Annotated in this window: 54 protein-coding genes (2 of these 54 only partly in view); 30 read left to right on the forward strand and 24 right to left on the reverse strand. The window is 60.5% G+C overall.

Translation table 11 applies throughout. The features are described 5' to 3' along the window. A protein-coding gene (locus AC1RN6_RS19625) for a putative Ig domain-containing protein (RefSeq protein ID WP_493007101.1) crosses the window boundary here: on the forward strand, positions 1 to 2,754 show its 3' portion. It extends 2,331 nt beyond the left edge of the window; 2,754 of the gene's 5,085 nt are visible here — the last part of the coding sequence; the start codon falls outside the window, past its left edge; its stop codon occupies positions 2,752 to 2,754. Between the two features lie 81 nt (positions 2,755 to 2,835). Here the strand turns inward: AC1RN6_RS19625 and AC1RN6_RS19630 are convergent, their stop codons facing one another. Then, a complete protein-coding gene (locus AC1RN6_RS19630; RefSeq protein ID WP_493007103.1) occupies positions 2,836 to 4,608 on the reverse strand; it encodes a sensor histidine kinase in 1,773 nt (590 codons plus the stop codon). 159 nt (positions 4,609 to 4,767) lie between these two features. On the opposite strand from AC1RN6_RS19630, the gene AC1RN6_RS19635 reads away from it, so the two are divergent. The 8 genes from AC1RN6_RS19635 (at position 4,768) to AC1RN6_RS19670 (ending at position 13,655) form a co-directional block, all read left to right on the forward strand. Then, positions 4,768 to 5,412, forward strand: coding sequence for a response regulator (locus AC1RN6_RS19635; RefSeq protein WP_493007104.1), 645 nt, complete (start codon positions 4,768 to 4,770; stop codon positions 5,410 to 5,412). A 112-nt stretch (positions 5,413 to 5,524) separates the two neighbouring features. Beyond that, positions 5,525 to 6,970: a HupA family protein gene (locus AC1RN6_RS19640; protein ID WP_493007105.1), complete on the forward strand. Its 1,446-nt coding sequence runs from the start codon at positions 5,525 to 5,527 to the stop codon at positions 6,968 to 6,970. 193 nt (positions 6,971 to 7,163) lie between these two features. Continuing rightward, a complete protein-coding gene (locus AC1RN6_RS19645; protein WP_493007106.1) occupies positions 7,164 to 8,525 on the forward strand; it encodes a surface lipoprotein assembly modifier in 1,362 nt (453 codons plus the stop codon). 381 nt (positions 8,526 to 8,906) lie between these two features. Continuing rightward, positions 8,907 to 9,710: an ABC transporter ATP-binding protein gene (locus AC1RN6_RS19650; protein WP_493007107.1), complete on the forward strand. Its 804-nt coding sequence runs from the start codon at positions 8,907 to 8,909 to the stop codon at positions 9,708 to 9,710. Between the two features lie 17 nt (positions 9,711 to 9,727). Continuing rightward, complete coding sequence (locus AC1RN6_RS19655; protein WP_493007108.1) at positions 9,728 to 10,492, forward strand: ABC transporter permease; 765 nt, start codon at positions 9,728 to 9,730, stop codon at positions 10,490 to 10,492. Next, positions 10,474 to 11,457, forward strand: coding sequence for an ABC transporter substrate-binding protein (locus tag AC1RN6_RS19660; RefSeq protein WP_493007109.1), 984 nt, complete (start codon positions 10,474 to 10,476; stop codon positions 11,455 to 11,457). Before AC1RN6_RS19655 ends, AC1RN6_RS19660 begins: the two co-directional genes overlap by 19 nt. A gap of 84 nt (positions 11,458 to 11,541) precedes the next feature. Further along, positions 11,542 to 12,807, forward strand: coding sequence for an amidase (locus AC1RN6_RS19665; RefSeq protein WP_493007110.1), 1,266 nt, complete (start codon positions 11,542 to 11,544; stop codon positions 12,805 to 12,807). Positions 12,808 to 12,980: 173 nt separating this feature from the next. Beyond that, positions 12,981 to 13,655 carry a GntR family transcriptional regulator gene (locus AC1RN6_RS19670; RefSeq protein WP_493007111.1) on the forward strand — a complete coding sequence of 225 codons (675 nt, stop codon included), beginning with the start codon at positions 12,981 to 12,983 and terminating at the stop codon, positions 13,653 to 13,655. Positions 13,656 to 13,672: 17 nt separating this feature from the next. Here the strand turns inward: AC1RN6_RS19670 and AC1RN6_RS19675 are convergent, their stop codons facing one another. After that, entirely contained in the window at positions 13,673 to 14,635 is a 963-nt protein-coding gene (locus AC1RN6_RS19675) for a LysR family transcriptional regulator (protein WP_493007112.1), read from the reverse strand. 232 nt (positions 14,636 to 14,867) lie between these two features. Between AC1RN6_RS19675 and AC1RN6_RS19680 the strand changes: the two genes are divergently transcribed. From AC1RN6_RS19680 to AC1RN6_RS19700, 5 genes are all read left to right on the forward strand, one after another. Continuing rightward, positions 14,868 to 16,274 (forward strand): MmgE/PrpD family protein, encoded by a 1,407-nt coding sequence (locus AC1RN6_RS19680; RefSeq protein ID WP_493007113.1) that lies wholly within the window; start codon positions 14,868 to 14,870, stop codon positions 16,272 to 16,274. A gap of 91 nt (positions 16,275 to 16,365) precedes the next feature. After that, on the forward strand, positions 16,366 to 17,763 hold the full coding sequence (locus tag AC1RN6_RS19685; protein ID WP_493007114.1) for an MFS transporter: 1,398 nt from the start codon (positions 16,366 to 16,368) through the stop codon (positions 17,761 to 17,763). Positions 17,764 to 17,794: 31 nt separating this feature from the next. Then, positions 17,795 to 18,583 carry a methyltransferase domain-containing protein gene (locus AC1RN6_RS19690; RefSeq protein ID WP_493007115.1) on the forward strand — a complete coding sequence of 263 codons (789 nt, stop codon included), beginning with the start codon at positions 17,795 to 17,797 and terminating at the stop codon, positions 18,581 to 18,583. 201 nt (positions 18,584 to 18,784) lie between these two features. Beyond that, the gene (locus AC1RN6_RS19695) at positions 18,785 to 19,507 is read left to right on the forward strand and encodes a DUF4088 family protein (RefSeq protein WP_493007116.1); all 723 of its coding nucleotides are present in this window, start codon (positions 18,785 to 18,787) and stop codon (positions 19,505 to 19,507) included. A 112-nt stretch (positions 19,508 to 19,619) separates the two neighbouring features. After that, complete coding sequence (locus AC1RN6_RS19700; protein ID WP_493007117.1) at positions 19,620 to 20,495, forward strand: ABC transporter substrate-binding protein; 876 nt, start codon at positions 19,620 to 19,622, stop codon at positions 20,493 to 20,495. Positions 20,496 to 20,557: 62 nt separating this feature from the next. Here the strand turns inward: AC1RN6_RS19700 and AC1RN6_RS19705 are convergent, their stop codons facing one another. Next, the gene (locus AC1RN6_RS19705; protein WP_493007118.1) at positions 20,558 to 22,633 is read right to left on the reverse strand and encodes a methyl-accepting chemotaxis protein; all 2,076 of its coding nucleotides are present in this window, start codon (positions 22,631 to 22,633) and stop codon (positions 20,558 to 20,560) included. 250 nt (positions 22,634 to 22,883) lie between these two features. Here AC1RN6_RS19705 and AC1RN6_RS19710 point away from each other — a divergent pair, with 250 nt between their 5' ends. After that, positions 22,884 to 23,480 carry a GNAT family N-acetyltransferase gene (locus AC1RN6_RS19710; RefSeq protein WP_493007119.1) on the forward strand — a complete coding sequence of 199 codons (597 nt, stop codon included), beginning with the start codon at positions 22,884 to 22,886 and terminating at the stop codon, positions 23,478 to 23,480. A gap of 168 nt (positions 23,481 to 23,648) precedes the next feature. Here AC1RN6_RS19710 and AC1RN6_RS19715 read toward each other — a convergent pair whose 3' ends face one another. Then, a complete protein-coding gene (locus tag AC1RN6_RS19715) occupies positions 23,649 to 24,335 on the reverse strand; it encodes a glutathione S-transferase family protein (RefSeq protein WP_493007120.1) in 687 nt (228 codons plus the stop codon). A 152-nt stretch (positions 24,336 to 24,487) separates the two neighbouring features. On the opposite strand from AC1RN6_RS19715, the gene AC1RN6_RS19720 reads away from it, so the two are divergent. Then, positions 24,488 to 25,057: a TetR/AcrR family transcriptional regulator gene (locus AC1RN6_RS19720; RefSeq protein WP_493007121.1), complete on the forward strand. Its 570-nt coding sequence runs from the start codon at positions 24,488 to 24,490 to the stop codon at positions 25,055 to 25,057. 175 nt (positions 25,058 to 25,232) lie between these two features. Then, positions 25,233 to 26,000 carry a DUF4189 domain-containing protein gene (locus AC1RN6_RS19725; protein ID WP_493007122.1) on the forward strand — a complete coding sequence of 256 codons (768 nt, stop codon included), beginning with the start codon at positions 25,233 to 25,235 and terminating at the stop codon, positions 25,998 to 26,000. Between the two features lie 28 nt (positions 26,001 to 26,028). On the opposite strand, the gene AC1RN6_RS19730 is transcribed toward AC1RN6_RS19725, so the two are convergent. After that, a complete protein-coding gene (locus AC1RN6_RS19730) occupies positions 26,029 to 26,766 on the reverse strand; it encodes a DUF2076 family protein (protein WP_493007123.1) in 738 nt (245 codons plus the stop codon). A 445-nt stretch (positions 26,767 to 27,211) separates the two neighbouring features. Here AC1RN6_RS19730 and AC1RN6_RS19735 point away from each other — a divergent pair, with 445 nt between their 5' ends. After that, a complete protein-coding gene (locus AC1RN6_RS19735; protein ID WP_493007124.1) occupies positions 27,212 to 28,402 on the forward strand; it encodes a diguanylate cyclase domain-containing protein in 1,191 nt (396 codons plus the stop codon). Positions 28,403 to 28,475: 73 nt separating this feature from the next. On the opposite strand, the gene AC1RN6_RS19740 is transcribed toward AC1RN6_RS19735, so the two are convergent. Then, a complete protein-coding gene (locus tag AC1RN6_RS19740; protein ID WP_493007125.1) occupies positions 28,476 to 29,507 on the reverse strand; it encodes an SDR family oxidoreductase in 1,032 nt (343 codons plus the stop codon). A 119-nt stretch (positions 29,508 to 29,626) separates the two neighbouring features. Between AC1RN6_RS19740 and AC1RN6_RS19745 the strand changes: the two genes are divergently transcribed. The 3 genes from AC1RN6_RS19745 (at position 29,627) to AC1RN6_RS19755 (ending at position 31,404) form a co-directional block, all read left to right on the forward strand. Continuing rightward, the gene (locus AC1RN6_RS19745) at positions 29,627 to 30,550 is read left to right on the forward strand and encodes an AraC family transcriptional regulator (protein WP_493007127.1); all 924 of its coding nucleotides are present in this window, start codon (positions 29,627 to 29,629) and stop codon (positions 30,548 to 30,550) included. 261 nt (positions 30,551 to 30,811) lie between these two features. Then, on the forward strand, positions 30,812 to 31,159 hold the full coding sequence (locus AC1RN6_RS19750; RefSeq protein WP_493007128.1) for a hypothetical protein: 348 nt from the start codon (positions 30,812 to 30,814) through the stop codon (positions 31,157 to 31,159). 122 nt (positions 31,160 to 31,281) lie between these two features. Then, positions 31,282 to 31,404, forward strand: coding sequence for a hypothetical protein (locus tag AC1RN6_RS19755; RefSeq protein ID WP_276203021.1), 123 nt, complete (start codon positions 31,282 to 31,284; stop codon positions 31,402 to 31,404). 146 nt (positions 31,405 to 31,550) lie between these two features. Here the strand turns inward: AC1RN6_RS19755 and AC1RN6_RS19760 are convergent, their stop codons facing one another. Both AC1RN6_RS19760 and AC1RN6_RS19765 read right to left on the reverse strand, forming a co-directional pair. Continuing rightward, complete coding sequence (locus tag AC1RN6_RS19760; RefSeq protein WP_493007129.1) at positions 31,551 to 32,669, reverse strand: PepSY-associated TM helix domain-containing protein; 1,119 nt, start codon at positions 32,667 to 32,669, stop codon at positions 31,551 to 31,553. Between the two features lie 66 nt (positions 32,670 to 32,735). Continuing rightward, positions 32,736 to 34,895, reverse strand: a complete 2,160-nt coding sequence (locus AC1RN6_RS19765) for a TonB-dependent siderophore receptor (RefSeq protein WP_493007130.1) — start codon at positions 34,893 to 34,895, stop codon at positions 32,736 to 32,738. Between the two features lie 326 nt (positions 34,896 to 35,221). On the opposite strand from AC1RN6_RS19765, the gene AC1RN6_RS19770 reads away from it, so the two are divergent. The 3 genes from AC1RN6_RS19770 (at position 35,222) to AC1RN6_RS19780 (ending at position 37,146) form a co-directional block, all read left to right on the forward strand. Further along, complete coding sequence (locus AC1RN6_RS19770; RefSeq protein WP_493007131.1) at positions 35,222 to 36,010, forward strand: AraC family transcriptional regulator; 789 nt, start codon at positions 35,222 to 35,224, stop codon at positions 36,008 to 36,010. A gap of 224 nt (positions 36,011 to 36,234) precedes the next feature. Beyond that, a complete protein-coding gene (locus AC1RN6_RS19775) occupies positions 36,235 to 36,612 on the forward strand; it encodes a hypothetical protein (protein WP_493007132.1) in 378 nt (125 codons plus the stop codon). Between the two features lie 165 nt (positions 36,613 to 36,777). Next, the gene (locus AC1RN6_RS19780; RefSeq protein ID WP_493007133.1) at positions 36,778 to 37,146 is read left to right on the forward strand and encodes a VOC family protein; all 369 of its coding nucleotides are present in this window, start codon (positions 36,778 to 36,780) and stop codon (positions 37,144 to 37,146) included. A 76-nt stretch (positions 37,147 to 37,222) separates the two neighbouring features. Here AC1RN6_RS19780 and AC1RN6_RS19785 read toward each other — a convergent pair whose 3' ends face one another. Genes AC1RN6_RS19785 through AC1RN6_RS19795 form a run of 3 tightly spaced genes read right to left on the reverse strand, consistent with a single transcriptional unit; the run spans position 37,223 to position 39,463 of the window. Beyond that, entirely contained in the window at positions 37,223 to 37,870 is a 648-nt protein-coding gene (locus tag AC1RN6_RS19785; protein WP_493007134.1) for a glutathione S-transferase family protein, read from the reverse strand. 60 nt (positions 37,871 to 37,930) lie between these two features. After that, entirely contained in the window at positions 37,931 to 38,677 is a 747-nt protein-coding gene (locus tag AC1RN6_RS19790) for an SDR family NAD(P)-dependent oxidoreductase (RefSeq protein ID WP_493007135.1), read from the reverse strand. Between the two features lie 39 nt (positions 38,678 to 38,716). After that, on the reverse strand, positions 38,717 to 39,463 hold the full coding sequence (locus AC1RN6_RS19795; RefSeq protein WP_493007136.1) for an SDR family NAD(P)-dependent oxidoreductase: 747 nt from the start codon (positions 39,461 to 39,463) through the stop codon (positions 38,717 to 38,719). 192 nt (positions 39,464 to 39,655) lie between these two features. On the opposite strand from AC1RN6_RS19795, the gene AC1RN6_RS19800 reads away from it, so the two are divergent. After that, positions 39,656 to 40,546 (forward strand): LysR family transcriptional regulator, encoded by an 891-nt coding sequence (locus AC1RN6_RS19800; RefSeq protein WP_493007137.1) that lies wholly within the window; start codon positions 39,656 to 39,658, stop codon positions 40,544 to 40,546. A 102-nt stretch (positions 40,547 to 40,648) separates the two neighbouring features. Here the strand turns inward: AC1RN6_RS19800 and AC1RN6_RS19805 are convergent, their stop codons facing one another. Continuing rightward, positions 40,649 to 41,065: a VOC family protein gene (locus tag AC1RN6_RS19805; protein WP_493007138.1), complete on the reverse strand. Its 417-nt coding sequence runs from the start codon at positions 41,063 to 41,065 to the stop codon at positions 40,649 to 40,651. 346 nt (positions 41,066 to 41,411) lie between these two features. Between AC1RN6_RS19805 and AC1RN6_RS19810 the strand changes: the two genes are divergently transcribed. Next, a complete protein-coding gene (locus AC1RN6_RS19810; protein WP_493006541.1) occupies positions 41,412 to 41,909 on the forward strand; it encodes a Csu type fimbrial protein in 498 nt (165 codons plus the stop codon). Between the two features lie 84 nt (positions 41,910 to 41,993). Here the strand turns inward: AC1RN6_RS19810 and hutG are convergent, their stop codons facing one another. From hutG to AC1RN6_RS19830, 4 genes are all read right to left on the reverse strand, one after another. Next, positions 41,994 to 42,800 (reverse strand): N-formylglutamate deformylase, encoded by an 807-nt coding sequence (gene hutG, locus AC1RN6_RS19815; protein ID WP_493007139.1) that lies wholly within the window; start codon positions 42,798 to 42,800, stop codon positions 41,994 to 41,996. Positions 42,801 to 42,892: 92 nt separating this feature from the next. Next, the gene (locus AC1RN6_RS19820; RefSeq protein ID WP_493007140.1) at positions 42,893 to 43,183 is read right to left on the reverse strand and encodes a putative quinol monooxygenase; all 291 of its coding nucleotides are present in this window, start codon (positions 43,181 to 43,183) and stop codon (positions 42,893 to 42,895) included. A gap of 138 nt (positions 43,184 to 43,321) precedes the next feature. Then, positions 43,322 to 44,080, reverse strand: coding sequence for an SDR family oxidoreductase (locus AC1RN6_RS19825; RefSeq protein WP_493007141.1), 759 nt, complete (start codon positions 44,078 to 44,080; stop codon positions 43,322 to 43,324). 58 nt (positions 44,081 to 44,138) lie between these two features. Beyond that, positions 44,139 to 44,939: an SDR family NAD(P)-dependent oxidoreductase gene (locus AC1RN6_RS19830; protein ID WP_493007142.1), complete on the reverse strand. Its 801-nt coding sequence runs from the start codon at positions 44,937 to 44,939 to the stop codon at positions 44,139 to 44,141. Positions 44,940 to 45,088: 149 nt separating this feature from the next. Between AC1RN6_RS19830 and AC1RN6_RS19835 the strand changes: the two genes are divergently transcribed. Further along, positions 45,089 to 46,036 carry a GlxA family transcriptional regulator gene (locus AC1RN6_RS19835; RefSeq protein ID WP_493007143.1) on the forward strand — a complete coding sequence of 316 codons (948 nt, stop codon included), beginning with the start codon at positions 45,089 to 45,091 and terminating at the stop codon, positions 46,034 to 46,036. Between the two features lie 38 nt (positions 46,037 to 46,074). Here AC1RN6_RS19835 and AC1RN6_RS19840 read toward each other — a convergent pair whose 3' ends face one another. Continuing rightward, the gene (locus tag AC1RN6_RS19840; RefSeq protein WP_493007144.1) at positions 46,075 to 46,692 is read right to left on the reverse strand and encodes a DJ-1/PfpI family protein; all 618 of its coding nucleotides are present in this window, start codon (positions 46,690 to 46,692) and stop codon (positions 46,075 to 46,077) included. A gap of 107 nt (positions 46,693 to 46,799) precedes the next feature. Here AC1RN6_RS19840 and AC1RN6_RS19845 point away from each other — a divergent pair, with 107 nt between their 5' ends. Then, positions 46,800 to 48,134: an aminotransferase-like domain-containing protein gene (locus AC1RN6_RS19845; protein WP_493007145.1), complete on the forward strand. Its 1,335-nt coding sequence runs from the start codon at positions 46,800 to 46,802 to the stop codon at positions 48,132 to 48,134. Between the two features lie 53 nt (positions 48,135 to 48,187). On the opposite strand, the gene AC1RN6_RS19850 is transcribed toward AC1RN6_RS19845, so the two are convergent. Then, positions 48,188 to 48,727: a carboxymuconolactone decarboxylase family protein gene (locus tag AC1RN6_RS19850; protein WP_493007147.1), complete on the reverse strand. Its 540-nt coding sequence runs from the start codon at positions 48,725 to 48,727 to the stop codon at positions 48,188 to 48,190. 114 nt (positions 48,728 to 48,841) lie between these two features. Here AC1RN6_RS19850 and AC1RN6_RS19855 point away from each other — a divergent pair, with 114 nt between their 5' ends. Then, on the forward strand, positions 48,842 to 49,837 hold the full coding sequence (locus AC1RN6_RS19855) for a cupin domain-containing protein (RefSeq protein WP_493007149.1): 996 nt from the start codon (positions 48,842 to 48,844) through the stop codon (positions 49,835 to 49,837). A gap of 51 nt (positions 49,838 to 49,888) precedes the next feature. Here the strand turns inward: AC1RN6_RS19855 and AC1RN6_RS19860 are convergent, their stop codons facing one another. The 5 genes from AC1RN6_RS19860 to AC1RN6_RS19880 all read right to left on the reverse strand — a co-directional run bounded on the left by AC1RN6_RS19860 (position 49,889) and on the right by AC1RN6_RS19880 (position 54,421). Further along, positions 49,889 to 51,136 carry a type II toxin-antitoxin system HipA family toxin gene (locus AC1RN6_RS19860; RefSeq protein WP_493007150.1) on the reverse strand — a complete coding sequence of 416 codons (1,248 nt, stop codon included), beginning with the start codon at positions 51,134 to 51,136 and terminating at the stop codon, positions 49,889 to 49,891. Continuing rightward, the gene (locus AC1RN6_RS19865) at positions 51,123 to 51,467 is read right to left on the reverse strand and encodes a helix-turn-helix domain-containing protein (protein ID WP_493007151.1); all 345 of its coding nucleotides are present in this window, start codon (positions 51,465 to 51,467) and stop codon (positions 51,123 to 51,125) included. Before AC1RN6_RS19865 ends, AC1RN6_RS19860 begins: the two co-directional genes overlap by 14 nt. Before the next feature lie 245 nt (positions 51,468 to 51,712). Continuing rightward, entirely contained in the window at positions 51,713 to 52,480 is a 768-nt protein-coding gene (locus tag AC1RN6_RS19870) for an SDR family oxidoreductase (protein ID WP_493007152.1), read from the reverse strand. A gap of 55 nt (positions 52,481 to 52,535) precedes the next feature. Next, entirely contained in the window at positions 52,536 to 53,510 is a 975-nt protein-coding gene (locus AC1RN6_RS19875) for a zinc-binding dehydrogenase (RefSeq protein ID WP_493007153.1), read from the reverse strand. Positions 53,511 to 53,554: 44 nt separating this feature from the next. Continuing rightward, a complete protein-coding gene (locus AC1RN6_RS19880) occupies positions 53,555 to 54,421 on the reverse strand; it encodes an alpha/beta fold hydrolase (RefSeq protein ID WP_493007369.1) in 867 nt (288 codons plus the stop codon). A 291-nt stretch (positions 54,422 to 54,712) separates the two neighbouring features. On the opposite strand from AC1RN6_RS19880, the gene AC1RN6_RS19885 reads away from it, so the two are divergent. After that, on the forward strand, positions 54,713 to 55,324 hold the full coding sequence (locus tag AC1RN6_RS19885; RefSeq protein ID WP_493007154.1) for a CGNR zinc finger domain-containing protein: 612 nt from the start codon (positions 54,713 to 54,715) through the stop codon (positions 55,322 to 55,324). Between the two features lie 79 nt (positions 55,325 to 55,403). Here AC1RN6_RS19885 and AC1RN6_RS19890 read toward each other — a convergent pair whose 3' ends face one another. Next, positions 55,404 to 55,977, reverse strand: the 3' portion of a protein-coding gene (locus AC1RN6_RS19890; protein WP_493007155.1) for a hypothetical protein. The gene runs 92 nt beyond the window's last position; 574 of the gene's 666 nt are visible here — the last part of the coding sequence; its start codon lies off the right edge, out of view — the gene reads right to left on this strand; its stop codon occupies positions 55,404 to 55,406.

Genomic DNA, 55,977 nt, shown 5'->3' on the forward strand with positions numbered 1-55,977 from the left:
TACAGCTATTCGGTAACGGGTGGTGCGGTGCCGACCGGTTTGAATTTGACGAACACGGGCCTGATCGCCGGTACACCGACGACTGCCGGAGCCTATAGCTTCTCGGTGACATCGACCGACAGCGCCAGCTTCAGCACCACAACCAGTTACAGCGGTACCGTCGGCGCCGGTAAGCCGGTGACTGCCAACAGCAGTGCGACGGTCGGCTACAGCAGCAGCAATAACAGCATCACGGCAACGATTGCCGGCGGCGCCCCGACTTCCTTAAGCGTCACCACGGCGGCGGCGCACGGTACGGTGTCGCCTTCCGGCGTGAATACGTTCACCTACACGCCGACGGCCGGTTATAGCGGCACGGATACCTTCAGCTATACGGCGACCAACGCAGTCGGCACCTCGAACGTGGCGACCATCACCATCACTGTCGGTGCGCCGACTGTCGTGATTACACCATCGGCGGGATGGGCTGCGACGCAAGGCGCGAGCTACACCCAGACGCTGACCTGGAGCGGCGGCACTGCGCCCTACAACGCCATCACCGTGACCGGTCTGCCGACGGGATTGACCTTCGCCTCGACCGCGACCACTGCGACGATCTCGGGTACGCCGACGCAAACAGGCAGCTTCTCCGTAACGGCATCGGCGACTGACAGCAGCACGCCGACGCCGGTCACCAAGGCGCAGACTTTCACGCTGACCGTCAGCGCCGGTGTTCCGGTTGCGGTGGCCGACAGCAGCAACACGATGGCGAATCAGGCGGTGACGATTCCGGTCACGGCCAACGATACCGGCGCCATCACCTCTGTATCGACAGGCTCCGCACCGGCGCACGGCACAGCCGTCGTCAACGGTCTGAACGTGCTCTACACGCCCGTCGCCAACTATGTCGGCAGCGACAGCTTCACCTACACCGTCACCGGGCCTGGCGGTACGTCCGCGCCTGCCACGGTAACCGTCACAGTAACGTCGCCGGGCGCACCGACTTCGGCGGCGCAGACCGCCACCGTGCAACCGGGACAATCCATTACGCTGCATGTCGGGGCAGTCGCAGCCAACGGTCCAGTCACCGGTGTAACGATTGTGAGCACGCCTACTTCCGGCACCGCTATCGTCAGCGGCACCGATATCGTCTATACCGCGGCGGCGGGATCCAGCGGCAACGTACAGTTCACCTATACGCTGTCAAACGTATTTGGCACATCGTCGCCGGTAACGGCAATCGTTACTGTCGGTTCGGTCGCGGTTGCTGCCAATCAGAGTGCTGCCGGCGCCGCTGCTTCGACCGTCGTTGTCAACCTGATGACAGGCGCTACCGGCGGACCATTTACTGCCGCCACACTCGGCGCGATGACACCTGACAACGCCGGCACTGCGGCCATCGTCAACGTAGGCGCTGCTGGCAGCCCGTCCTATCAGCTACGCTTCGCTGCCGCGACCGCGTTTGCCGGTACTGTGACGATCCGCTATACCCTGAGCAACGCGAGCGTGACGTCCGCAACGGCGACGGTGAGCATTACCATTGCGGCACGCACCAACGCTGCGAGCGATCCCCAGGTCAAAGGACTGGTTGCAGCCGGAGCGCAAACGGTCGCGCGCTTCTCCACCGCGCAGCTGGGCAACTTCAGCCGCCGTCTGGAAGCCCTGCATGGCGACGGCTGGGCGCGGTCGAGTTTCGGATTGGGATTCGCGCAACCGGTTGCACCGGTCAAGCCGCTGCTGGCGCAATGGAGCGATGACGAAGCCGATCGCGTGGTCGGCTCGCCCTTGCAGGCGGGTATGCGCAAAGTCGGCTGGCCGTTGCTGAGCCAGGCCGACAAGTCCGGCGCAAAATCCGACGCCACGCCGCTCGCTGCCGATGGCAAAGACCTTGCCGCGTTGCCTGATCTGCCGAACAAGACCACCAATAACGCGAAGCAGGAATTGTCGCTGTGGATCGCCGGCACGGTCGACTTCGGCCAGCGCAATGCCAACGGCCAGCAGGAAGGCTTCCGCTTCTCCACCGACGGCATCAGCATGGGCGCCGACTATCGCCTCAGCGATCAGCTCACCATCGGCATCGGCACCGGCTATAGCCGCGACCGCAGCGATATCGGCGATAACGGCAGCAAGAGCATCGGCCAGAGCGTGGTCGGCACGGTCTACGGCAGCCTGCGGCCGACGCCGAACATCTTCATCGACGGCTTGATCGGCTTCGGCGCCATCAATTTCGATTCGACGCGCTATGTGACGACCGACGCCAGCTTCGCCACCGGCCAACGCAGCGGCAGCCAGACCTTTGTGGCGCTGTCGAGCGGCTATGAGTTCCGCGGCCAGAGTTGGATGTGGTCGCCTTACGGCAAGGTCGATCTGTCCTCCACGACGCTGGGGCAATACACCGAGTCGGCTACCGGCGTCAATGCACTGACGTACTTCAAACAGCGCGTGCGCACCAGCAGCGGCACGCTGGGCTTGCGCACCGAAGGCCAGTACCTGACTCGCGCAGGCATGTGGTCACCGCGTGGACGTATTGAATACCGCCGCCAATTCTCCGGCGCCGGCGAAGCGGGTATTTCCTATGCCGACCTGGCATCGTCGGGTCCGGCTTACGTGATCCGTTCGGACGACAGCTTCACCGGCAATTGGACCGCGGGCATCGGCACCCGCCTGCTGCTGTCGAACGGCATGTCGCTGATGTTCGACTACAGCAGCAATCTGAATGTCGGACAGGGACGGTATTCGTCGGTGCTGCTGGGGATCAATGTGCCCTTGCGTTAAAACGGGATGAGATGGCGGGCAAGCTGGCCGCCGCCTCACTCGATTGCCTTAATTTGTCCGGATTCCGCACCTGCATGCAGCTCACTTCTCTTGCGCGGCAGCCAGCAGTCGCGATATCGTCGCGCGCAATTGCGAAGGATCAAGCGGCTTGTGCAGCACCTGATAGCCGCTGGCGCTGGCCTGGCTGATGCCTTGCGGCGAGGTGTCGCCAGTGACGATGATGGCGGGCACGTCTGCGTTCAGCGCCCTGAGTACGGCGTTGATGACATCGATGCCTGTCACGTCGGCAGCCAACCGGAAATCGCTGACCACCAGATCCGGCCTGTGCCCGCCGCTCAGCATCGTCAGCGCCTGTTCCAGCGAACGCGCTGCCAGGACCTGATAGCCCCAGCTTTGCAACAGGATCTGCATGCTGTCGAGGACCTGCTGATCGTCGTCGACGACCAGCACCGTGCCGGTCTCGCCGATAAGGCTTGCAGGCAGGTCGGGAAGAGCGGATGCAGCGTCTGCCATGTCGGGATGGCGGCAGTACGGCAGGTGCAGGAAGAAACATGATCCCTTGCCGGGAACCGAGCGCAGGTCTACGCGCGTGCCGATCAGGCTGGCCGTACGCTGCACGATCGCCAGGCCGAGACCAAGCCCTTGCTCGCGATCGCGCGCGATATTGTGGATCTGATAGAACTCGCGAAAGATAGGCTCGAACTGATCGGCGGCGATGCCGATGCCGGTATCGAACACGCCGACCTCCAGCACATCGCCGCGGCGCCGGGACGCCAGCAGGATTCTTCCCTTTTCGGTATACCGCACGGCGTTCGAAAGCAGGTTGGCCAGGACATTGTGCAACAAGACGGGATCCGTATCGGTCCACGCCGATGTCGGCCTGACCTTAAGCGTCAGCCCCTTGACGGCGGCAGCCTGGGCGAATTGGTTGCCCAGCGTGGAAAAAATTTCTTGCAGGCTGAAGCGGCGCTTCTCAATCTGGACGACACCGGCGTCAAGGCGTGAGATATCCAGCAGCACGTTGAGCAATTGCGACATGCTGCTCAGCGCCGACTGCAGCCGGCCGGCGAGCATGTCGACCGTGCTGCGTTCGATGCGCGGCGCCTGGGCGACCGTACGCAGGGTGGCGATGTAAAGGCCGAGCGCATGCGCGGGTTGGCGCAAGTCGTGGCTGGCCGCGGCGAGAAACTGCGACTTGCTGCGATTGGCTTGTTCGGCACGATCCTTTTCTTCGGTAAGTTGGCGGATCAGCTCGACGTTCTCGAAACGCAGCGCGATGGCGTCGCGCACCGTGCGCTGCATCACGCGGCTGTACGCCAGGTTCACGCCTAGCAAGAACAGCGAGAGAACGCCAAGCACGGAGAACAGCGGCGTGCCGTGTACAAACGATCGGATCGCAAAGGGCAAAACGGTCGGCAAGGCATACACGTAGTAAGCCGGCCAGAAGGAAGACAACGAGGCGACCGAGCCGCCGGTCATCCCGGCCAGGACGATGCAGATGTACACCGTGATGACGGTATTGTCGGGCGCAAAGAATAACAGCCCGATTGCTCCCCACAGACAACCCGAGACCGCCGCCCAAGCAACATAGCGCCAGCAGCGCAGGGAAGTCGGCTGCCGCCCTGCAGGACCGCGCAGATCGCGCCAGACCATGATGATGCGCAGCACCGTGACCAGATAAATGGATGCCGCCCAACCCAGCAGCACGGCGTGTGCAAGCTGGCCCCACAGCAGGAATATGGTCAGGCTGACCACCATGATATTACCGAAGAAGATCGGCGGCGACTGGCGGTAGAGCGTATTGACCAGCTCCAGATAGACAGCCCGGTTTTGAGTGGGAAGCAGGCGCGGCATTATTATTTGCGATGGTTGACTGTCGTTGGTAGCCGGGCCCGCGAGAGCTGGCGGACTTGCCGGGCGTGATGATGGTTTATTGTAATATCGGCGTACTGCCGGCGTCAGCCGCCGGCCGGGGAAAAAGGCGCAACGCCTTGATAAAGGGACAACAAAGGCATGAAAAAGATTGTGCTCGCCGAAGACCACGCCATCATCCGCGACGGCCTGAAGCTGCTCATTTCCAGCAGGTCCAACCTGTGCGTGGTTGCAGACACCGGCGATGGCGGCGACGTCGAGCGGCTGCTGCGCGAGCATCAGGCCGACCTGCTGCTGCTCGATCTCGACCTGCCGGGTTGCCACGGCATCGAACTGACGCGCCGGATCAAGGAGTCTTCCGGTGCGTCCAATGCGGTGCGCGTGCTGATCCTCACCGCCAGCCCCGGCGCAGCTTCCGTCAAGGCAGCCTTCGAAGCGGGCGCAGACGGCTATGTGCTCAAGCACGAAAACGCCGAGGAACTGCTGTATGCCATCTCGCTGGTTCTCTCGGGCATCGTCTATCTGAGCAAAGGTCTCGGCGATTTTGCCGAGCGTCCGGATGGTCTTGGCCTGTCGGCACAGGCAACGGCGTCGATCACCGCACGCGAACAGGAAATCCTGGCGCTCATCGCACAGGGTGAATCCAGCAACGACATTGCGACCCGATTGAATCTTTCTGTCCTCACAGTACGTAAGCATCGCCAGAATCTTATGAGCAAGCTGTCGTTGCATAACGTGGCGGAAGTCACGGCTTATGCGTTACGCAGCAAGCTGCTTTCACCCTGAGGTTCTGCTCTAAATACTGCATATGCAGTATTTACCCCGGCGTAGCTGGCTCGTAACATGGTGCGCACAAAAAACATCATTGCGCGCCATCGCGTAGCTCCCAGGGGTCAGCATGCCATTCATTCGTCCGCCGGTCGCCCGGCCGCGTCAACACCGGAGCCGCACGCTCCCCATTGCTTCACTGATCGGCGCATCGTTGCTGCTGCCGCTGCTCGGCGTTGCAGGTGCGGCCCAGGCGCAAATGCCGCCGGGCGTCAGCGCGCTCAACATCGGCAGCATGGATCTGGAGACGGCTCTGCAGCAGGTGCAGCAGCAACGGACTCAGGTAGAAAAGCAACCGTCGTCTGAGAGCTCGGCCGCCAACCTTGCCTATGCAAACAAGCTCAGCGCCCAACTGACAACCTTGCGCCAGCAACTGCAACAGAATCCCCGGCCCACTGCAGAACAAAAGCAACAATTGGCGCAAGTGGAGCAAAGCCTGACCGCGCTCACAAAAGTGACACAAGCGCTGGCGCAGCCGGCGAAGCAGGGACAAGCGACGTCGACGCTGCAAGAGCAGCAGCAACTCTTGCAGCAGATCGCACAGTACGTGCAATCGACCCTGACGCAGTCGGGTAGTCCGGCAGGCAACCCGGCAAGCACCGAGACGCAGATCGAATCGAAGACCGGGTCTGAGACCAAGAGCGCGTCCGGCGGCGCCAAGACCACACCGTCCGAATCGGCCTCGCAGGAGATCGCCAAACCCGGCGTCGGCAAGTCGCCCGCCAAACCCGCCACGACCAAGGAAATCATGATGCATCTGGCAGCCGGTCAAGGCGACGGCGCCGCTCAGGCGCAAGCTGCGATACCGCCCGCCCCGACCGCTGCTGCGCGCACCGCGGATGCAACCCCTGTGGGCGGCGACGGCACCGGCACGGTGACGAGTTCCGGGCCCTCCGGCGCTGCAGCCGGCGCCGCCACTACCGGAGGCGTCGCGGGAATGTCGGTCGGCGCGGTGGCAGCCGGGACCTTGGGCATCACCTTGGCTGCCGCCGCGGCCGCGGTAGCGAGCAGCGAAGGCAGTTCCTCGGCAACGCAAAGCGCGCTGCAACAGCAACAGCAGCAGCAAGCCACCGCGGCCGCCACCGCCGCCACCGCCGCCCAGCAACAGGCCTTTGCCTATGTCACGGCCGGCCTGGTCACACCGTTGGTGAGTATCCCGACATCTTCGCGGGCGACCTACACCGGCCCTGTCAGCGGCACGCTCAATTCGGGCGCGAGCATCGGCGGAACCCTGTCGGCGTCGGTCGATTTTGGCGCCATCCGGAGCGGCGCGCCGAGCATCGCGGGCGGCATCACGTTCAACGGCAACCAGGGCAGCACGTCGTTCAACCTGACGCTGCTGGGCGGCTACGTCGGTGGCGGCATGTCGGGCACGTATGCGGGACAGAACGTCACCGGCTTCATCATGAACGGGCAATTCTTCGGGCCTGCGGCTGAACAACTCGCGGGCGCCTGGTCCATGCAGAACACCGGCGGTTCGCTGAGTGCAACCGGCACGTTCAAGGCCAAGCAATGACGCCGCTGCGCTGCCGGTGACGCCTCTCCGCCATGCTGCCATGCGATTGCGTTTCTGATCCCACCTCTTTGAATTGACTCCAATGCACGCTTCTTTTCGCTCCCGCCCTTCCAGCGCGTCCAGCTCTTCTGTCGCTGCGCCGGCCGCTTCCCTCGCATGCGTCGGCAAATTGCCGCGGCTCTCCTGGTTGACGATGGCCCTGTGTATTGCCGGCGCCGGGGGCGACGCGTATGCCGCCGAGACCGGCACGACGATTGCGCCGATGACGGCAGTCGAGCAACAAAACGCCACGGAACTTGCCTTCGCGCGCCGCGCCTTCGCCGAGCGGCGTCCCGATCTTGCCTGCGCCATGCTGAAGGACACGACGCCGGTGGACGACACCGAAGCCGAACGCATGCTGCTGCTGGGACGGTGCTCCAGTGCCGCGCATGACCGCGTCCAGGCCGAGCTGTACTATCGGCGCGCGATCACGCTGGCGCCGGCCGATGCCTCACCCAAGATCGAGCTGGCAGGACTGTACCTGGCCATGGGCCGCCAGGGGGATGCGGCGCCATTGCTGGGGCAGGCAGCCGACGCCAGCGAAGGCCCGGCGCGCACGGAACTCGATCAGTTGGCCTCGCGGCTGCGGCCCAACGATCCGGTCTCGGCCAGCCTGAATTCCAAAGACAAGCCGTGGGCAGTGCAGCTGTATGCCGGACTGACCTGGGACGACAATACCAACGCCGGCCCGGTGTCGCGCAGCGTGCCGGCAGTGATCGGCGGCATTCCGGTCACCTTCGACCTGCTGCAGGAAGCCATGCCGCGCGAATCCGCAGGCGCCGCGCTGGGTCTGAACGGCAGCTATGCGTTGCGGCTCGACGATCGCTTCTCCCTGCTGTTCCAGGCCGGATGGTTCGGCACCGGCTACTTCGATCGCCAGGACTACAACAACGACACTACGACTCTGGCCACCGCGCTGGTCTACAGCCGCCAGGCGTGGTCCGCCAGCCTGCAACCCAACGTGCGCTATACCCGCCTCGACGGACGCCTGCAGGAAACCTCGCCCGGTATCGTCGGGCGCGTTGCACGCGCGATCAGCGACACCGTCTCGCTGACGGCCACGGCCGGTTATGCCAAACGCACAGTCCACACCGACGGCACGCGCAACGCCGATGCATGGCAAGGCGGCGTGGGCGCCATCGCACAGCTCACGCCCGATCTGCAAGTAGGCGGCGAATATCTGCTGCAGCGGGAACAGGCCGAGGCCGCCGTGTATTCGCGCCGCCTGTCCGGCCCCAGCGTATATCTGCAGTACCGTGTCCAGCCCGACCTGCTGCTCGGCGCCAACTTCAGTTATACCGACGTGCACTACGATCAGACCATGCCCCTGTTTGCACAACCGCGCACCGATCGCCAGGTGCTCAGCTCGCTCTCGGCCCTGTGGGACATCAGCCGCTACGCCGGCCGCAATATGGTGGTGCGCGCGCAATACACGCACATCGACAATCCTTCCAACATCGCCTACGGCTACTTCCGCCGCAACATGGCCAGCCTGGGCGTGCAGATGCAGTTCTGATTCAGGCAACATGCCCTCGATCTGCCATTAAAACAGATGAGCCGGCCTGTACCGGTACAACGCGGCGCACGCGCCATCTTTGTGAATCGCCTCGTCTTCGCACGCATTGTGTGCACCTTTCTCTGACCTCGCGCGTGGTCGCCTGCACAGCGTTTAATCTGAACCGCAGATAGCGCTGAAAGCCAGATCCCGCACCGCTTCTACGCCTCCAGCCGGTTCGATTTCCAAGTGCCCAGTTGCGCGTATTTTCTGGCACGCCTTCTGCTTGTGGGCCAGCGCATCGAAGCAGATTATGCATTATGCATAGTTCTCTTTGAGAAACATCGGCAACACTTTTGACTCATCCGCCGGCGGCGACGCCGGTACTTTTTTACGGAGCAAATGTTGGAGAACCGTCTTGAAGTCCAGAATCTGAGCCACGCCTTCATCAAGGCCAACGGCGAAGAGATTCGTATTTTCCAGAACCTCAATTTCACCGTCGGCAAGGCCGAGATCGTGGCGATCGTCGGGCGCAGCGGTGCGGGCAAGAGCACGCTGTTCAACCTGATCTCCGGCCTGCTGACACCGAGCGCCGGCAAGATCGCGCTGGGTGAAAAAGCCGATGGCACGCCAGGCAGCATTGCCTACATGTTGCAAAAGGATTTGCTGCTGCCGTGGCGCACGATTCTTGAGAATGCCGTGCTGGGCATCGAACTGCACCGCCCTGTGACCGAGGCTGACCGCACGCGCGCCAGGGCGATGCTGGGCCGCTATGGCCTTGAGTCGGTCGCCAACGCTTACCCGCATTCGCTGTCGGGCGGCATGAAACAGCGCGTCGCGCTGACCCGCACGCTGCTGGCCGATCCGACGGTGGTGCTGCTGGATGAACCGTTCTCGGCACTCGATTACGAGACGCGGCTGATGCTGGAGAACGATGTCATCAGCCTCACCCGCAGCGAAGGCACCAGCGTGATTCTGGTGACGCACGATATCGATGAAGCCATCGCAATGAGCAACCGCATCGTCGTGCTGGGCGGACGTCCGGCAAAGATCACCCGCGAAGAAAAAATCCTGCTTACCGTCGACGGCATCACCGATGGCGACCGCGATGCAGTGACGGCGCGCGGTGCGCCGGAGTTTCCCTTGTATCACAAGGAAATCTGGAATGCGCTGCGTGCGAGCGATGTCGCGCACGCAGCCATCTGAGCGGAGAAAGGGTTCTCATGAAAAGAAAAAACAATGGCGCGACGATGATCGTCACCACCATCCTGATTGTGCTGGTCGTTCTGTGGCAGATGGCGGCGCAGGCCAATCTGATCAACGGCCAGCTGCTCGGTTCGCCGCTGGGCATTTATCGCTCGGCCGTGATCGGCTTCACCAAGGGGCAACTGCTGTACGACACCTGGGTGACGCTGTTCGAGACGCTGTTCGGCCTGGTGCTCGGCAGCGGCCTGGGTATCGTGCTGGGACTGGTGCTGTGGTTTTATCCGCGCACCTCGGACATCGTCGAACAGTTTTCCATCCTGCTCAACAGCATTCCGAAAATCGCCCTCGGCCCGCTGATCATCATCTGGTTCGGCTCGGGCATGGTGTCGAAGATCTGGCTGGCCGGCATCTCGACCTTTGCGGTGGCGATGATTTCTTCGTGCGCGGCGGCGCAGGAAGTCGACAAGGATTTGCTGAACCTCTTCAAGTCGTTCAAGGCGCAGCGCGCGATGATCTTCAAGAAGCTGATCGTACCGGCGTCGATTCCGTGGATCTTCTCCATCTTCCGCATCAACATCGGCTTCGCGCTGATCGGTGCGGTGGTGGGCGAGTTCATCGCGTCTGAAAACGGATTGGGACATGCGGTGTTCGTCGCCGGCTCGCTGTTCGATCTCAATAGTGTCTGGCTGGGCGTCATCATTCTGACGCTGATGGCCGCAGTTCTTACCTGGGTTGTCCAATTAATCGAAGAAAGGATCGTTTCATGGAAAGTCGAACAATGAAGTACGTCCGTACGCTGTTCAGCGCCACAGTAATTGCAGCCGCTTGCGCCGCAGCACCGGCCAGCCATGCTGCAGAGAAGGCGGTGATCTATCAGGCCTTCCAGTCGATTCAGTATCTGCCGCTGTATGTGGCGATGAATGAAGGTTTGTTCGCCAAGCACGGACTGGAAGTGCAGAAGGTGACTGCCGGCGGCGGCGCGCAAGGTGTGGCGGCGGTGATCGGCGGCCATGCGGACTTCTCGCTGCAGGATCCGATGACGGCGGTACTGGCCAATCTCAAGGGGGCATCGCTGGTGAACGTGGCGATGGTGGTATCGGGTGTGCCGGTGTGGATGGTCGCGCCACCGAATTCGCCGATCAAGTCGATCGCCGATCTCAAGGACCAGACCATTTCGGCTGCGTTGCCACCATCGACCAGCACTTACCTGCTGCAGAATCTGCTGAAGGAAAAGGGCCTCTCCAACGTCAAGCTCAACACCGTCTCGATCGGCACCGAAATCTCGCCCGTGACGGCCGGCCGCGCCGCCGCGGCGACGCTGTATCAGCCGCAGGTGGAACAGGCACTGGCCAACGGCTACAAGATCGTCTACGACTTCGCCAAGCAGTATGACGGCGTGTACGCGTTCTCGACCATCGACACGCTGAAGACGACGATCCAGAAGCGTCCGCAAATGGTGCAAAGTTTTGTGAGCGCCATCGCCGATGCCGAGAAGCTGATGCAGACCAATCCGCAAGTGGCGTATCGTGTGGCAGTGGCGGAATTCCCTTCGCTGGAAAAGAGCGTGGTGGAAGCAGCCGTGAAGCGCCTGCTGGATCAGAAGATCTATCCGGCGACGCCGTCGATTTCCAAACAGGCGTTCCAGGCCGGTCTTGATCTCCAGATCTCCATCGGCAACATCAAGGCGGGCGAAGTGACTTACGATAGCGCTGTGGACAACAGCTTTGCGGAAAAGGCAGGCAAGTAAGCGACCAACAGGTAGTAAGTGAGCAGACCGGCGCGCCTTGTTCATCCGGTCTGCAACTTTGCCATTCATTCTGAAGAGCAGATCATGAGCACATCACACATGCAAGAGACAAACCAGGCGGCGCTCTCACTCGCAGTCGCGACGGCAGACCGCATCGAGGGCACGCTGAAGGCGTTCACCCATCGTCCCGATGCTTATCCTGATACCGATAGCGATTCCGGCGCCGGCCCTCTCGCCGGCGTACCGGTCGCCGTCAAGGACCTGATCGATACGGCCGACATGCCGACCACTTACGGGTCGAAGATTTTTCAGGGCTATCAGCCGCAGAAGGATGCGTGGATCGTCAGCAAGCTGCGTGCAGCGGGTGCGGTGATCTTCGGCAAAACGGTGACGACGGAATTTGCCTGGCGCGATCCGGGCGCCACCGTCAATCCATGGAATACAGGACATAGCCCTGGCGGCTCGTCGAGCGGCTCGGCGGCAGCCGTAGGCGCCGGCATCGTACCGATCGCACTGGGCACGCAGACCGTCGGCTCGGTGATCCGGCCGGCGTCGTACTGCGGCGCGGTGGGCTACAAGCCGACTTACGGACTGATTCCGACCGAGGGCGTGCATGCGCTGGCGCCGACGCTGGATCACCTGGGTTTCATCACATCGAGCTTCTATTGGGCGGCAGTCTGCCACGCGGTCATCGCGCGCGACAACGCGATTGCGGCGCCGGCTTCCGCCAAGGCATTTGCGGCCGGCGTGAAGCCGCGCAAGATCGGCGTCTATCGCTCCTCGCAGTGGGCGCAGGTGGAAGGCGACGTGCAGCAGAACTTCGATGCCGTGGTGCGCCGCCTGGAAGCGCTCGGCGTGGAATGCGTCGATGCCGATCTGGGCATGGATATCCGCGACCTCAACAAGCTGGTGGTTGACGTGCTCGCCTACGAGGCGCGCGCAGCGATCTACGACGACATCAAGGATGCCGACGCGCTGGCTGGTCCTTACACGCGGGAGCTGGTGAGCCGCGGTGCGACGATTTCCAAGGAGACCTACCTCGGTCTGATCGAACAGGTCGGCGTGCTGCGTGCCGGTCGCGATGCCTTGCTGAAAGACCTCGATGCGATCATGACGATCACTTCGCCGACGACTGCACTCAAGGGATTGGAGAAGACCGGCGACGCGTCTTTCTGCGCACCGGCGACGCTGCTCGGCTTGCCGGCGGTGACGACGCCGTCTGGTTTTTCGACGGACTTCCTGCCATATGGCGTGCAGCTGATCGGACGCGCCGACGGCGATCTGGCGCTGCTGCAAACCGGCCAATGGCTGAGCACCATTCTGCCGTCGATGAAGCCCGCATCGCTCTGATGAGGGCATGAACCGGCGACACGGACCGGTGCAGTACGTACAGTGCTTGCACCGGTCTGCCATGCAAGACAAAATACAGTGGCAGCACAACCGAAAGAGCTCAAACCATTGAGCCGCAAAGAGCAAGCGAACGAATACCGCCTGCCAGCCGAGACACCCAATAGAAGCCGCGCATGCCGAAAGCCTTCAAGACCATCGAACAACACGTTCTCAGCCTGCTGAGAAACGACATCCTTTCCGGCAAATATCACCCCGGCGACAAGCTGCGGCAGGATGAAGTCGCCAAGCGTTTTGAAGTGAGCACCACGCCGGTGCGCGAAGCCTTTCGCGGCCTGCGCTCGGAAGGCCTGGTGCTGATCGACGCCAATAAGGGCGTGGTGGTCAAGGGGCTGACCGTCAAGGATGTCGCGGAAATCTACGAACTGCGCATCGCGCTGGAACCGCTGTTGGCGAAGAAGGCGGTGAGTTCGATTTCCCCCGAATCGCTGGAGGCGGCGAACGCCATCCACGAAGAAATGTGCGCCTCGACCGATCCGCATCGATGGTCGGCGCTGAATCGTGAATTCCACATCAAGCTGATGATGAGCGAAGAAGATTCACGGCTCTACGAGATCGTGAAGAACCTGCTCGTCGTCGCCGAGCCTTACGTCTCGCTTTCGATCTTCATGCATCCCAAGATCCTGCAAGTGGACAACGAAGAACACGGCATGATTCTCGAAGGCTTCAACAAGAAGAACGGCCGGCTGGTGCAGAAGATCGTCAAGCAGCATCTGGAACAAACCCTGGCCGCGATTCAGGATTCGGTCAATGAGAAGACGTTGCGGCAGATGAGAGCGCCCGCCAGATAAAGCAGGGCTTTTTCGCCTTACTTCAATGACAGCTGCGCCAGCCGCTGGCTGTATTCCTCACTCTCCCGCTCCAACTCCGGCGCCATGCGCCGCACCGTACGCAGGAAATGCTGCGCCACCGGCGTGAGCGTGACGCCGCGCCGGCGCACCAGGCCGATAGTGCGTGCCACCGTAGGGTGGACCAGCGGACGAATTGCGATGCGCGAGCGCGGTTCGTCGGGCAGCGCCGATTGCGGTACGACGGAGATTCCCAGTCCTGCTTCGACCAGACCGAGAGAGGTGGTGAGATGTTCGATCTCGACCGGGCGCTCGGGCTGCCAGTTGATGTTGTGCAGCGCCTGATCGAGGATGATGCGGTTGCCGCTGCCGGAACCTGAAATGATGAGCTGGTAGGGCTTGAGATCTTCCCACTGCACGGTGCTCAGTTGCGCCAGCGGATGATCGGTCGGACAGACCAGGCAATAGGGATCGCTGACCAGCGCGTCGAAGACGAAGTCAGGTTCAGGCAACGTAGGAAAAGTCAGCCCGAGATCGGCCGTGCCGTCGCGCACATTGCGCGCCACCACTTCGACGGTGCCGTCGATCATGCGGATGCGGACATCGGGACGATGCAGCCGGTAGTCGCGGATAATGCGCGGCAACAGTTGCTTGGCGACCGTGGGGATGCAGGCGACGACGATTTGCCCGACGCGCGTGTTGCCGGCGTCCTCCACCTGGCGCAGCGCAGTACCCAATTCTTGCAGGCTGCGTTGCGCGCCCGGCAGGAACAACTGCCCGGCCGGCGTCAGCGCCACGCGCCGGGTGGTGCGCTCCAGCAACGGCGTGCCGATGGCGGTCTCCAGCCGCTGGATGCGGCGCGTCAGCGCCGAGGCTGAAATATTGAGCGACAGCGCGGCGTCGGCAAAGGTCTGGCGTTCGGCGACGGCGACAAAACCGCGCACGCCGTCCAGGTCGACGCCGCCGAATTGCTTCTGGCTCATTGCTTTTGCCTCATGGATCCCACCTGTTTCCTTTGTTCCGGAGCCTGCGTCCCGGCAGGCTCGCGATTACTTCCTGAAACGCAATAATAAACACGAAACCTGCAATTTACAAACGAATGTGCGAAGACCAATACTGACGTCACCGAAAAGCGCGCCGTTCTTGACTCTGCCATGGCGGAGTTCCGTATCGGCGATCGCGACCTCATCCCTGTCTTCACTACGTTAATTGCTTATGAGTCACTCCGACCAGCTTCAGAACCCTTATACACGCGGCATCGCCGACTTCGTCAGCACGCTGCGCTACGACGCCATCCCCGCACCGGTGATTGAACGCATCAAGCTGCTGATGCTCGATTCGCTCGGCTGCGCGATCTACGGATCGCAATTGCCATGGAGCCGCATCCTGATGGAAACGCTGGGCGAGGTGGACACCACCGCCGGCGGCTGTACCGTATGGGGCACCAATCAACGCCTGTCGGCGCCGCATGCCGCGCTGGTCAACGGCACGCTGGTGCAGAGCTTCGAGCTGGATGACGTGCATCGCGTCGGCGTCCTGCACGTCGGCGCGGTGACGCTGCCGTCCTTGTTTGCGGCAGCCGAAATCAATCCCGGCATGAGCGGCCGCGATTTTCTCACCGCCTGCGTCGCCGGCTATGAAATCGGCCCGCGCGTGGGCATGTGCATGGGACAGGAACATATCGCCCAGGGCTGGCATTCCGGCGCAACCGTCGGCGTGTTCTCGGCGGCGGCGGCGGCTTCTGCTACGCTGAAGCTGACACCGGAACAAACCGTGCACGCGCTGGGCATTGCCGGCACGCAGGCGTCGGGTCTGATGGCGGCGCAGTTCGGCGCCATGGTCAAGCGCATGCATGCGGGACGGGCATCGCAAAGCGGCCTGTACGGCGCGCTGCTGGCGCGCAAGGGCTTCACCGGCATCATGGATGTGTTTGAAAATCCTTATGGCGGTTTCTGCTCGACCTTCTCGCGCTCGACCGACCGTTTCGACATGAGCAAACTGACGGCCGGTCTGGGCGATCGCTTTGAGACGACGCAGATTGCGTTGAAGTTTTATTCCTGCGTCGGCAGCAATCACACCACGCTGGACGCGATCCGCAACATGCAGGCGCGCCATCCCTTCGGCGTGGCCGATGTGGAGAAGGTGCAGGTCCTCGGTTCGCGCGTCACGGTGGATCATGTGGGCTGGAAGTATGTGCCGCAAGGCCTGACATCGGCGCAGCTGAACCTGCCGTATTGCGTGGCGACGCTGCTGCTGGATGGCGACGCCTTCGTCGAACAGTTCACCGAAGAAAAAGTCACCGATCCGGAACGCATCCGCGTGTCGCAACTGGTCGAGGTGATTGAAGATCCGGCCATCACGGCGCGCGGTTCGGTTTATCGCCACATGGTGCACGTCAAGGTCACGCTGCGCGATGGCACGGTGCTGACGGAGACCGTCGAGACGCCGCGCGGCAGCGAACATTCCTTCGCCTCGGCCGGACAAGTGATCGCCAAATTCCGCAAGCTGACCTCGCACCGGCTGTCGGCGGTGCACAGCGAGCGCATCATTGAACAAGTCATGCAGGCAGAAAAGATGAGCAATGCCGGCGATCTGGTGAGTTTGCTGGCAGCGCCACAATAACCAGTCAGTCGCCGATGGCGCGCTCCCTCGAGGACCGCGAAGCTTACGAGACGGGACGCCGAAGTCCCGCCTGCCCTACACAGGAGACAACATGAACGTAACATCGCAAGTACCGGATAGTGCAGCACAACCGCAGGCCGCGGTCTCTGCACCGTCCGCACAATCAACGCAATCGACGCAATCAGCGCCGGGACGCCTGCGCTCCATCATCGGCGGCAGCGCCGGCAATGTGATCGAGTGGTACGACTTTCTCGCGTATTCCATCTTTTCAATTTACTTCAGCAAGGCCTTCTTCCCCGGTGGGAACATGACGGTGCAGCTGCTCAACGCCGCCGCCATCGCTTCGGTCGGCTACGTGGTGCGGCCGCTCGGCAGCTGGCTGATCGGCACGCTGGCCGACCGCTACGGCCGCCGGCTGGCGCTGAGCCTGTCGGTCGCGATGATGAGCGTCGGTTCGCTGATCATTGCGCTGACGCCGACCTACGCCACCATCGGCATCGCCGCGCCGGCGATCCTGGTGTTCGCCCGCCTGCTGCAAGGTTTCAGCATGGGCGGCGAAGCCGGCACCAGTGCGACCTACCTGAGCGAAATGGCGCCGCCCGGACGGCGCGGCTTCTTCGTCGGCTTTGTGCAAGTGACCGTGGTGATGGGCCAGCTGCTGGCACTGGGTCTGATGCTGTTGCTGCAGCGTGCATTGCTGACGCCGGAACAGCTGGAAGCCTGGGGCTGGCGCATTCCGTTCTTCATCGGCGGCTTGCTGGCGGTGTTCGCCATGTATCTGCGGCGCGGCATTGCCGAGACCGATTCTTTCGTCAGGCATGGCCATGGCAGTCACGATGGCAAGCGTTCCGGCGAAAGCCTGCTGAAGGTGTTGCTGCGCCATCGACGCGAAGTGATCTGGAGCGTGGGCATCAGCGTCGGCGGTACCGTAGCGTTTTACACCTTCACGATTTATCTGCAGAAGTACATGGTCAATACCAGCGGCTTCAGCCGCGACCAGGCGACGCTGATCACGACGATTGCGCTGCTGATCTACATGGTGTTCCAGCCGCTGTACGGTCTGCTCTCGGATGTGATCGGCCGCCGCAAGGTGATGATGATCTTCGGCTTCGGCGGCACTTTCCTGACGATTCCGATCATGCATGCGCTGGGCACGACCAGCAGCACCAGCACCGCTTTTCTGCTGAACCTGGCGGCGCTGGGCATCCTCAGCGGTTTCAGCTCGATCCACTGGCTGGTGAAGTCGGAACTGTTTCCGGCCAAGGTGCGCGCGCTGGGCGTGGGTCTGCCGTTCGCCATCGTCACGGCGGTGATGGGCGGCACGACGGAATTCGTGGCGTTGCGGCTGAAGGCATCCGGTCATGAGCCATGGTTCTTCTACTACGCCAGCCTGTGTGCAGCGATCTCGCTCGTGACGTATATTGTGATGCCGGAGACGCGCCACAGCTCGACCATCGATCGCGAGGCGGCGGCGTCGCACTCTGTCTGAACCTGCTTACTGCATACAATAGGAAGACATCATGCCTGCCAAAAATGCCAATGCCGACTTGTGGGACGCTTCGCAATATCTGCGCTTCGGCGATGAACGCCTGCGCCCTGCCATCGATCTGCTGACGCATGTTCCTCCGGTGTCGCCAACGCGCATCCTGGATCTGGGCTGCGGCGCCGGCAACCTGACCGCGATACTCAAGCAGCGCTGGCCCGATGCCGACGTGCACGGCGTGGACGGTTCTGAAAGCATGCTGGAAAAAGCGCGCAAGGAAGCACCCGACTGCGGCTTCCTGCAGGCCGATATCAGCGCCTGGGCGCCGGATGAACCGTTCGATCTGATTTACACCAACGCCACCTTGCAGTGGCTGCCGGACCATGCGCAGCTGTTCAGGCGGCTGATCTCTTTCCTGCGGCCCGGCGGCTGCCTGGCGGTGCAGATGCCGATCATGCATGACGCACCCTTGCGTCTGGAACAGGTCCGGCTGGCGCGCTCGCCGGCGTTTGCCGATGTGCTGGGCGACGTCTCGGAGCGGCGCTCGGTGCTGACCCCGCAGGGTTACTACGACCTGCTGCGCCCCCTGGCGTCGACCATCGATATCTGGCAGACAACTTATCTGCACGTGCTCAGCGGCCCGGATCCGGTGGTGCAATGGGCCAGCGGCAGCAGCCTGCGTCCTTATCTGGAGAAATTGCAGGGCGACCGCCTCGCCGCGTTCCGCGAGGCGTATGCGCAAAAGATGCGCGAGGCATATCCGGCCGGCACAGACGGTACGACCTTGTTGCCGTTTCAACGTTTGTTTTTAGTCATCACTCTTTGAGCGAACGCTGAAAGAGTGATGATTTTTATCGCAGAAAATATTTCCCGCGATAAAGTTCTCCGCCATACTTGCCGTTAACAAACATCCGGTGCGAAACCTTCGCTGTCGCCGATGTCTCTGCCTCAAACCCGGGCAGAGATTGACATTGAAGGATTCGCAACTAAAGTCTTAACGTGCACGGTAGTACTACGGGAGAAGAACATGAAAAAAATCAACATGAACGTCAAGGACGAAGTCTATGAATCGCTGGATCGCGAATTCAAGAACTTCATCCGTCTGTCATTGAAGTGCGACTCAGGTTTTGTGGCGCCGTCGTTCGACAGTTTTTTGTTGGCAAAAATATCAGACAACACGAACTTCCTGACTGAAGAAGCCGTGCAACATCTGATGATGTCGGGTCAATACGCGTGGGCAAAACGCGCGCTGGACAAGGATTTTCCGGACGTAGTGGCGATCCTGATTTCGCAGGCGTCGAACTACGGCTTCCATATCGCGGTGCGCCAGGATTGGGGTTCCGACGATCTGACGGCAGCATCCAAGGCGTGGGCCACGGCCATCGTCAAGCAGGCCAAGGGCGATGAGTCGCAGATCGACATCCTGGCGGCGCAGATCAAGTCGGCGGCGGTCAGCATCGCCCAGGTGGAAGAGAAACTGAAGACGCCGGCATGGCGGCTCGCCGCATCGCTGGCGCAGCAACTGCATGACGCCAAGATCGCGGTCGAGCATGCCCGGGGCGCCGTCGCGCATGAAAAGCTGGGCGCCCTGCGCAGCCTGCTGAAACTGGGTATTGCGTATGGCACGGTCAAGGAGAAGGAAGAGAAAGAAATTCTGGAGCGTCTGCGCATGAAGAAGCCTTATCTCTTTGAAGAGGAAGAAAGCTTCCTGACCCGCGCGATTGCCTGGTGGCGCAGCGTGTTTGCCTGATTGCCCGCATCCTGCAACTGCGTCATCTGCGCCGTCCGCACTGTTGTGCCATCATCCTGAATTGCGTATTACACAAAGCCTGCAAAAAGAATCCAACAAAGGTCACGCCACGATGAAGACATTCACAACACTGAAGAACCGGACAGCGCTGGCGGCACTCTCCGCACTGACGGTTCTTCTGACATGCAACGCCGCCGCACTGGCGCAAACTTCAGGAACCACGATGACGCAATCGACGCCCTCTTCCCCTGTGCAAGCTGATCAATCCGTGGTGGCGCTGTTTGCGCCCCACGGCACGCTGCGCGCATCGATCAATCTCGGCAATCCGGTATTGGCGAACCTCGATCCCAAGACCGGCGCACCGGTCGGCGTGTCGGTCGATCTGGCGACGGAGCTTGCCAGACGGCTGGGCGTGCCGCTGCAACTGGTGGCGGTGAAATCGGCCGGCAATTCAGTGGAAAACATCGAGCAGGATAAGGCCGACATCGGCTTTTTTGCAGTCGACCCCAAGCGCGCGCAAGAGATCAGCTTCACCGGTCCGTATGTGCTGATCGAAGGGTTCTATGCCGTGCGCAACGATTCACCGATCACGGCCAATGAGCAGGTCGACAAGCCGGGCATCACCGTCGCCGTCGGCAAGGGCAGTGCCTATGATCTGTTCCTGTCACGCGAACTGCATCAGGCCACTATCGTGCGCATCCCGACTTCACCTGCGGTGGTGCAGGGTTTCATCGATCAGAATCTGAGCGTGGCGGCCGGCGTCAAACAGCAGCTTGAACAGGATGCGGCAAAGGTCGGCGGCATGCGGATCCTGCCGCAGCGTTTCATGGTGATTCGCCAGGCGATGGGTGTGCCGAAGGCAAGAGGCGACGCGGCAGCGGCTTATCTGGCCAGCTTTGTTGAAGAGATGAAGGCGTCGGGATTTGTCGCCGCTTCGCTCGCAAAGAACGGTATTGAAGGCGCGATCGTCGCCAACGCGGGCGACTGACAGAAGAGCCGGCAAGCGCCCCGGCATGCAAGCCGGGGCTGTCGCATCCCTTGGTGTGGGACTCAGGCGATACGGCGTTGTATTGCAACGCCCGGCGATGGGTGCGCCTGACGCGCCGGTCTGTGCGCGAAATCCTGTAAACGCTGTACTTTCGCTGTCGGCGCCGGGGCAATATTTTCCGCGTGAGAATCGGCTTCCCCGATCTCCTCTTCCAACTTGAACACGCTCACGGCGCTGGCCAGCAGACCGGCATGCTGTTGCAGACTCTCTGCTGCGGCTGCGGCTTCTTCCACCAGTGCGGCATTTCGCTGCGTCATGGAATCAATATGCGCCATCGCGCCGCCCACTTCGGCGATGCCGGCGCTTTGCTCCTGACTGGACGTGGTGATCTCGGACATGATGCCGACCACTTCGTTGATTGAATTGACGATGTCGTTCATGCTCTGCCCGGCGCCCTGCACCTGACGGCCGCCTGCTTCAACCTTGCCGGCCGAGTCATCGATCAGGCCTTTGATCTCTTTCGCTGCGGCGGCGGAACGCTGCGCCAGCACGCGCACTTCCGACGCCACCACCGCGAATCCGCGGCCCTGCTCGCCGGCGCGCGCTGCTTCAACGGCGGCATTGAGTGCCAGGATATTGGTCTGGAAGGCGATGCCGTCGATCACGCTGATGATGCCGCTGATCTTGTCCGAGCTTTGCTTGATGGACGCCATCGTTCCGACGACATCGCCAACCGCTTGCCCGCCCTTGACGGCGAAGGCGGATGCCGACAGCGCCAGCGCATTGGCGTGCTCGGCATTGGCGGCATTCTTCTTGACGGTGGCGGTCAGCACTTCCATCGACGATGCAGTTTCTTCGAGGCTGGATGCCTGCGACTCGGTGCGCTGCGACAGATCGTTGTTGCCGATCGCGATCTCGCGCGAAGCCGCTGTGATGACCTTGGCGCTGCGGCGCACATTGGAGATCAGCTGCGCCAGGCTGACGTTCATGTTGCTGAAGGCGCCGACCAGTGCAGAGATTTCATCCTTGCCGTGTGACACGCTCTGCAAGCGCAGGTCGCCGGCGGCGGTGCTTTCCACCGCGCTGCTCAGAAAGCCGATTTCTTCTCTGAAGGAATTATAGAAGCCGGCGAGCAGATATCCTGCCAGCGCCAGGACGGCCAGCACCGCGGCCATGATCAGATTGCGGCGCGCCTGATAGTGTGCGACGCGCTGCGTCAGCTCCTGGTTCAGCAATGCAGTCGCTGCGGCCGACAAAGTCTGAAGCTGCTGCGTCGCTTGCTGCGCGGCGCCGAAGAATTGCTCGCCGGAGGTCTGGTCCAGCGATTTCAGCACCTCGCTGGTTGCGCGGTCGAAGAATGCGGACACCATCGGCACTGCCGCGACCTGCCGGCTCAGCTGCGCCTTCCATTCCGGCGTGTCGTAGAACAGCGCGTTGAGTTTTTCCGACAACTGCGTCAGCTCGATTTTGCCGGTGGTCACAGTCGAGGCGAGCATGACTTCTTCGTTCGCTTCGAGCAGACCGGTGTCGATGTAGGCGCCGCCGCGACCGCCGATGGTCAGCATGTTTTCGATGACGGCGGGGATATTGTCCAGCAAGGTCAGCGCGAGGTAATGCGTGCTGGTTTCCGGATCGAGGCGCAGGTTGGTGCGGTCGGCGATCCCGGTTCTGAATTTTTGTACCTGTGCGATCAGGGCGGCATGAGCGGCGTAGTCATCTTTGGCTTTGACGTCCGTCTGCTGCAGCATCGCCGTCCATCTTTTCTGGATGCCGGCGAGCGAGTCATGCAAGCCGATGCGCGAGACCGTAGCGCCGTCGCGCTCAAACTCGGCCAGCTTGTTGCTGATCGACGCCTGGATCAGCCTGGCCGGCGCCTGCATCTTGGCATTGCCGCCGAGTTCCATGTAGCGCAGCGCCTGATGGCGTTGCAGCAGGACGTGGATGTCTTCCGCCTTGACGGCGTAGCGCAGGCCGTCTTGCTCCAGCTCGGCGAAGGCGATGGATTTTTGCAATTCGTTGAACAACAAGCCGGTGACCAGACCAAGCGGCAGAATGAATACCAGCGACACGAGCAGGAATTTCGGCAGCAGGCGCAGCTGCTCCATCAATCTGGTGGCGGGGAGTAACAGGGCATTCACGGGGACCTCACAGGCAGGACTGAAGACCTCGCAGTATGAGCAAGGAATATGACCAGTTTGTGAACATCGGAGGCGGGAACACGAGTACTGCCGCATCAGGCACTGTGTCGCCTGACGCGAGCATCGCTATTTCCTGAAATGCAACCTCCCTTGCGTAGGGACGATGCAATGGTATTGTGGTGCCGGTATATTTCCCGACCGCCGGCTCCGGTAGGTGCAATGCTGAATTGCGCGTTTTGCCGGGATTCTAATGATGCTTTTTGACAGACGTGTGACGTCGTTTTCTTTTGCTGATTCATGGGTAAAACTTGTCTTTGCACATCAGGGGCTTTATATCGATATGGACGAATTGATCATTACACGCAATGCAGTACCAGACGATGCGCAGATACTTTGCGCGGCGGAGCGTGAGACCAGCAAGACTCCCGGGATTTTGATTTCTCTTTCACATGAATTAACCGAAAGCGATTTCGAGGACAAGATAAAGTGGCTTGCGGTTGCCGGGGTTTATCTGGTCGCGGAAATGAACGGCAAGATAACCGGCCACGCACTTCTTGAACCAATGCCGTTGAGTTCGACATCGCATGTCTTTTCGTTGACCGTCGTGGTGCATCCTGGCCTTACCGGGCGCGGTATCGGAACACATTTGATGACGGCGGTATTGAGCTGGGCCCAATGTCATCCTTCTGTTGAAAAGATCGAATTGCGCGTGCGTGAAGGCAATGCCGTTGCGATACGTCTGTACCGGCGTTTCGGCTTTATCGAAGAGGGACGCTTTGAGAAACGCATCAAACTTCCGGACGGCACTTATCTGGCGGACATCTGCATGGCCAGGTTCGTTGTGTAATGCGGGATTGATTCCCTGCAGAATAAAAAAGCCCGCGGTCGGCGCGGGCCGACGGCGGGCGAATCAGTCTTTCGACCGAGAGGAGACGACGTGATGTCAGGTGTTACTTTACCGATCACGCCGTTGCCGGGCTATCGGGCGTTTCCTGATTTCCGTATGCCAACGTCGTCAGAATCCCAGGCGGCGCAGATCTTCCGCCACGAACATTTGTCCGCTGCGATTTTTGACGGCCGGCAACTCCGCCACCCTGGCACGCCATGCGTGTAAGGCGGTGAGTTCTTCGGCAATAGGAATGCCTGCTGCATCGGCAAACGCCAGACCGGCGAAGACCGTGATGTCGGGCATCGAGAATTGCTCGCCGGCGACGAAGCTGCTGGTGCGCAGGATCTGATCGAAGTACGCCATGCCTTGCAACGCCTTCTCGCGCTCACGCTCGCCCCATTCTTTGCGATGCGCCCATTCCGGACTCTTGTACTTTTGCAGATCGTTGCCCAGACCCGGTGTGGCGTGATGAAAATAAATGCCGACCGCATCGATCAGACCGCTTTCGGCGCGTCGCTGCATCATGTGAATGATGGCTTTCTCTTTGGGCGTGCGGCCGGTGAGGACCGGATTGCCGTCGAGGTTGTCGAGGTATTCGGTGATGGCGGTGCTTTCGGAGATCAGGGTGCCGTCATCCAGTTCCAGCAACGGCAGCACGCCGGACGGGTTCTTCGCCAGATAGGCGGCCTGCTTGTGCTCGGCGCCGATCAGGTCCACGGATTCGAAGGTGACCTGTGAATCCAGGCCCTTCTGTGCAAGAACGATACGGATGCGGGCAGGATTGGGAAAACCGGGACGGTCATAAATCTTCATTGTTGAAACTCCTGTTTATGGATTAATGGAATTGGTTGATTCGGTTGATCGACGTATTTATTGACTTACACATATCTATCTATCGATAGATAGACATTAAAGAAGTACAATGCTCCTGTCAACAACTATCTATCGATAGAGAGATTTATTCCATGAGTGCAATTGATACCAAAGAGAAGATCATGAGCGTCGCGCGCAAGACCGTGCAGGCGCATGGCTACAGCGCGCTGAGCTTCCGAGACCTGGCGGCGGAAGTCGGCATCAAGAGCGCCAGCGTCCACTACCATTTTCCGACCAAGGGCGACCTGGGCGCGGCGATCGCGCGCCGTTATACCGATGACGGCATCGCGTATCTGAGTGAATTGATGTCGGGCTACAAGGACCAGCGTTCATGCCTGAAGAAATACACCGACATCTTCCGCGCAGCGCTGGTGGACGATAACCGCATGTGTCTGTGCGGCATCATGTCTGCCGAGCACGAAGATCTGCCGCCTGAAGTGAGCGCGGAAGTGGACCGCTTCAACGAAGTGAACATCGACTGGATCACCACCCTGCTGTCGCTGGAGCAAACCGATCCGAAACAGAAAAAGGCGCTGCGGCATCGCGCGCTCGGCATCTTTGCTGCGATAGGGGGCGCGCAATTGCTGGCGCGCGGACAGAACGACGTTGCCGTCTACGACGAAGTCCTCGACAGCTATCGCGTGGCGGGGCTGATTCCCTGAATTGCCGCACGGCATGCCAACTCCTTTTCGCTGACGGAAATATTTGTGTGGGCACGCCAGTTCCTATAGATTGACCGATGCAGATTCCGCAGACGAAAGATAATCGCGAGAAGTTGCGGCAAGGCAAATAACTCAAAAACGCTTTTTACCAAGGCACAACAAAAAGGGGAAATGTATGCGGGGCGAACTGATGAAAATTGCAGTAGGCATGATCGCAGCGATTACCGGCAGCGCCGCATTGGCGGCCGGCTCGCTGGCCATTGATACGCTGCAGGGCAAGGAATACGGATTCTCGTTCAACCATCCGTCGTACGGAGTCGCGGATGAACGCGCGAAGAGAGAATGCGGTCAGGATTGCAGCATCGTGAAGCGCTTTGAAAACCAATGCGCTGCGTATGCTGCCGACCAGACGCCCGGCTCCACCGTCTACGGATGGTGGCAGGGAGCAGCTAGCAGCGCCGTCGTGCAACAACGCGCCTTGTCTGAGTGCCGCGGCCAGGGCGGATCTAGCTGCATCGTACGCGCGTGGGGCTGCGACACAATCAAGGCGAGCGATAAACAGGCGAATGCGAAGTCAGTGAAGCAAGACAGCAATGTCTTCACCATGCTCGGTGAATGGACGATGGACTACACGACTGCGCGCGGCTACTCGGCAAACGGCACCCTGCGCGTGAACAACACCTCCGGCAATGGCGTTTTCCATGGCGTCATTGTGCTGTCGTTTTCCTCCAATGGCGAAACCAAGCAGATTCAGGAAGAGGCTCTGGTTACGGTACAAGGGGAGACAATCACCATTAATGGCAGCAACCCGGTTTTCATATCGGGGACTGGCCGCTACAACGCAGATAACTACACACTCAGCAAGATCAGCAACAATGTCCTGAAGGGCGTCAACAAAGACAATGCCGGCGCAGGCGGGATCATCGTCCTCATCAAGAAATAGCGGCGACCGCGCCGGCCATGCGGTGCAATTACGCCATGGAATCGTCGTAACTGCTACTGTCACTGCTATCGTCAAGATCAATATTGCTCAGGTCAGCCAGATCATTGTTCGATGCCATGTCACTGCCGCTGTCGGCGCGGTCCTGAACACGCCCTTTATCGGCGTCGCCGCCATAGTAATTATTGACGGTGGTGTTTTCGACGTTTTCCACAGGCGCGCTCAATCCATTCTGATGCGTGAGCCCCGAGCCGCTACCGTTGCCGCTATTCATCAGATGTTCGATTCCCTGGAATAAGAAGGCGCCACCAGCCACGCCGGCGGCGGTGGCCGCGACGGTACCCAGCATGCTGCCCATGCCGCCGCCAAAAAATCCTGGCGACGCCGCCGGAGCCGCCTGATATTGCGGAGCTGTCTGTGCCGGGGCAGGCACCGATGCATAGGCGGGCGCATAAGCAGGCGCCGGATCGGAACGCACTGACGCGGAGGGCGAATTGCCCCAGGCATTGCCGTCGAGAAAGCCGCGTGCCGGGGCCGCGCCTGATTGCAAAGCCTGTACCTGACTTTGCAGCGATGCAATCTGCGCCTTGGAAGACGTCAGCGCCTGATCCATCAACAGCGCTCGCTGTACCAGCAGGTAGGCCGCGTCCGGCTGCCGGGCGACGGCAGCGGCGATCATCGCGTCAGCCTCGGCATCTTTGCCGATGCCGCGCACCTGTATCAGTTGATTGAGAAAATCTTGAAGTGCCTGCGTTTCTTGAGGACTCATGATGCTTGGCTCCCGGCCTGTGTAATGTGTTAATGCACAACGATAAACGTGGCAATATGCGGCCGTCTTCAGACGGCCTTGCTGCTCATTGTGCGCGTGTTCATTATGCGCATGCTCATTATGCGCATGCTCATTATGCGCATGATATCGCGCCGGTTTATGTCCGCAATTGCAAAGTTCGAAACAGCTTGTAACCGGACGTCTGCAAGCAGCCGGAGAAAATCATTTAAAAATCGATTGGCGTGCGGTGTGGATTTACAACTTGGTTTGAAAATCGCGCCGGCTGAATTCGCAAATCGTATACAACGTTGCCGATGCTTCATATACTGCCCGTAAGCCGATAACGAGCGCCGCTTTCAGAGCTATTGCATAGAAATTGCGACGCTCTTTTGCAGCCCGGTCGGATACATAAAAATCACAAAAAAATAAGCAGGAGGACACGGGAATGTCATATGAAATTATTCATACCTTCGGCTCTGCCATTTACTTTGTATTTATCCTTCTTTTTCTTTGGATGAATCAGATTCCCCGGACCAATCCGGGCTCGGGCTGGTGGGCAATTTCGATGACCTGCGCGCTTGCGGCGCGTCTGTGTATTTTCCTGCTGCTTCCTCTGGGCGATGTGAAACTCGCCGTGTCCATTTATGCGATCTGCAATGTACTGGAGAAACCTCTTTTCCTGACAGGCCTGGCGCGTTTCCTGAATCTGGACATCAAAATGCGATGGCTCTGGAGCGCAGCGTTTCTTGCGGAGTCGTGGGTGCTGATCGCCTGGGTAGCCGACTTCCAGCCGCTTGTTCGCATGATGGGATATTCCGCAGTCAATGCGGGCATCATGCTCTACGCTGCACGGATCGCTTTTCAACACCGTCTGAATATTTCCAGATGGCCGCTTTGGACGACGTCAGCAGCATGCCTCGTCCTCGCGATGCACTGGATCAGCTCCCCGATCCTGATTTATTTTTTTCCGAGCTGGTTCAAGAATGCCTTCATGCTTGGAACAATGCTGGTGCTGGTCCAGTACATGTCTTTGATGGTGGCAGTATTGTCTCTGTTTCAGAAACGACTGCTCGATGCTGAGGCCAAGGCGCTGGATCTTGCCTTCCTCGATCCGCTGACCGGACTGAATAATCAGCGCTACATGAACACGCTGTTTGATCATGCCTTGCTGCTTGCAACACGTCCTCATCATGTTGTTGCGGTTTTCTATATCGATCTCGACAACTTCAAGCCGATTAACGATACCGCTGGCCATGCCGTCGGCGATGAGGTGTTGAAAGCAGTGGCCGCGCGGCTAAAGACCAACACGCGCAGCACGGACATCTGCGCGCGGGTCGGAGGCGATGAATTTGTCGTCATCGGCACCCAGCTTGAGAACGAAGGGCAATCGCATGACGTCGCCAGAAAACTGCTCCATCAACTGACGCAGCACATCGAAGTCAACGGCGAAAGCTACTCGCTGGGAGCGAGCATTGGCGTCAGCCTTTATCCGCAGCACGGCAACAATCTCTCCGAATTGATTCAATGTGCCGATAAGGCAATGTATCGGGTTAAACGCAACGGGAAGAGCGGTTACGAAATCTACAGCACACCTCCTGACGCTCCTGAAATCACGGCGCCATATCAATTGGCTTAGGAATGAAAAATCTGTCCTGGGGCCGATGGATATCCGCAACCAGGCAGGAACGGATAGCTCCACCCCGCGGTCCTCAGCCTTGCACCAACCCCAACCGGATGAGACTTTCCGCTGTTGCCACGATAGCTTCCTCACGCGAGCGGGGCGACCATCCCAGCAGGCGTCGGGCCTTTTCGCCGGTGGCGTTCATGTTGATCCCCAGTAGCGGCACGGCGGCGCGCATCGTCGGATTCTGGTTGGCGGCCAGGCGCGCCATCCAGTTGGGCATCACGCGCGTCGGCACCTTGCCGGCCGCTTCGCCCAAGCGGTTTCGCAGGACACTGGCGAGCTCGATCATCCACATGCTCTCCCCGGCGATCGCCAGAAAACGCTCGCCGGCAGCGGCAGGATTAGTCATCGCCCGCAAGTGCAGATCGGCGACGTCACGCACGTCAACGAAGCCAGAATTGATCTTCAGGCATGCCGGCTGGCCGTCCAGCATGAACTTGATCAGGCGGATCGAGTGCGAGAAATCTTCCCCCAGCACCGGGCCGAGGACCGCCACCGGATTGATCGCCGTCAACTCCATACCGCGCCCCTCGGCGGCGATGAATTCCCAGGCCGCGCGTTCGGAGAGGGTCTTGGACTTCTGATACGGCGCAACCGATGCGTTGCTGAGATCGCTCCAATCCGTTTCATTAAACGGACGCTTCATCGGCGGATGACCGACGCCGATGGCGCCGAAGGCGGAAGTCAGCACCACGCGCTTGACGCCGGCATCGCGCGCCGCGCGCAGTATACGCAAATTACCGTCGACCGCGGGCCTGATCCAATCTTCTTCCAGCACCTGGTCGCCGGACGGCGTAGGCGAAGCACCGTGCATGACGTAGCTGCATCCGGCCACAGCTTTACGCCATCCCTGATCTGCGCCAAGATCGGCTGCAACGAAGGATAAACGATCGCCGGCATCAACGCCGCCGACCTTGAGATAGCGGCGGACTTCCCCTTCCCGCTGCAGATCGCGCACCGTAGTGCGCACCCGATAGCCCGCCTGCAGCAGTGCAGTCATGCAATGCTGCGCAATGAATCCTGTCCCGCCCGTCACCAGTACCAATGTATCGCTCATAACATTTCCCGAATTACCCGCCGGCCGGAGTGGCCAGCGCCAAAGTAAGGAGAAGATAAGGCGTTGAGGCCGTATTATGAATACTTGTAAATCCCCATTACTTGCGCGATAGTGCGGAAATGCACATCGACCCGTTCTCCGACATCCTCAAATTCACGCGTGCCGAATCGATCGCAACCGGCGGCTTCACGGCTGGCGGCACGTGGGCGATCCGCTTTCCGGCACCGGAAAAAATCAAGTTCTTCGCCGTAGTAAAAGGAAGCTGTTGGATCGAACTCGACGGTGAACAAGAGCCCGTGCGCTTCGACACCGGCGATGTCGGACTACTGACGGCGCCGCGGTCCTTTACGCTATCCAGTGCACCCGGCGTGCCGGCGGTCGACGCGATGGCATTGTTCTCGGGATCGGGCAAGGCGATGGCCATGGTGGGAGACGGGCAAGACTTCGAGCATATCGGCGGACATGTCTTGCTCGACCCGACCAGCGGCAAATTGCTGCGGGACGTCTTGCCGCCGTGGATACACGTTCCCGCCACGACGCCGCAGGCGGCCAGTTTCCGATGGCTGCTGGGTCAGTTGATGGAGGAGCGCGCAACCACCCTGCCGGGCAGCCAACTAGCATCGGCCCAACTCGCGCAGCTGCTGTTCATCCAGATCCTGCGCGCCCATCTGAATAATACCGGACCGGCACCCACCGGCTGGCTGCGCGCTTTGGGCGAACCCCGGCTGGCACCTGCCTTGCGCCTGATGCATGGCGACCCCGGCCGTACATGGCATCTGGAAGAACTTGCCGAAGCCTGCGCCATGTCGCGCACAACCTTTGCGTCACGCTTCAAGACCGCCGCCGGCGTAGCGCCGCTTACCTATCTGACCGAATGGCGCATGCGCCTCGCGCAACGCGCTTTGCGCGAAGAAAACTCGCCGATTGCAACCATCGCACAGTCGCTGGGCTATACGTCGGAGAGCGCGTTCAGTAATGCTTTCAAGCGCGTCGCGGGAATGTCGCCAAACACTTATCGGATAGCGGCGCGAGCAGGCGGTTGAGGTACTGCGTGTCTGTCATTGGTAATCAAGGAATTTTTGGATGCCCCCAAACAGGATCTCGCATGAACTTAAAATACGATCAATGTTAATTCCTGTACTTGCATTTTCTTTCCATGAAGTTCTGGTGGAACTTGAGACGGCATTATTGGATTATTCCTTGAGCCGTAATTTCAACGATTCGATTCTGGCTTTCAGGACGATGAATCGACTGCCTGGGATCGCCCGAAAGCAAAGTTCTTCCTATACGTCAAATCCCGCGACATGAAACGATACCTCGCCCCTCTTCTGCTCCTTCCGGCTCTTATTCAAGCGCACGCGAACACACTGACGACGCCCTCGTTCGTCATCAACATCCGCGAAAATTGCGAAGAGGGTTCGGTAGGCTGCGACGACGTGTCCTATGTCGGCACCAGCAAGAAGACCGGGAAAAACATCAGACTGCGCGGCAAGACGATGCACACGCTATGCGCAGACGGTGTGACGCCTTGCCGCTTCCTTGGCTATGAATTCAAGAATGGTGCGACGTATTACCGGGTGCAGGAAGATGGCGGACTGCTGATCATGCACGGCAAGAAAATACTACTGGAAGAGATCGGAACTTGGGACTGAGAGGGACTGCGCGGCGTTTCGCACACCGCTCCAAACAAGGCCTTGCGCCCGATTGAGATATACTGCCGCACGTTCAGCAGTCATGCTGTGGAAAAATTCTCTCAATCAACTAAAGGAATGTCATGCGCAAATTGCGTCGTATCAAGAACATGGAATCGACTTACCGTATCTTCTTTGACAAGCTGGTCAACAGCATGCTCGAAGAGCTGGGCCTGGAAATGGCCGAGCAAGAAGCCGGCAAGTAAATTGCGCAGCCTGGCGCAACGCCGGGTATCGCAGATGCTGTGGGCAGTCGGATGCCGCTGCCCACAAACCGCGTAGTTCCCCTCCCGCAATTTTCCCTTTTCTTTCTGTCAAGATTCTTCTGAACAAGAAGGAAGGAACGCGAGCGTCACTCAGCCTTGTTCGCCCGCATTCTCGCCAGCCACAGATAGATGCCGCTGCCCAGCACCACGATGGCGAGCACATCGAGCAGCGCCCAGATGATCTTTAGCGGCAAACCGCCGTAGTCGCCGAAATGCAAGGGCCGGGATAATTCCAGCGCCTTCAGGTACCACGGCAGACTGGCTGCCGACACTACGTTGCCGGTGACCGCATCAAGCAGCACCGGCGTGAACATGCGCGAGGTCAGCGGCGTGTTGCCGAGTGTCCAGAGGGTGTAATGCTGTGCGCTGCCAAAATGCGCATTCGGAAACACCACGCTGCTGATGCGCTTGTCCGGCAAGGCGCGACGCGCTGCGGCGACCATGACGTCGACGCTGACGGGAGCCTGAGCGGCACCGGCGGCAGCGGACTCTTTCGCCGCCAGGGCCAGCAGACGCGGCATCTCTTGCATGCTCCACAAGCCGAATAATGGCTTGGACAAGGTGTTGATGAAGCCGGTCGCGCCAACGGCTAACAACCAGACCAGCGCAGCGATACCGATCAGGTTATGCAGATCGAGCCAGCGCAAACGACTGGTGCGCTCAAAACGCACCGCGCCGAAATCGAGCTTGCGCATGTACGGCGCGTACAGCGCCACGCCCGAGACGATTGCAATCAGGAATAGCAAACCCACCACACTCAACAGCAAATCGCCGGGCAAGCCGATGAACAGGTTTTGATGGAGCTGCAGCATGACATGCATGAAGCCGTGCAAAGCGGGCGTCTCGCTCAGCAATGCGGCCGTACGCGTGTCGAAGATCAGAACATGCCCTGCTGCTGCCGGCGCATCGGCGGCAGTCGCCATGTTGAGCGACAGCCGTCTCGGCTCTTCCTTGTCCCACACCATGAAACGCAGGTACTGGCCCGGATAGCGCGCGTGCGCGGCGGCGACGATGCGGTCGAGACTGGTGTCGGGGGTGTTGTCGGCGACCGCCGAAATCGCCACCTCGGGATCGAAGAGCGCATCGATCTCGTCGCCGAAGATCAGCGGCAACCCGGTCAGGCACAGTATCAGCAAGAATACCGTGCAGGCCAGACTGCTCCATTTGTGCAGGCGGTACCAGACCGTCATGGAAAACGCCATCATGCCTCTCCCGAATAGGGCCCAGGCGGAGAACACGATAGCGTCACGCTCATACCGTCATCACCATTGTCACCATTGATAGCGCGCCGTCGCCAGCACGGTGCGCGTCGCGCCCCAGTAGCAGAAGAAGGCGTTGCTGCAATAGGCGACGTATTCCTTGTTGAAGAGGTTGGCGGCGTTGAGCGCAAACTTCCAATGCAGGTCGTAGTCGTAGTGAATCGCGGCATCGAACAAGGTGCGCGAAGCGACTTCCATCGTGTTGTCGGCAGTGCCGTAACTGCGGCCGACATAGCGCGCGCCGCCGGCGAAGCCCAGCTTGTCGAAGCTGCCGCCACGGATCGTGTAGTCGACCCATGCCGACGCCATCTGGCCCGGCTGGGCGACGGGACGCTTGCCGGCGGTGGCGGTATTGGACTTGGTGACGTCCTGGATCATCTTGGTCAGCGAGCCGACCACCTTGAGATTTTCGGTGACGTTGGCATGCGCTTCAAACTCGATGCCGCGCGAACGGACTTCACCGGTTTGCACCGCCAGCGTCGGCGACACGGGATCCGGCGTCAGAACGTTTTGCTGGCGCAGATCGTAGACCGCCAGCGTGAACAAGGCGTCGGTATTCTTCGGCTGGAACTTCACGCCTGCTTCGTATTGCTTGCCGGTCGTCGGTACGAAAGGCGATGCGCCGGGATTGCTGCCGATGGTCGGCTGGAAGGATTTGGCGTAGCTGACATAGGGCGCAAAGCCGGAGTCGAACAGATAGCTCAGGCCGCCGCGCCAGGTGAACGCGCTGTCGCTTTGGCGCGTGGTTGTGACGGTGGTGCCGGTGGCGGCGCGTTGCGCATCGTCGCTGGTAGTCCAGTCCTTGCGTCCGCCCAATGACAGCGACCAGTTGCCGAGCTTGACCTGGTCTTGCAGATAGGCGCCGACCTGGGTCAGGGAATAGTTCTCGATGGTGGTGATCGGCACTGTCGCCAGCGCACTGAAATTCGGATTGTAGATATCGATGCTGCCGGTCACCGCACCGCCGCGATTGACGCCGCTCAGGGTGCGTTGATAGTCGATGCCGGCCAGTGCAGTATGCGTCAGCGCGCCGGTTGTGAATTTGACTTCCGCCTGGTTGTCGACGGCGAAGTTGGTCAGATGCTCGCGGTTGATGTTGGACCAGATCGGCGCAGTGCGGCCGTTGCCGGCCAGCGGCCCGGTGATCGAAGTCTGGTAGTAGTCGATATCGTCGTGCAGGTAACGCACATTCTGACGCAAGGCAACAGCTTCGTTGAGACGGGTTTCGAAGAGGTATCCCAGCGTGCCCTGCGTGCGCTCGAAATGATCGCGGTCGGGATCGCCGAAATAGCGGCTTGGCGACAGTTGTCCGTTGGCGTTGCGAAGGATGGTGCCCGACGGCGGCACCGGATTGAAGAGACCGCCCGCAAGATCATGCTGCAAACTCGCCAGCACGGTGAAGGTGGTGTCGCGGCTCGGCTTGAAGGTAAACGACGGCGCGATGGCAAAGCGCTCTTCGCGCACGTTGTCGGTTTGCGTACCGGAGTAACGGCCCAGGCCGGTCACGCGATACAGCACCTTGCCGTCCGGATCGAGCGGACCGCCCATGTCGAAACCGACCTGATAGCGGTCATTGTTGCCGACCTGAAAATCGATGCGGTGGAAGGTTTCTTCGGTCGGGCGCTTGCTGACCATGTTGACCACGCCGGCCGGCGTCGCCTGGCCGTACAAAACCGATGCCGGACCGTGCAGCACTTCGACGCGGTCGAGGAAATAAGGATCGATGCGCGGCGTCACGAACCAGGTCGCGGTTTTGACCAGCTTGAGTCCGTCAAGGTAGGAGTCCAGATCGAAGCCGCGCGCCGACAACTGGTCGAAGCGCAGATCGTTGTCCTGAGAATACACGCCCGGCGTGTAACGCAGTACGGCGTCCAGTGTCTGCGCCGCTTGCGCATCCATCTGTTCGCGCGTGACGACGGAGATCGACTGCGGCGTTTCGACGATAGGCGTATCGGTCTTGGTGCCGGCCAGGCTGCGCTTGGCGACATAGCCGTTGCCCGGGCCAGTCGGAGAATCGTTGACGCGGTCGGCTGACACGGTCACCGCAGGCAAGGTCGCGCCGCTGCCGGACTCCGTCGTTTGCGTGTGGCCGGCGATGGGTGCGCCGAAGCACAATGCGAGCGCCGCGAGATGAATCTTGGAAAAGCCAAAAACCGGGTTCTGCCTGGACATACCTGTTCCCTATCAGTATTGATGTTGTTTTGACGACGATGCGGGAATGCTCATGCCTGGCTTGCTCCGGACAACACGATACACAATCGTCCGGCAACGGCAGAAGCTGCCATGTGCGGCAAATGAGGATCTGTACGAAAGGAGGCTGCGGCAGAAATCTGCGCATCGGTCGATGAGGAATTTTGGCGGCTGGCTATGTCTGCCTGTCTCGACAGCAAGATTCTATGCGGTACGTCTATTTTTTGTATTGCCAAAAAATTTCGTAAATCGGCCATAATTTGGCTAATTAAGACAATTTTTTCTTTATTTTTATTAAAGCAGCCAACATGGAAAACATCTGGCGCAGCACCTACGGTTCCGGTTACCGGCGCATGCCACGGCCGGTCGTCGTGCGAGCATACGATTATAAGGACGGCGACCGGGAAATCTGGCACAGCCACGAACAGGCGCAGCTGATCTATGCCACCGGCGGCGTGGTGCGCGTGCTGACGCCGGCGGGCAGCTGGCTGCTGCCGCCGTCGCGCGCCATGTGGCTGGTGCCGGGCGTCGACCATGAATTGCATGCGGTCGGTTCGGTCACCTTGCGCAGCGTCTACTTCGAACCGGAAACCGTTTCCTGGCTCGGCAGGCAATGCAGCATGATCGAGGTGTCCGGATTGCTGCATGAACTGATCCTCGGAATGCTGGCCGATCCGCTGGAATATGCGCCCGACAGCAGCGCCGCGCTGATCGTACCGCTGCTGCTGAAGACCCTCTCCACTGCAGTTGTGGTGCAAGGCGGCCTGCTGCCGCTGCCGGCCGACGCCCGCCTGCGGCAGATCTGTGAAAAGCTGATGCACGAACCCGGCAACAACAATACGCTGGAAGTCTGGGGCGAACAGTTCGGCCTGAGCACGCGCACGCTGGCCCGGCATTTCCGCGACGAAACCGGACTCAGCTTCGGCCAATGGCGTCAGCAGATGCGCATCAGCGAAGCCGTCTATCGCCTGATCCTGAAAGAACCGCTGCCTGCCGTCGCCGAAGCCCTCGGCTACGCTTCGCAGTCGGCATTCATCACCATGTTCAGGAAGTCCATGGGGACCACGCCGCAGCGTTACCTCTCGGCCTTTTCCTGATCGCACGGCAGCCGTGCGGTATATCCAGCCCTACATATTGTGGCGCGTTTCCTCACACGCATTATCGACATCCGCCGATAGGCGCGGGAGCGTGTTGCGCGCAGGATAAGCAATCGCCACGGAGCCTTCGGTCCAATCCGCGAGCGAGTTTGTCGGCAACGCGGCAACGCCGTACGCAGACAATCATGAGCAACATCCATGACCGTACTTCGAGGAGAATCACAATGTCAAATCAAGACAACAAGCAACAACGCGACAACCAGCAGCAGCAAGCGCAAGCTGGTCAATCCAATCAGGCAGGCCAGCAAAAGCCGGCACAGCAAGATCAGGGATCGCAAGGCAAGAATCAGCAACAAGGCGGATCTGATCAAGGCACACGCAACCAGCAGGATCAGAAGAATTCCGGCTCCGGCCAGCAGCAAGGCGGCGCGTTCAAGGATTCCAGCATTACCCAGGGCGGCGGACGCCAGCACGCACAAGCGGAAGAGCAACGCAACGCCGGCGGCGCCGCACAAAAGCAGCAGGATCAGCAAAATCGCGGTCAGAACCAACAGGCCGGCGGCAACGATCAAAAGTCCAATCCAGGATCGAAGCCGCTCTGATATGCCGATGCGCTGACGCCATCATCCTGAGATACATTAAGGCCGCCATCTTGCCGATGGCGGCTTTTTTGTGGCGCCGGCCCGACCGAAATTACCGCTGAAAAAAATAGCTTTCCTTGTTAGAGTGGCGATCCGGTAGATTTCAACTACCTCGTCAGGAGCGCCATGTCGGCCATACTCAACACCATCCTTATCTACGCGAAAAATCCCTCCGTCACGGCCGCGTTCTACAGCAAGTTTTTTGACTTCGAGACCACCGGCGAAATGCTGGAAGGACTTATCGAATTGCACTCCCCCGACGCCGGCGCAAGTATCCTGATCCATCAGGCCGCCAAGACCGTGAAGCTCGGCCAGGTCGGCGTGAAACTCATGTTCAGCGTGCGTGACGTCGACAGCTTCAAGCAGCAGAGCGCACAGCGCGGCCTGGTTTTTGGCAGCACGCATCAAGCCAACGGCTATGCATTCGCCAACGCCAAGGACCCGGACGGCAATCCGGTCGCCATCTCCAGCCGTGCTTATCGCGACACCGCCTGATTTACTTAAGCGCAATGACGCAATAAAAAACGGCCTTCGACGAAGGCCGTTTCTGATTTTTCCACCACGTCGCTGCCTATGCCCTGGCGCTCGGACGTGCCGCGACGATGTCATACCAGCGCTGGAGCGCCGCGTGGTTTTCCGGAATCGGCAACTTCGCCCCGCCGGTGGCAAAGTCAACCGTCGCCAGCGCCGTAATATCCGCCGCCGAGAACGCTTCACCCGCAATGAATGGCGACGCTTCAAGCCGCGTGTTCATGTCGGCATAGAAGTTCTTGATGCGCAGCAGGCTGCGTTCGGCCAGCGCCGGAATCTGCTCGTAGAGATGCGGGCCGGACAAGGCTCGGCCTTTCAGACCCGGTACGGTATTGCGCACCGCTTCCATCACCGCGGCGAAGCCGTCCAGTTCGACGCGGCGTTCCCACATGGCGATCACGCCCTGCTCCTTCGCGCTGGTACCCAGCAAAGGATTGGCCGGGTGAATTGATTCCAGATAGCGCCAGATTGCCGGTACTTCGGCGATGGTGGCGCCGTCTTCCAGCACCAGTGCAGGGACTTGCAGGCGTGGATTGATAGCGCGATAGGCGTCCGAGAATTGCTCCTTCACACCCAGATCGACGGGGACGACGGTGACTTGCATGTCCTTCTCGGCGAGGAACATGCGCACCCGGCGCGAATTGGGCGAGCCGGACGATTGATACAGCTTGAGAGTGTTGCTGGTCATGATGAAACTCCTGAATGATGAATTATTGGTAGCGTGCTTTGTTACACGGGTGTGCGTGGCTTACAGCTTGGAGCCGCCATCGACGCGCAAGGTATCGCCGGTGATCCAGCGCGCCTGGTCCGATGCCAGGAAGGCGATGGCGGCGCCGATGTCGTCCGGCTGCGCCACGCGCTTGAGCGCCTGCATGCCGAGCGTGAAGTCGCGCCCTGCTTCGGTCTTGGCGAAATTGGACATGTCGGTCGGCACCACACCCGGCGCGACGGCATTGACGCGGATGCCGCGTTCGCCCAGCTCGGCGGCGAAATGCCTGACCAGCGTGTCGATCGCACCCTTGGTGGCGGCATAGGCAGACAAGGTGCCGACCGATGCATGCGCCGCCAGCGATGACAACAGAATGATGCTGCTGCCCGTGCACAATGCCGGCAGCAATTGCTGCACCAGGAAAAACGGTGCGCGCACATTGACCGCGAACAACTTGTCGAAATCTTCGACCGTGGTGTCCTGGATCGATGCCGCGTTGGCGACGCCGGCGTTGGCCACCAGCACGTCCAGCCGTCCGCCGATGATGGCGCGCACGCGCTGGGCCAGTTGATGCGGACCGTCGGGCTGGCTCAGGTCGGCGGCGACCTTTTCCGCCTTACCGCCTGTGCGGCGGATTTCGTCAACCACGCCTGAGGCTTCCTGCTCGCCGCTGCTGTAGTGCACCAGCACCTGAGCGCCGGCTTTTGCCAACGCCAGTGCGCTGGCGCGCCCGATACCGCGTGAGGCGCCGGTGACGAGCGCGGTCTTTCCTGCGAGTGTGTTCATGATGCGAACTCCTGAACGGTGAAATTGTTGTTGAGTAGATCAGCCGGCGGTCTTGCCGCCGTCCACCGTGACGATCTGACCGGTCACGAATGCCGCGCCTGCCGACGCCAGATACAACACGGCAGCAGCGATGTCCGCAGGCTTGCCGACGCGACCGAGCGGGACGCGGCCAGCCAGCGCGGCCTTGTTCTCAGGCGTTCCGGTAAAGCGGTCCAGCATGCCGGTGTCGGTCGGTCCGGGGGCGACCGCATTGACGCGCACGCCGCTGGCGGCGACTTCCAGCGCCGCCGACTTGGTCATGCCTTCGACTGCATGCTTGCTGCCGGCGTATACCGACGCGTAGGCGGCGCCTTCGTGTCCATAGGTGGATGAAATGTTGATGACGCTGCCGCTCTTTTGTGCAGTCATGACGCGCAGCTCGTGCTTCATGCTCAGCAGCGTGCCCAGCACATTGGTGTCGAACGTGGCGGCGTAGCTATCGGCGGTCTGGTCCACGATCGGGCCGGGCTGGCCTTCGGTGCCGGCGTTGTTGACGGCGACATCGATCTGCCCGAAACGCGCTACGGCCTTGTCGACCAGAGCACGCACTTCGTCGTCGAGACGCACGTCGGCGCGGATGAACAGTGCTTCGCCGCCGAACTGGCGCAGCTCCGCTTCGAGCGCCTTGCCTTCCGCTTCGCGGCGGCCGGAGACAACCAGATGAGCGCCATGTTTTGCAAACGCCAGCGCGGTTGCGCGGCCGATACCGGTGAGCGCACCGGTGATGAGGACAACAGGATGAGCCATGATGAAATTCCTTTAAGGTATGTTTTTTAAACATGGGACGACGATCCCATGACATCGGCAGGCATCTGGGTCAATCCCGAAATGCGGCGCCACAGGAAGGAATATAAGAACTTATGGCAGAATGAAAAAAGACTTTATAAGCTGGTAGGCATGCCTCAAAAGCATGGCATGAGAAAAAACAGGAACATAAAAATGGAACTGCGCCATCTTCGTTACTTCATCGCCGTGGCCGAAACCGGCAGCCTGACCGTCGCAGCCGAGCAGCGCCTGCATACGTCGCAGCCGTCCCTGAGCCGGCAGATCCGCGATCTGGAAGAGCAAGTCGGCGCCGAGCTGTTCAGCCGCAGTGCGCGCGGTGTGGAACTCACGACGGCGGGCAAGGCCTTTCTCGATCACGCCCGGCTGGCGCTGACGCAGGTCGATGCGGCCATCGAAGCGGCGCGGCGCGCAGCGCAACCGGCCAAGCAAAGATTTGCACTGGGATTTTTGACCGGGCAAGAGATGAACTGGCTGCCCAGGGCGATGAGCATCTTGCGCGAGGAATTGCCTAACGTGGACGTCACGGTCTCCAGCGATTATTCGCCGGATCTGGCGGAGGCCCTGGCGCGCGGCAAGCTTGATCTCGCCTTCCTGCGCGCAGAGCCGGGCTTTGATCTTGCGTATCACGCGGTCAGCCGCGAGCCGCTGGTGGTGCTCATGCCGAGCGACCACCACCTCGCTGCGCGCGCGAGCATTCGGGCGCAAGATCTGATCGGAGAAAAATTCATCGCGATGGCGAACAAAGCCAAGGTGCTGCGCGCGGCCATTGACGACTATCTGCAGCGCGAGGGGGTCACTATTTTGGCGGCACAGAGCGTCGACAATCCGGCCATGGTGATGTCGCTGGTGGCATCGACGCGCGGCGTCACGCTGATTCCCTCATATGTGGAAAACCTGATGCCATGGTCGGTGGTCAGCCGCCCGCTGGCCGGCACGCCGCCGACCGTCGAGCTATGCGTGGGCTACAGCAAGGCGAACGCCTCGCCGATGTTGAAGCTGTTTGTTTCCCGGCTCAGCCAGTTGGCCGATCAGGCTGCGATCTGAAACGCCGGTCAACCGCGCTCACGCTCAGTCACGCTCAGTCACGCTCAGTCACGCTCAGTCACGCTCAGTCACGCCCAATGATGCAATGACCGCAACGCGGATTTATTTGTCGTAGACCTGAGCCAGATCGGCAAACCCCTTCACCTCAATCGGGTTGCCCGATGGGTCGCTGAAGAACATGGTTGCCTGCTCGCCCGCTTCGCCCGCAAAGCGGATGCTGGGCGGAATGACGAATTGCACTTTTTCGCTTGCCGACAGCGCGTCGGCAAGCTTGCGCCAGTCATCCATCTGCAGGATGACGCCCAGATGCGGCATCGGCACCATGTGCGAACCGACCTTGCCGGTGTTCGTCACTTCAAACGGCTTGCCCAGATGCAGTGACAGCTGGTGTCCGAAGAAATCGATATCGACCCAGGTATCCGTACTGCGCCCTTCTTCGCAACCGAGCAACTTGCAGTAGAAGTCGCGGGCGATATCCAGATCGTGGACGTGATAGGCGAGATGGAAGAGTGATTTCATGGGAATCCTTGATGTGAAACATGGGTTTTCGTGCAAGGGCGTTTGCGACTTTGCCTCGACAAGCCGTGCCAACGCGTTGGTACGTAACGATACCGGATTTGGCGCAACATGGCTTTCAGCGACAGGCAATGAGAAGACGCTCCCGCTGGCGTTCCCCCGCCTCTGTTTCTCCGTATCAATACCCCTCAGGAATTCCCCGATGAAATTGGCAAGCGATTAAGGTTTCCCCCGATATCTGCGGCTATGCCTGAAAAGTAAAGTTCACCTGTGCCCGGCGAATTCGAAATTCTTGTAATGGGACAAGAACGAAACGCCAACAACCGCCAAGAAATCAGGAGAAAATGCCATGTTCACCATCAAGAAAAATCGTGTCATCTGCGCCACCCTCGCTGCCGCCATGCTGGTTTCCGGCGCTCCGGTTTTCGCTGCAACTGCAACGGGCACGCTGGTCGTCACCGCGACCGTACTGGCTTCCTGCACCGTCGTCGGCTCCACCATCGCCTTCGGCAACTACACCAGCTCGCAAGTCGACCAGACCGGCAACATCGCCGTACTGTGCACCAACGGCACTTCGTACACCATCGGCCTGGATGCAGGCGCCGGCACCGGCGCTACCACCAGCGTGCGCAAGCTGACCGGTTCCCTGGGCGGCACGCTGAACTACGCGCTGTATCGCGATTCCGGCCGTACCAACAACTGGGGTTCGACCATCGGCACCGATACCCAGGCAGGCACCGGCAACGGCCTGATCCAGAACCTGACCGTCTACGGCCGCATCGCCAGCGCACAGACTCCACTGGCCGGCGTCTATACGGACACCGTGACGGTTACGCTGACTTACTGATTCGGTTTCACAGCAAGCAAAAAGCCCGGCATCTGCCGGGCTTTTTTCATTGTGGGACGAGGCTGGGGAACAAGCTGCGCTGCATCAGGGCCGCGGCAACGCCTGCAACGCCGCCTCCATGATGGTGCGGATCACCGGTGCGGACTCTTGCGCCAGGTCGGGCCGATAGCCGAAGGGTGGCGTTTCGTCCATGTAAGTCGACTGGCACATTTCCAATTGCACTGCGTGGATGTCGTCTTGCGGCTGCCCGTAATGACGCGTGATGTAACCGCCTTTGAAGCGGCCGTTCACCACCGAGGTAAAGCGCTGACCGACGGCGACGGAGGCTGCATGCCCAACGGCGTCTTGCACCGCGGGCGCGCAGCTGCGTCCTTCATTGGTGCCTAAATTGAAATCGGGCAGCTTGCCGTCAAACAGACGCGGCAGACGGCTCGCGATGGAATGTGCATCCCACAGCAACACCGCACCGTGCAGCGCGCGCAGTCGCGCGAGTTCCGCCTGCAACTGGTCGTGGTAGGGACGCCAGTATGTCGACAGACGTCCGGCGATTTCTTCTTTTGTGGGGGCCTGACCGTCCTGATAGATCGATTCGCCGGGAAAGGTCTCGGTCGGGCAAAGCGATGTGGTCGCTTGTCCGGGATACAGACTCTCGTCACCGGGCGGACGATTGAGGTCGATTACATAGCGCGAATGCGTCGCCTGCAGGATAGTCGCGCCCATCGATCTGGCGAAATCATAAAGCTGCGCCAGATGCCAGTCGGTGTCCGCCAGCAGATTGGCGGCCGGCGTCAGGCGATTGGCGATCCCGTCGGGGATGTGGGTGCCCATGTGGGGAATGGAAATGAGCAGGGGCTGCTCTCCCCGTGTGAGATTGAAAAAATCGACTGCCATTGCTGCTCCGTTCATCATTCAATCAATATGCAACGACGACGCTCGTGCCTGCCGAACACGACAGGCAAAGCGAATCTTGCCATGCTGGCGCGTCAGCTCACCGGAATCAGTTTGCTGATCTGCAGGTCGGCGCGGTCCTTCAAAGCGCCGCCGAGGGTTGCCAATGCCGCACCGCGTCCATGCGCTTCCAGATCCGCCATGCTGCTCCAGCGTTCAATCATGATCAGCCGGTTCGGCTCATCCATATCTTCGTGCAACACATATTGTTCACAGCCCGGTTCCAGGCGCACCGCGGCAACAGCTGTGCGCAGCGCGTCGATGACCGCCTGGCGATGGCCGGGATGCGCAGTGATGGTGGCGACGACGGCAATGGGTTGAGTCATTTTGGTTTCCTTGCGTGGTGAATACGTCCGGCCATTGTCGCTGATATTGCGATCCGGAGTATCCGGACGCGATTTGTTTCAGTTTCAACGAGAAATGAAAAATCGCCGCCCTCAACAGGCGGCGACGTCCGTTCCCGATCAGACCGGAATCGGATTGTCGATCAGCGACAGGTTGAAGCCGTTGAACAGCGCATGTTCGCCCGGCCCCGGATTGGCGCGCAGCGGACGCACCGCTTCGACGATCACTTCTTCGGCGTCGCTCTCCAGCGCGGCCATGGTTTCGGCGATGAAGGCATCCAGCGGCATGGCGCGAGGATCGCCGCTCTTTTTGATCAGATCGGTGTCGACCCATGGCGGCGCGATTTCCTGCACGCGCACCGTGGTGTCGCGCAGCATGAAGCGCTGCGACATCGCATACGAATGCAACGCCGCCTTGGAGGCGGAATACACCGCCGTCGCCGCCAGCGGAATGAAGGCCAGCACCGACGTGTTGTGAATGATGGTCGAACGCGGCTGGCGCTTGAGCTGCTCGATCAGGGCGGAAGTCAGGCGAATCGGGCCAAGCAGGTTGGTATCGAGAATGCTGCGCGACACCGTGTCGTCGATCTGGCCGCCGGCATTGTCGAACGGCATGATGCCCGCATTGTTGATCAGCACGTTCAGAGCGGGATAGCTGGCTATCAGCGTCTTTGCTGCGGCATCGATGCTGGCCGGGTCGGCGATGTCGATCTCGATGGCGGCCATGCCTGGGTTGGCGGCGACGACTTCATCCAGCAATGCCTTGCGGCGTCCGCCGATGATGACGGTGTTGCCGCGAGCGTGCAGGGCTTCAGCCAGGGCGCGGCCGATGCCGGAAGTGCCGCCGGTGATGAAGATGGTGTTATCGGTAAGTTTCATGATGGGTCTTTCTTGAATTGAGCAGGAAAATTGAGTAAATAAGCGGCCGGATCGGAGATCACTTCGCGGCAAGGTAACGCGGAGCGACGGCCTTGTTCGACAAGCGGGGGAGCATCACCTGGCGAGCGGCTTCATACGCTTCCCACTCGCCGGCATCTTGCAGCGATGGAATCGTGATCAGCTCGCCGCGATCGAAGCCGACCAGGGCCGCGTCGACCATGTTGTCGGCCGTCATGACGATGTTCGGATCGAGGTTTTCCACCGGCAATCCGCCGATGTCCCAGAATTCGGTCGCCGTAGCGCCGGGCAATACGGCTTGTACTTGCACGCCTTGTGCGGCCAGCTCGTGATGCAGCGACTGGGTGAAGGCGTAGACGAAGGCCTTGCTGCCGCCATAGACGCCGTTGAGAATTTCCGGTGCGATGCCGACGATGGAGGCGATGTTGATGATCCGGCCCTTGCCGCGCGCCACGAAACCCGGTACGGCAGCGTAAGTCAGGCGGGTCAGTGCAGTGACGTTGAGGTCGATGAGCTGCGTCATCTTGTCGACGTCGCTCGACAGCAGCGGCGTGTGGGTGCCGATGCCGGCGTTGTTGACCAGCAAGGTGATGCTGGCGTCGCTGCGCAGCTTGGCTTCGACCTGCGCCAGCGAGGACTTGTCGTTGAGGTCGGCAGCCAGCACTTCGACGGTGCGGCGGGTTTCGGTGGTAATGCGGTCGGCCAGTGCGTTGAGGCGATCACGGTTGCGGGCGACCAGAATCAGGTCGTAGCCGCGTTTGGCCAGGCGGTCGGCGTAGATGGCGCCGATGCCGGAAGAGGCGCCGGTGATAAGGGCAGTACCTTGGTGTGCTTGGGTCATGATGTTGCTCCTGCGTTGTCTGTTGGGAAAACCGGTCAAGTCCGGATGTGCAAATGCATGGACGAATCATAGGAGTACTTGACGATGTCTCAAATGACGTTTATGGTCATGTTTTAGGACACTGGCATAAAACCGGACAAGGAATAGACATGCATCGCATCGGATACCTGCTTCAGGACGGATTTCAGATCATGGCGGTGGCGACCCAGGCGGTATTCGAGTACGCCAATATGGTTGCCGGGGAGCAGTTCTATGAGGTCAGGAATTTTTCTCTTGCCGGCAAGGAAGTGCGCTCGTCCCTGGGTCTGAGCATTGCGACCCAGGTGCCGACGGCGCGCACCCAGGTGGATACCTGGATTGTCAGCGGCGTCGGCGATCCGGTGAGTTCGCCGGCGTCGGCGCAGGAACGGACTTTTCTGAGGAAAGCGGCGACGCGCGCGCGCCGTGTCGCGGCCATCTGCACCGGCGGCTTCGTGCTGGCGGAATCAGGTCTGCTGGAAGGACGGCGCGCCACCACCCACTGGTATTTTGCGCGCGAGATGCAGAAGCGCTTTCCGGATATTCAGGTGGAAGACGACAGGATCTACATCGTCGACGGCCCGATCTGGACGTCAGCCGGCATGACGGCGGGTCTGGATCTGGCGCTGGCCATGGTGGAAAAGGATCTGGGCAGCGACGCCATGCGCTCCGTCGCGCACAAGCTGGTGATGTATCAGCGCCGCTCCGGCGGACAGTCGCAGCATTCTGAAATTCTGGATCTGTCGCCGAAGTCGGACCGCATTCAGAACGCCCTGAACTATGCGCGCGAGAATCTGAGCAAGGAACTGACCGTCGATGAACTGGCGGAATCGGTCAACCTGAGTCCGCGCCAGTTCAGCCGCGTGTTCACAGAAGAAACCGGGCAATCACCGGCCAAAGCCATCGAAGGACTGCGCCTGGAAGCGGCGCGCCTGATGATCGAGCAAAGCCGGCATCCGCTGGAAGTGATCGCCAGAGAGACCGGCTTCCGCGACCGGCGTCATATGCGGGAAGTGTTCATGCGCGGATTCGGCGTGCCGCCGCAGGCGATCCGGCGCGATGTGCGCGAGGCCAGATAGCAGGAACGGCTGAGCACGCTTGCTTGCCTGACACTGTCTCACGCTGCTGCCGTTGCCTCCGGCATGAACTGCGCAATGTTCTTCATCATGCGCGCAACGTATTCCTCTTTCTCGCCCACCGGCGCGACATAGTGGATGGCGCTTTGTGCAGCATCGATTCCTTCCAGGCGCGCGATCACCCATGCGGCCAGATAGCTTGACGCGAGGCAGCCGCCCGCGGTGGCGAGATTGCCTCTGGCAAAAAAGGGCTGATTCAATACTTCCACACCCGCCTCCTGCACCCACGGTTTAGTCGTGAGATCAGTGCACGCCGGCACCTTGTCAAGCAAGCCAAGCTTTGCCAGCACCAGCGTGCCGGAGCATTGCGCTCCCAGCAGCTGCCGCGACGGGTCCAGCTGCAAACGCGACATGATCTCTTCATCCGCCACCACTTCCCGGGTTTTGATGCCGCTGCCGACGATGACTGCGTCGGCGTGTCCGGCCTCTTCCAGCGTGATGTGGGCGTTGATCTCCAGACCGTTCATGGAACGCAATTGCTGAGTCGGCCCGGCAATCGACACGCGCCAGTCCGGTTTCCTGATGCGGTTGAGAATGCCGAAGGCGATGAGCGAATCGAGTTCGTTGAAACCGTCGAAAGTCAGAATGCTGATGTACATGGCGTGGTTTTTCCTGTTCAAGTCCGGTGGCGATGAGGCATCATAGGACCGGCAATCAGTACAATCAAATTATTGTCATGGATACATAAGGCATCAGGAATCACGCTATGGCCCACGCCCGATACAAACAGCTGGTCGATCTCCTTGCCGCCGACATCCGCAGCGGAGCGCTCAAGCCCGGCACGCGCCTGCCTACGCACCGGCAACTCGCCGCGCAGGAGGGATTCGCGCTGGTGACGGCGACGCGGGTCTATGCCGAGCTGGAAGCGATGGGCCTGGTCAGCGGCGAGACCGGCCGCGGCACCTTTGTCAGGGAAACCGCCCTGCCGCCGGATCAGGGTGTCGACCTGCACGCGGTCGCCGCCGACGTGGTCGATCTCAATTTCAACTACCCTTCCCTGCCCGAACAAACCCGACTGCTGAGCAACGCCCTGCGCCAACTGGCGTCCTCCGGCGATCTGGAAGCCCTGCTGCGCTACCAGCCCCATGCCGGCCGGCCCCACGAACGCGCCACGGTAGCGCACCATCTGCTGTCACGCGGCCTGTCCGTCACAGCCGATCAGGTGCTCATCGTCAGCGGCGCGCAGCATGGCCTGGCGGCGACCGCGATGGCCTTGCTGAACCCCGGCGATGTGGTGGCGACGGATGCGCTGACCTATTCGGGATTCAAGGTGCTCGCGGAAAACCAGCGGCTGGAGCTGGCGGCCATCCCCCTGTCGGAAGAAGGACCTGATCTGGATGCGCTGGAAAAACTGTGCAAGAAGCGCCGCGTACGCGCGGTGTACACCATGCCGACCTTGCACAATCCGATGGGCTGGGTAATGAAACTGGAGCAGCGCAAGAAGCTGGTGGCGATCGCCCGTCAATACGGACTGCTGATCATCGAAGATGCTGCCTACGCCTTCCTCGCGGAAAATCCGCCGCCGCCCCTCGCCGCACTGGCGCCGGACATCACGGTCTATGTTTCGGGACTGTCGAAGAGCGTCGCCACCGGCCTGCGCGTCGGATTCGTCGCCGCGCCTGCGCCATGGGTGCCGAAGATAGAACGCGCGATCCGCGCCACCACCTGGAACACGCCCGGCGTCATGACCGGCATCGCCTGCGGATGGATAGCAGACGGCACCGTCGCGCGCCTGGAAGCAGAGAAACGCGCCGATGCGAAAAGCAGGCAGACGATAGCCCGCAAAACGCTCAGGGGACTGCACACCGTCTCGCACCCGGCATCCTATTTCCTGTGGCTGCCGTTGCCGGAGGAAGTCCGCGCCGATCAGGTCGCCATGGCGCTGCTGCACGAGAACGTCTCGGTCTCGACCGCCGAGCCGTTTGCGATTGGCGAGCAGGTGCCGCATGCGATCCGGCTGGCGCTCGGCTCCGTGGCGCCGGAGGCGCTGCAGACGGCGTTGAAAACGGTGCGCAAGGTCGTCGACGATTATTTGTATTGATTCGTATTGAAGTCCGGGCCGGCCGGTTGCTGCCGGCCCGGGCGAGCTTTCAATTACTTCACCGGTGGAAAATCGACATCGGTGTCGTTGATGCGGTTGAAAGTGTTGGTGAAAATCGTCAGCGCGATGGTCAGCGAAATGTCAGCCAGTTGCGTGTCGGTGTAACCGGCGGCGCGGATGGCCTCGAACTCGTTGTTGCTGATGGTGCCGCTGGTCTTTTGCAGCACCAGCACGAAATGGATCAGCGCATCGCGCTTGCTTTCGCCGGTCGGCTGGCCGGCGCGGATGGCGCGCAAGACGTCCGCCGACAGGCCGGTCATCTTGCCCAGCATGTGGTGCGCGGCGACGCAGTAATCGCAGCCGGTCTGCTCGCTGACCAGCAGCTTGATGGTTTCGAGATCTTGCTTGCTCAGGCTGCCGGATGCCAGCGCGCCCTCGGCGTTGAGCACTGCGGTCAACGAAGCCGGGGCCAGGTGGCCGAGCGTGGCGAACAGGTTGGGAACGCTGCCGCCGGCGATCTTGCGGATCTGAGCGTAGACGTCTGCAGTGGCGCCGGTGGCGGATGCGAGTGCGGGGATAGTGATGCGGCTCATGGTGTGACTCCTTTTGATGTGGTGGTTAGGAGCCTCTACTTTAAGCAGCGCAGATGATCTTGTTAAGACTGATAAATACCAATAAAATGCTCAAAAGGATCAAACAAAGATAGCATGTCCACCAACTCCGACTGGCTGAGCCAACTGCTGGAAATGATCACCGTAACCGGTCGGCTTGAGATCCGCTGCGCCTACGGCGCGCCCTGGCGCGTGGTCTACGAACAATCGCCGGCCCGCGAGATTCCCTACCATATCGTGCTCGGCGGACGCGCAATCCTGGAAGACCCGGACGACCGCAGCACCCGCGAACTGCTCGCCGGCGACATCGTGCTGCTGCCGCACGGCTCGGCCCACTTTCTGCATGACGGCAGCGGACGCGCGCCGGCGCCGGTGGACAATCGCGCCGGCGCGAGTTTTGTCGTCAGTGAAAACGCCCGTAGCGGCGAGCGCCTGGACATGTTGTGCGGCCGCTTCGTGATCGCCCCGCCGCATGACCGTTTCATCCACGACTATCTGCCGACAAAGCTGGTCGCGCGGTCGGCGGACGGCCAGGCAGGCGATACGCCGGCGGAGCCCGGCGCCGAATCGTCCGCCGCCCACCTGAACAACCTGGTGCGCCTGATGCGCGCCGAGTCCGGCAGCGACAGGCTGGGCGGCCACGCGATGCTCAACACATTGTCGGCGGCGTTGTTCACGCTGGTCATCCGCACCGCCAGTGAATCGGAACAGGCGCCGACCGGTCTGTTGGCGCTGGCCGGACATCCACGTCTGGCGCCCGCGATTGCCGCCATGTTCGGCGACCCGGCGCGACCGTGGACGCTGCCGGAACTGGCCGGCTTGTGCAGCATGTCGCGCGCCACTTTCATGCGCCATTTCCAGGACAAGCTGGGACGCTCGGCGAACGATTTTCTGAAGGATATCCGCATGGGACTGGCTGCCAATGAACTGAAGCGGTCGGCGCTATCGGTCGAGACGGTGGCGGAACTGGTGGGATATCAGTCGGTTTCGGCGTTTCACCGCGTGTTCACGCAATGGATGAAGATGACGCCGGCGCAATGGCGATCCACTGCGGATTCGCACGACGCATTAGCCGACACCCAAGAAAAATAACAGGGAAACGGAGCGGACATCTGCAACGCTGTCGCCTCCATCTGAAACCTGTTACACGGCTTCGTCCCGCAGCTTTTTCAATCCAAGCCGGATTCGCCCGCTGAAAAAATCCCCGATGGATTTCGCATACTCCGACAGTGCACTCTGATGCGCCTGTTCGATGCTGTCCAGGAATGCATCCAACACCGTTGCCGCATCCTCGGATGTCAGCCCGAATCGCTGAGCGTCCGCAAGGACCGCTGTGCGGGAAATATCGCAGGTTCCCAGCGAAGTTTGCATGGCCAGCGTTTCCGGATCGAAGTCCCAGTTCGGCACCACATCGAAGGCCGGCGACAGGCACCAGCGGCTCAAGGCCGGATCGTAGATGGCGGCATGATTGCGGGGATGATCGTCATCGTTTCCGAGAACGGCGTTGAATACCATGCGCAAGAACAGTTCTTGCCGATCGTCCCCCGCGCCGATGCGCAGCAACTCTTCTGCAAGCCGCGGGTAACTCCATTCGGATTTGCTCTGGGCGCCGGGGAATTCGGTTGCAAGCATGCTGGCGCCGCTGATGGCCATGAGACGCCGGTCGCCGCGACGATCAAAGCGTTTGATGCGGATCACGCTATGCGACGAATTGCCGACGTACTGATGTACCGTCTCGGCGAAATTCAAACCGACCTTGCGCCCCAATTCCGCAGCGACGTGCTCCAGCAGCGGCACGTCGGCTGTATCGGTCGGTATCCGGGGTTTGATCAGCCAGAAGTCGTGATCATCCTGCACCACGCCCTTGGGACGCGCGCCGCCCAGGCTGGGCGCAACCAGCATCTTGCGGATACGTTGTCTGATCGGTGGCAGCTGCGCCGCCATTGCTTCCAGCTCGGCGACGAGCTCGGCCAGGCTGTCCAGACGCGGACTGTTCAGATTGGCTACGGATGGACTCCGGGACGTACCGACTGCCAGGGCTCCCCATCTGTCGGCGTTGCCGGCATGGATCAGATATTGGCAAGGATGCGCGGAATCCGCGAGCCCTTTTTCCCTCCTGATGATGGCCTGGCCCCATGAATCGGGACTGGCGTCGCGCAGCACGTCATGCAAACCGCGATAGCGGGGGGCGGGGATGTCGGCATGCATGCGGAACGGTAAATTAACCGGATCAATGCTCCAACTCAGGCCGGCATCGGCATAGCTGGGGGCGTAGCGAAAAACGCCCTCGGTCTCTCTTTGGAGCGAATAGCGTCCTACGGTTACCCACGCGCCGTCGTCCGGACGCTGCAGGTAGATATAAAGAAGCGTCGGACGATCAGAAGTAATCACTGGCGGTTTCCTTGGCGGACCGGCGCGCGCGCATCATCGTCTTTCCATCGTGGCGTACCGGCGCTTTTATCGGATCGCGAGGCACAGGGGCCAGATCAGGCAGACAACCCAGGACGCTGAGCACGGCCATATAAGCGCCGGCGGCCGCGCCCGGATCGCCATGTTCAAGACGACGCAAGGTGCTCCCTGATACCTGAGCGCGTTGCGAAAGATTGGCCGCCGTCAGACGCTGCTCCAGACGCGCCGCCTTGATGTAACGCCCCCACAGGGCCGTGCGTTCGGCGACCAGCGTCGGGTATTTCGTTTCGTCGGCCATGAGCTTTTTGGGCATACGAATCCTCTATAGATAACTGATTATCTCATTTAATTATTCATCTATGAATTTATTTGTAAATATATATGTTTATAGATGGCTTATTAAATGACTTAATACGTTATCTATGATGAATTCTTGTAAATGCCATGGAGACTCTCAAGAGGATGTGATCAAGTATTTTCAGACTTTGCTCCGGTTGCAGACAGACCAAAGCCCCGGGCTTCCGGGGCTTTGGCGATGTCTGGCGTAGCTGAAGTTTGTTACATCGACTTGATTTCACCGCCATCCATGCGGATCGCCGAGCCCGTCATCCACTTCGCGGCCGGCGACACCAGGAAGGCCATCAGCTCGCCGATTTCTTCCGGCTGGCCGTAGCGGCCGATGTCGGCCGCTGCCAGGAATTTGGACTGAGCCTGTTCCACCGACATGCCGTTTGCAGCCGACCATTTGGCGAGGAAGGATTCGCGCCGGCCCGTCATGACCGGTCCCGGCAGGACGCTGTTGACCTGCACGCCGTCGTGGATGCCGCGTTCCGAAAACGCTTTCGCCAGCGACACGATGGCGGCGTTGATGGCGGCCACGGCGGCGAACGCCGCTTTCGGCATCGCGGCGGAATTGCCGGAGGTGATCACCACCGATCCCTGCGTCGCCTTCAGCGCTTCCCACGCGCGTATCGTCAGGCGGCGGGCGCCGTGGAATTTGAGCGACATGCCGGCGTCCCATTGTTCGTCCGTCATCTGGAACAGGTCGATCTGCGGCACATCGCCGGCGATATTGACCAGCGCGTCGAGACGGCCGAAGGTTTCCAGCGTGCGGTTTACCACAATGTCGGCGGCGCCTGGGGCGCTCAGGTCGATGTCGATGATGAGCGCCTGCGCTCCGGCCTTTTCAACCTCTTCGGCGGTGTCGGCCAGCTTGCCGGCGTTTCTGGCGACCAGCGCCACGCCGCCGAAATCCCGCGCCAGACGGATCGCCGTCGCGCGGCCTATGCCCTGGCTTGCGCCGGTGACGATTGCAATCTTTTTCATGTTTTGTCCTTGATAGGTAAGTTGATTATTCGAATCTGATTGGCTGCGGCAGCGTTCAGTCGACCACGACCACCATCTTGCCGTTGGCCTGATTCGCTTCCATGGCGCGATGCGCTTCATGGATTTCGCTGAAGCGGAACACGCGCGACGGCTTCGCCTTGTAGCGACCTTGCTCGACGTCACGCGCGATGTCCTGCAGCGGCACGTCCGACAGCGGAAATTGCGGATTTCCAAACACGAAGCTGCCGAAGAAGCTGAAGTGCACGCCGCTCGGCATCTGCAGCAGCGGATTGAAATCCGGCACCGGCGCGAGTCCGCCGAGGAACCCCGCCAGGCAAACCCGTCCGCCGCGACGCACGATCGCCAGCGAATCGAGCAGCACGCTGTTGCCGACCAGGTCCAGCACGGCGTCGACCTGCTCTGCTTCCCTGAGCCGCACCGACAACGACGGCCCCTCCTGTTCAACGCGCATGACGCCGAGCTCTTCCAGCATGGCGAAGCGCTGCTTGCTGCGCGTGGTGGCGATGACGCGCGCGCCGGCGTTGACCGCCATGTTCACCGCGGCCTGGCCGAACGACGAGGTGGCGCCGCGGATGAGCAAGGTCTGGCCGCGCCTGATGTCGAGGTTGCGGAACAGACAGGTCCACGCCGTGGCGTAGGACTCGGGAAGCGCAGCCAGGTCTGCCCACGGCAGCGCCGATTCGATGGCGACGACGTTTTCGACGCGGGCGCGGGTGTATTCCGCATAGCTGCCGTTGACGGTACGACCAAGACCGCCCATCAGCGCCGCCACTTTTTGCCCCGGCTTGAATTCGCCGCCCGGGCAAGACTTGACGATGCCGACGCATTCGATGCCGCTGACCGGCGCCGACTCGGCCCACTCGCCGCGGCGCATGTGCATTTCCGCGTGGTTGATGCCGAAAGCCTTGACCTGAATGACAACCTGGCCGTGTTGCGGTTCGGGCTCGGGCAACTCCTGATATGCCAGACCTTCGACCGGACCATATTCTTTGATGACGATTGCTCGCATGACGAGACTCCTGATGACAGTTGATAACAGTTGATGAAAGAGGTTTATGTCGCGGCCGGGCTTATCAGAAAGGCGCGGATTTCCACGGCGATTTCGGCCGCATGCGTTTCCAGCGCGAAGTGGCCGGTTTCGTAGAACACCACCCGGGCCTTGGGAAGGTCGCGCTTGAACGCCTCGGCGCCGGCCGGCAAGAAGAACGGATCGTTGCGTCCCCATATCGCCAGCAGCGGCGGCTGATGCGCACGGAAATAGGCCTGAAATGCCGGATACAGCGCCACGTTGCCGGCGTAGTCGAGGAACAGATCGAGCTGGACTTCATGCGCGCCGGGACGCGTCATGTAAAAGTCGTCTAGCGAATAGCCGTCGGGAGAAACCGCCTCGGCGTCATCCACGCCGTGCGTGTATTGCCACAAGGTGGTCTCGGGTTTGAGCAGCTGGCGCAGTGCGTCACGGTTGGCCTGATCCGGCGTCTGCCAATAGGCGCGGATCGGATTCCAGCCCTCGCTCAGTCCTTCCAGATAGGCGTTGCCGTTTTGCGTCACGATCGCCGTGACCCGCTCGGGATGCGCCATGGCCAGCCGCAGGCCGACCGGCGAACCGTAGTCGAACACGTAGACGCCGAAGCGCTTCAGCCCGATCACCTCGGTGAAGCGCGCGATAACTTTGGCCAGGTTGTCGAAGGTGTAGGCGAACTTGTCTCGCGGCAGTAATGCGGTCTGGCCGAATCCAGGCAGGTCTGGCGCAATCAGATGGAAACGATCCGCCAGCAGCGGAATCAGGTTGCGGAACATGTGGCTGCTGCTGGGAAAACCGTGCAGCAGCAGCAAAGTCGGATTGCGGGGATTGCCCGCCTCACGATAGAAAACCTCCAGGCCATCTACGGCGACCTTCTTGTGGCGAATAAGATGCATGAGCTCCATGAATGGCTCCTTGAATTGGATGAAGAATTAAATAACCTGTTAAATTGCGATTTAAAGGTTATCTTTTGATTTATAACCTGTCAAATTATTTTTTAACGGTTATTTCATCAAAATCATCAAAAAGACCAAATTTACTGTTTTATGCCGATCATATGGCTTCCATCAGGAAGACTTGAAAACCCTGCCTGGCCTTCACAATCGCTTTGTTGAATGAACAGTAACTTCTAATAATCAACCAATTAAGTTATTATTTGTCCATACCAAGTCTGAAAGGATGCCGAAATGGATCAACAACTTCCCCCTCCGATGTTTCTCGCCGACGCGGTCGGACTGGATTTCCTGAATTCGGTGGCGACGCCGGTCGATACGCCTGTCGAATGGCTAGGCTCAGGCAAGGATTTTTTGAACTGGCTGGCCGCAGCGAAGCTGGTTCCGCAAACGGTGCTGGCAGAGTTTGAACACGGTGCAGGCCCCGGAGAATTGGATGCGATTGCCGCGCAGGCGCGAGGACTGAGAGAGTGGTTCCGCAGCTTCGTCGTGCGGCACAAAGGACAGCCGCTGCCTGACAACGTCGTGTCGGAGTTGGAGCCCCTCAACCGTTTACTGGCGCGCGATGAAAGCTTTGATCAGATCTTCGCAGGCGATGCCGGCAAGAGCGTCATCAGGAAAAGAGAGCGCCGCTGGCGTTCGCCGGAGTCATTGCTCCTGCCGTTGGCGGAAGCGATGGCGAGTGTGGTCTGCGATGAGAGTTTCACCTACGTGAAGGCGTGCGAGGGTCCGGCCTGCACGCTGCTGTTTGTGGACAAAACCAAGGGACACGCCCGCCGTTGGTGCAGCATGGCGGTATGCGGAAACCGCGCGAAGCAGGCGGCGCACCGGTCGCGCAAGGCGTAGCCCGGCATTGAAATAATTTCTTAAGACAAGAAAATCCACATGGAGACCATGTGGATTGAAGTTTCAAGGTACGACGGAGTCAGCGTTTCACATAGGTAAAAATCAGGTCGTAGCGCTCGAACGTCGCTTCCGGAATGACGAGACTGGCGGCGCTGGCAGAGACGGATTGCTCCAGCGTGACATCATCCAGCGTTTCGATCGCCAGCATGCCGGAGTAAATTCCCTCGCCGCCGCGGCGCATGGATTTTTCTTTGGTGGCGATCTGCGTGCCGTCGGCGGAGACTTCCATCAGATAGGTGTTGACGACGCGGTCTTGTGCGGCAATGTGCGCCAGTCCTTGCGGCGAGGCGTCGTTTTTCAGGCCGGCGGGAAGGGCGTCGTCGAATCTGGCCACCGCCAGACGGCTGCCGAATGCGCTGGCGCTCCCTGCCCACTTCACGATGGTCCCGCCGCCGCGGCGAAATTTCTGCAACATCGGCATGATGCGCTGGGTCCATGCCGTCGGTTGATTCAGACGAGCCTGATAGTCGAGGCTTCCCATGATTTCGGCATGGGCCAGCTCGTACAGGATCAGGTACTCCGACGGAGAACTCCCTCTTCGGTGGAAAACGCGTCCCGAGCTGAAGCCCGGAATGCCGACGCGTTCAAATACG

The sequence above is a fragment of the Herbaspirillum sp. GW822-FHT03A08 genome (assembly GCF_058801885.1).

Excerpts from the sequence above, each read along its gene's own strand:
- AC1RN6_RS19730 (WP_493007123.1), bottom strand. The coding sequence starts at position 26,766 with ATGAGTCCTCAAGAAACGCAGGCACTTCAAGATTTTCTCAATCAACTG.
- AC1RN6_RS19875 (WP_493007153.1), bottom strand. The coding sequence starts at position 53,510 with ATGCGAGCAATCGTCATCAAAGAATATGGTCCGGTCGAAGGTCTGGCA.
- AC1RN6_RS19830 (WP_493007142.1), bottom strand. The coding sequence starts at position 44,939 with ATGACCCAAGCACACCAAGGTACTGCCCTTATCACCGGCGCCTCTTCC.
- AC1RN6_RS19645 (WP_493007106.1), top strand. The coding sequence starts at position 7,164 with ATGGCCCTGTGTATTGCCGGCGCCGGGGGCGACGCGTATGCCGCCGAG.
- AC1RN6_RS19760 (WP_493007129.1), bottom strand. The coding sequence starts at position 32,669 with ATGATGGCGTTTTCCATGACGGTCTGGTACCGCCTGCACAAATGGAGC.
- AC1RN6_RS19745 (WP_493007127.1), top strand. The coding sequence starts at position 29,627 with ATGCACATCGACCCGTTCTCCGACATCCTCAAATTCACGCGTGCCGAA.
- AC1RN6_RS19810 (WP_493006541.1), top strand. The coding sequence starts at position 41,412 with ATGTTCACCATCAAGAAAAATCGTGTCATCTGCGCCACCCTCGCTGCC.
- AC1RN6_RS19880 (WP_493007369.1), bottom strand. The coding sequence starts at position 54,421 with ATGCATCTTATTCGCCACAAGAAGGTCGCCGTAGATGGCCTGGAGGTT.
- AC1RN6_RS19700 (WP_493007117.1), top strand. The coding sequence starts at position 19,620 with ATGAAGACATTCACAACACTGAAGAACCGGACAGCGCTGGCGGCACTC.
- AC1RN6_RS19840 (WP_493007144.1), bottom strand. The coding sequence starts at position 46,692 with ATGTACATCAGCATTCTGACTTTCGACGGTTTCAACGAACTCGATTCG.
- AC1RN6_RS19855 (WP_493007149.1), top strand. The coding sequence starts at position 48,842 with ATGTCCACCAACTCCGACTGGCTGAGCCAACTGCTGGAAATGATCACC.
- AC1RN6_RS19800 (WP_493007137.1), top strand. The coding sequence starts at position 39,656 with ATGGAACTGCGCCATCTTCGTTACTTCATCGCCGTGGCCGAAACCGGC.
- AC1RN6_RS19725 (WP_493007122.1), top strand. The coding sequence starts at position 25,233 with ATGCGGGGCGAACTGATGAAAATTGCAGTAGGCATGATCGCAGCGATT.
- AC1RN6_RS19755 (WP_276203021.1), top strand. The coding sequence starts at position 31,282 with ATGCGCAAATTGCGTCGTATCAAGAACATGGAATCGACTTACCGTATC.
- hutG (WP_493007139.1), bottom strand. The coding sequence starts at position 42,800 with ATGGCAGTCGATTTTTTCAATCTCACACGGGGAGAGCAGCCCCTGCTC.
- AC1RN6_RS19720 (WP_493007121.1), top strand. The coding sequence starts at position 24,488 with ATGAGTGCAATTGATACCAAAGAGAAGATCATGAGCGTCGCGCGCAAG.
- AC1RN6_RS19795 (WP_493007136.1), bottom strand. The coding sequence starts at position 39,463 with ATGGCTCATCCTGTTGTCCTCATCACCGGTGCGCTCACCGGTATCGGC.
- AC1RN6_RS19870 (WP_493007152.1), bottom strand. The coding sequence starts at position 52,480 with ATGAAAAAGATTGCAATCGTCACCGGCGCAAGCCAGGGCATAGGCCGC.
- AC1RN6_RS19865 (WP_493007151.1), bottom strand. The coding sequence starts at position 51,467 with ATGCCCAAAAAGCTCATGGCCGACGAAACGAAATACCCGACGCTGGTC.
- AC1RN6_RS19630 (WP_493007103.1), bottom strand. The coding sequence starts at position 4,608 with ATGCCGCGCCTGCTTCCCACTCAAAACCGGGCTGTCTATCTGGAGCTG.
- AC1RN6_RS19685 (WP_493007114.1), top strand. The coding sequence starts at position 16,366 with ATGAACGTAACATCGCAAGTACCGGATAGTGCAGCACAACCGCAGGCC.
- AC1RN6_RS19835 (WP_493007143.1), top strand. The coding sequence starts at position 45,089 with ATGCATCGCATCGGATACCTGCTTCAGGACGGATTTCAGATCATGGCG.
- AC1RN6_RS19825 (WP_493007141.1), bottom strand. The coding sequence starts at position 44,080 with ATGAAACTTACCGATAACACCATCTTCATCACCGGCGGCACTTCCGGC.
- AC1RN6_RS19885 (WP_493007154.1), top strand. The coding sequence starts at position 54,713 with ATGGATCAACAACTTCCCCCTCCGATGTTTCTCGCCGACGCGGTCGGA.
- AC1RN6_RS19635 (WP_493007104.1), top strand. The coding sequence starts at position 4,768 with ATGAAAAAGATTGTGCTCGCCGAAGACCACGCCATCATCCGCGACGGC.
- AC1RN6_RS19850 (WP_493007147.1), bottom strand. The coding sequence starts at position 48,727 with ATGAGCCGCATCACTATCCCCGCACTCGCATCCGCCACCGGCGCCACT.
- AC1RN6_RS19845 (WP_493007145.1), top strand. The coding sequence starts at position 46,800 with ATGGCCCACGCCCGATACAAACAGCTGGTCGATCTCCTTGCCGCCGAC.
- AC1RN6_RS19665 (WP_493007110.1), top strand. The coding sequence starts at position 11,542 with ATGAGCACATCACACATGCAAGAGACAAACCAGGCGGCGCTCTCACTC.
- AC1RN6_RS19785 (WP_493007134.1), bottom strand. The coding sequence starts at position 37,870 with ATGACCAGCAACACTCTCAAGCTGTATCAATCGTCCGGCTCGCCCAAT.
- AC1RN6_RS19640 (WP_493007105.1), top strand. The coding sequence starts at position 5,525 with ATGCCATTCATTCGTCCGCCGGTCGCCCGGCCGCGTCAACACCGGAGC.
- AC1RN6_RS19765 (WP_493007130.1), bottom strand. The coding sequence starts at position 34,895 with ATGTCCAGGCAGAACCCGGTTTTTGGCTTTTCCAAGATTCATCTCGCG.
- AC1RN6_RS19680 (WP_493007113.1), top strand. The coding sequence starts at position 14,868 with ATGAGTCACTCCGACCAGCTTCAGAACCCTTATACACGCGGCATCGCC.
- AC1RN6_RS19715 (WP_493007120.1), bottom strand. The coding sequence starts at position 24,335 with ATGAAGATTTATGACCGTCCCGGTTTTCCCAATCCTGCCCGCATCCGT.
- AC1RN6_RS19690 (WP_493007115.1), top strand. The coding sequence starts at position 17,795 with ATGCCTGCCAAAAATGCCAATGCCGACTTGTGGGACGCTTCGCAATAT.
- AC1RN6_RS19735 (WP_493007124.1), top strand. The coding sequence starts at position 27,212 with ATGTCATATGAAATTATTCATACCTTCGGCTCTGCCATTTACTTTGTA.
- AC1RN6_RS19750 (WP_493007128.1), top strand. The coding sequence starts at position 30,812 with ATGAAACGATACCTCGCCCCTCTTCTGCTCCTTCCGGCTCTTATTCAA.
- AC1RN6_RS19805 (WP_493007138.1), bottom strand. The coding sequence starts at position 41,065 with ATGAAATCACTCTTCCATCTCGCCTATCACGTCCACGATCTGGATATC.
- AC1RN6_RS19770 (WP_493007131.1), top strand. The coding sequence starts at position 35,222 with ATGGAAAACATCTGGCGCAGCACCTACGGTTCCGGTTACCGGCGCATG.
- AC1RN6_RS19820 (WP_493007140.1), bottom strand. The coding sequence starts at position 43,183 with ATGACTCAACCCATTGCCGTCGTCGCCACCATCACTGCGCATCCCGGC.
- AC1RN6_RS19655 (WP_493007108.1), top strand. The coding sequence starts at position 9,728 with ATGAAAAGAAAAAACAATGGCGCGACGATGATCGTCACCACCATCCTG.
- AC1RN6_RS19675 (WP_493007112.1), bottom strand. The coding sequence starts at position 14,635 with ATGAGCCAGAAGCAATTCGGCGGCGTCGACCTGGACGGCGTGCGCGGT.
- AC1RN6_RS19670 (WP_493007111.1), top strand. The coding sequence starts at position 12,981 with ATGCCGAAAGCCTTCAAGACCATCGAACAACACGTTCTCAGCCTGCTG.
- AC1RN6_RS19780 (WP_493007133.1), top strand. The coding sequence starts at position 36,778 with ATGTCGGCCATACTCAACACCATCCTTATCTACGCGAAAAATCCCTCC.
- AC1RN6_RS19650 (WP_493007107.1), top strand. The coding sequence starts at position 8,907 with ATGTTGGAGAACCGTCTTGAAGTCCAGAATCTGAGCCACGCCTTCATC.
- AC1RN6_RS19695 (WP_493007116.1), top strand. The coding sequence starts at position 18,785 with ATGAAAAAAATCAACATGAACGTCAAGGACGAAGTCTATGAATCGCTG.
- AC1RN6_RS19710 (WP_493007119.1), top strand. The coding sequence starts at position 22,884 with ATGATGCTTTTTGACAGACGTGTGACGTCGTTTTCTTTTGCTGATTCA.
- AC1RN6_RS19775 (WP_493007132.1), top strand. The coding sequence starts at position 36,235 with ATGTCAAATCAAGACAACAAGCAACAACGCGACAACCAGCAGCAGCAA.
- AC1RN6_RS19790 (WP_493007135.1), bottom strand. The coding sequence starts at position 38,677 with ATGAACACACTCGCAGGAAAGACCGCGCTCGTCACCGGCGCCTCACGC.
- AC1RN6_RS19740 (WP_493007125.1), bottom strand. The coding sequence starts at position 29,507 with ATGAGCGATACATTGGTACTGGTGACGGGCGGGACAGGATTCATTGCG.
- AC1RN6_RS19660 (WP_493007109.1), top strand. The coding sequence starts at position 10,474 with ATGGAAAGTCGAACAATGAAGTACGTCCGTACGCTGTTCAGCGCCACA.